The following is a 57,671-nucleotide window of genomic DNA, read 5'->3' on the forward strand; positions in this document are numbered from 1 at the left end:
TTATAAAAAACAATAAAAAAGGGGGGTAGTAGGTAAGAATATTATTCTTACCTAAGTTACTATGAAAAAAAATTTATTAAAAAATCTTTGTACGTAAAAATGGTGGTTTCTATCTTTATCTTCTCAGCTTTTTCCTTATTAAATATTACTGGAGTTTTAGCTGAAGGTTATTTGTCTGTTTCAGATTTTGAAGATTATTTTTCCTACGAAGATGGCAGTTACATTTTAATGGATAATATTGTAGTGGATTCGAATCTTGAAGTTAATCAAAACATTGTATTAAATGGTTATAATCTCACTGTAGAAAAAAACTTAATTCTAAATAACCAAAACATCGACTTAGATTCAGGAACTTTAACTGTTAATGGGGATTTTTATCAAAGTGGATATGACTCTGATAATCCTTCTCTTTTATATATCAACGAAGGAAACCTTATCGTTGAAGGCTCTTTTGAAATAATTGATTATTCTATTCTTAGTATGAATTATATTGATGACTTTGTTCAAGTTCATGATGATTTTTATTTTGTATCTTCTGTTTCTCATAAAGACTATTTGACTGATGGTACTTTAGAGCTTAAAGGTGACTTTTATTATGACTCTTTTTATTTATTTGACACAAGTACTTTTTTACCTTCTGACTCACACAAAGTTATTTTAAATGGAGAAGATGTTCAAAATATCAATTTTAATTATCCTGATGAGTCATCTTTCAACATACTTGAGCTAACAAAACCACTTGAAACAGGTTATGTCTTTTCACATACTCCTGTTTGGAATGAGCTAATAGAACCTAATGCCTCATTTACGCTTGGAGATTTAGACGGAAATGGCACCATCGATTCAACTGATTTAGCTTTATTAAAACGATATATACTAAATGTTATCGATGAAATCCCTGCTGGAAGCGAAACTGCTGACTTAAACGGAGATGGCGAAATAGATTCTACCGATTACACTCTTTTACAGAGATTTGTTTTAGATATGATAACTGAATTTCCAGCTAACCAGTAAATTTTAAACACTTTATAACAACTTAGATTATTTTTTAAAAACAGGTGGAAAGCGTATTCCACCTGTTTTGTATATTATAAAACAACTTTACCATCTATATCATTACTTATCTCATCTGGTTTTTCCTTCAATCCCTTCATGCCATAGTAAAACCATATCCCTGTCAAAATTGCAGAAAAGAAATCTGCAAAAGGAGCTGCATAAAGCAATCCATTAATGCCCCAAATCTTTGGAAAAACAATTATAGCAGGAATAAGAAGAATAACCTGCCTTGTAAGTGTTAAAAATGTAGCGGATTTGGCTCTTCCAATTGCCTGAAAAAAGTTTGCAGCAATAATTTGAAAACCAATAACAGGAGCACACAAAAACCATGCAAGCAAAGCATAGCTTCCAAACTCCAGTACTTCTGGCTCTTTATTAAACATGCCTATAATTCCTTCTGGAAATACTCTTATTACAACATATCCAACTACAATAATAATCGTAGCTGCCAAAATAGCAAGTTTAACAGCTTTTTTGGCACGATTGTATTTTTTTGCTCCAAAATTAAAGCTTATAATAGGCTGTGCCCCCTGTCTAATTCCAATAATAGGCATGACAAGTAGTGCCTGAATACTATTTATTATACCCATACCTGCCACATTTCCACCATAATGCAATAAGCTTTTATTCAATATTGCATTTAACAAACTATTAGCCAATTGTAATAAAAACCCTGGCAACCCCAATGAAACAATTCTAATTACCATTTGAAAATTTAGCTTCATATATTTAAGTTTAAGCTTTGTTCTGCTCTTCTTGCCTACAAAATAAGAAACTACCCATATACATGAAAATAGCTGTGCTAAAATTGTAGCAAGTGCTGCTCCAGACATACCCATTTTAAATACAAAAATAAAAATATAATCTAGTAAAATATTTGTTCCTGCCCCTAAAAACATAGTCGCCATAGCATAATTAGGACTACCATCTGCACGAATAAAGTTATTTAAACCCATACTTAATATCTGAAAAACAGCTCCCGAAAAAATAACCCTCATATATTGTGTTGCGTAAGGCATTATTTCCTCTTTAGCACCAAACAAAGACAATAATGGTACCAAAAAAATTTGTCCTAAAATCATAAATACAAGTCCTGATATAATCAGTAATGAAAATCCATTGCCAAGAGCTTTTTCAGCTTCCTCCTGCTTTTTTTCACCTAGTCTTATAGAAAATAAAGTAGCTCCACCAATTCCAAATAAAATTGCTATAGCCAAAAGTATAAACATAATAGGAAAAACAATGGTAATAGCCTCTAAACCATTAGATCCTAAGTCACCACTTCTTCCAATAAACATCCTGTCTACTATATTATATAAAGCATTAACCATCATACCTACAATTGCTGGTATGGAGAACTTAAACAACAAATTTAATATCTTTTCTTCTCCTAATGGATTAATATATCCCATTAAAAATCCTCCAACTTCTTTTTCATTTTTAATCTGTAAACACTTAATATGTAAAGACTGTACAAAAGTAAAAGACTTACATATTAATAGGGCTAAATAATCCAAAAATTAATATAAAAGCTCTTGGCATTGAGCCCCTTTGATATACTTCATTTTTAGACATATACATAAAATTTCGGAAGAGTCAAACTCTGCATAATTTAAGCCTTTTAACATATCACAAAACTTACAAATCAATTTTCACTTTCATATATGTATATGCTCTTGTTCTTCAATGCCCCTGTGGCTATTGCTAATATAACATTTGATAAAAGCAACATAAAAAGACTTTCTTTAAAATCTATTATCGCTAATAGTATAAGAACAGCTAATCCAAATCCTCCAAAAAAAACCACCATAAAGTTCAACTGAAAGTTAACGATTTTTTTCATCTCATCCCAGCTCTCTTTACTTATAGACTTAAACATTTTTAAATTAATTCCTATTAATGAGAAAAAGATTGCATGTCCACTCAACACAATTGCAGCTAATATTAATCGTACAGACATTTCATCATATTCTTCCGTTCCCCAAAAAACAAAAGCTATAATACATATTACAAAATATATTCTTGAATATAATATTAATTTCTTGTGGTTTTTAGCTAATTTTTCCATTGTGTGCCTCACTCCATAAAATCTTTATAAAATAATCCTATGCCTAATACTATATATTATATTTTTAAAGTTCGCAAAAATTATTGGGTTCATAAATTATTAAAATGACATTTGTATTATTATACAACATATGATAACCTATTGTTTAATACAATGTGTTCTCCTTTTGTATTTTATAAAAGGTCAACCATATTGTCAATTATGTTACAGGAAGTTTTTTCTGCTTCTAGTCAAAATTATTTAATTTTAGGGAGGATTTTTAATATGAAGAAAATTATATTAATTATATCTTTACTTGTAATGATTCAAACTGTCTTAATCCCACTTAATGCAAGCTCAACAAACGAAAAAGAATTAAAAATAATTATTGATGGGAAAAACCTTGAATTTACTGACGCAAAACCGTTTATTACCAACAAAGGCAGGACAATGATACCTGTAAGAGCAGTTTCTGAAGGATTTGGTGCAGAAGTGGACTGGAATGGAGCCATAGAAGTAGTTACTATTACTTTAGACAATGTTGAAGTATGCTTTAAGCTAAACTACATAAAAGATAAATTTTCAATTACTGATACAAATACAAATAGCCGTAAGTACATCGAAATGCTAACAAGCCCAATTATTGTTAATGGAAGGACTTTTGTTCCTTTAAGAGAATTTTCTGAAATTTTTAATCATGAAATTATTTGGGATGGGGAAAATTATAGTGTAATAATTAATACAAAAAATTCTCCTCCGGTATTCCCCCTTAATCCAGCTTTAACTAAAGGAGATTACAATTTATCAAATCTATATAGTGATGGTACAAATTCAAATTTAAGTGAACAAGATATGAAAAGCTATCAGTCAAGTGCAACTTCATATATTGAATATCATTTGGGAAATGTTGACTATACAGAGGAAACAGATTTTGAATATGATTCTGGTTTTCCAGGTGCACCCTTTAATGGGCTTAGAGAAAGGGTTTACAACCATGCAGTAGAAAATTCTATAATAAGGGAAGTTCGTTTTATTTCTGATCCCTCAATGGTTGAAGTTACACAACCTGGATTAACATTTGACCACCAACCAGATGAACTTATTGTAAAGGGAAAGGTTGAGTTTATCTATCACGAAGCTTCTGATGAATATCTAAAAAAATTCAATGGTAAACTGGAAAAAGGCAAATGGTATACTACTGATGCAATTGTTGTTTTTAGAATTAGAAGAACTGAGGCTTTGACTCTTTTTGATAATGTACTATTGTCATATACTTGGGAACTTAAATAAACTAGTTTAGCTTAAAAATCCTAGCTTTAGACAAAGATTCTCGTCCCTCCTGATACTTATCCATATAAGATAAGTACTAAAAAAGGCTTTAAGCGTATTAAATACTCACTTAAAGCCTTTTTAATTAATCTTTATATAGCGTTGTAGAAAGATATCTTTCACCTGTGTCAGGCAACAGAACCACTATATTTTTCCCTTTGTTTTCAGGTCTTTTTGCCAGTTCAGTTCCAGCTAAAATAGCCGCTCCAGAAGATATGCCTACCAACAACCCCTCTGTTTTAGAAATGCTTTTAGAGGCTTTAAAAGCATCCTTATCTCTTACTTTTACAACTTCATCAATTATATCCTTATTTAATATCTCAGGCACAAACCCTGCACCTATCCCCTGTATTTTATGCGGCCCTGGATTACCTCCTGAAAGTACAGGAGAGTTATCAGGCTCAACTGCTACAATTTTAACAGAAGATTTCTTTTCCTTTAATACTTCCCCAACACCTGTAATCGTTCCTCCAGTTCCCACTCCAGCTACAAATATATCAATTTCACCATCAGTATCTCTCCATATTTCTTCTGCTGTCGTCTCCCTGTGAATTTGAGGATTTGCTCCATTATTAAATTGCTGAGGAACAAAAGAATCTGGAATTTCTTTTGCCAAATCATAAGCTTTTTCAATAGCCCCTTTCATACCTTCTGTCCCCGGCGTTAAAACAACTTCTGCCCCTAATGCCTTTAAAAGATTTCTTCTCTCAACACTCATAGTATCAGGCATAGTAAGAATAAGTTTATATCCTTTAGACGCAGATACAAAGGCCAGTGCAATCCCAGTATTTCCACTTGTTGGCTCAATAATAACTGTTTTAGCCTTTATAAGTCCCTTCTTTTCTCCATCTCTAATCATTGCATATCCAATTCTGTCCTTTACACTCCCACCAGGATTAAAAAACTCAAGCTTTCCAATAAGCCTTCCATTAAGGTTGTTTACTCTATTGTAGTTTCTAAATTCCATCAAAGGTGTATTACCTATAAGCTCAGTAATATTATTAGTTATTTTTCCCACAGTAACCACTCCTTTCTTTTTAAATATAGTACATGAGCGACTGACTATCATTAATTTTTTTGTAGTCTTCCATCAAGTCCTCTAAGGTCAACAAATCAACTACTCTATTTATGCTTTCATTTATTTTATTCCAAACTTTAAGCTGTAAACAATATTCAAATGTATTATCTTTTGAAACTTCATTATTTTTTTCATCAACTACTAAAAGATTTCCCTCTAAAGCTCTTAAAATATCACCTATCTTTATACTTGAAGGATTTAAACCCAAAGTATAACCACCCTGTGGCCCTTTAATGCTCTTAACAAGCCCTGCTTTTCTAAGAAGAGAAAAAACCTGTTCCATATAATTTTCAGAAATATTTTGCCGTGTGGCTATGCTATTTAAGGAAACACACCCTCCTTTTGAATTCAATGCCAAATCCAGCATTGCTCTTAATCCATATCTTCCTTTTGTTGAAATTTTCATATCATCACCTATAACCCAGTATTCCTATATGTTTTATTTTTAATACTCTAATAATACTATATTTAACTATCACTTGTCAATAGATATAAAATTTCTTAGCAATTCATACATCAAATCATAGTAACATATTGTTATTTTTTTAATATTATACTATTAGGTTAAGCGCTTTTAAAATAAATTTACATTTCAAAAATTATAAGGCCTGATTTAAAAATCAGACCCTTTTTTTGTCTTATTCTATCTATCCACCTCTTGTATAGTAAAGTTCTTGTTATAATTTTCAGATAGAGTAGAATCTCCATCTAAATCCCTATGTTTAGCTTTATCTAAACGAGTTTACATTTCTATCTTAATTTGATCTACTTCTTCATCTGGTCTTGTATCTTCCGGAAGATCTTCTCCCTCAGCTGCTCCGGTGGCTAACTGATCACATCTTTCATTAAGATCAATACCCGCATGTCCTTTTACCCATTCAAATTGCACATTGTGAGACTCCATTGCAGCCACTAACCTTTTCCACAAATCTATATTCTTTGGCCTTGCATTTCGTTTTGCGTTTTTATACCATCCAAATCTTTTCCATCTGTCCATCCACCCTAAATTAATTGCATCAACTATATATTTAGAATCAGAAAAAACTTTTACACTGCAAGGCTTTTTTAATGCTTCTAATCCAACAATTACAGCCATTAACTCCATTCTATTATTAGTTGTATTATTAAATCCACCTGACAATTCTTTTTTATGTTTTTTCCCATTCCTCTCATGTAGCAAAACTGTTCCATATCCCCCAGGGCCATACGGGTTGTTTAAACATGCTCCATCTGTATAAATTATCACTTCATGCAAAATATCACCTCAAGTAATTTATGTCAACTCTATCTTGTTCTAAGACTCCACCCTCTATACGGTGGAGTCCTCACATAAGCTTTAAGTAGAATAGAATCTCCACCTAAAGCTCTAATGTTTAGTTTTATTTAAACAAGTCACCTACTTAACTGAAGCCTCGATGTTTAGCTTTAGCTAAACGAGTTCACTAATGTCTAAGCAGAATTTTCAACTCCTCTTGTTCCAACTTTCTTAATCATTTTATTCATACTTTTTATAGAATCTGTAAAAAGTATGAAGTTTGACATCTCCTCAAATCCTCTGCATTTTTGCAGTATATATGATTTAGCACCTTTTATTTCATTGCACATATTCAAAACATCACCAAACCCTAATCCAGGAGCAAAAGTAGTCCTAAACTCATAGTCTATAATGTCCTGCATTAAAATATCTATACTTTTTTTTATGCGATTTATATCTGTTTTTGCACCACAAAATTCCTGATACCTTTTAAAAGGAGCCTTTATATCCATAGCCACATAATCAATAAGTCTTTTAGATATAAGACTTTCAATTACTTCAGGATTTGTACCATTAGTATCTAGTTTAACCTTAAATTTTAGTTTCTTAACCTCTTTAATAAAATTTTCAAGATCCTTTTGCATTGTAGGTTCTCCCCCACTTATAACAACTGCATCTAAAAAGCTGCGTCTTTTTTTAAGAAATTCTAAAACATCCTCTGAACTGATATTTTCATTTCTTTTTTCATTATCAATTAAAGGCTTATTGTGGCAATAAAAACAGTTCATATTACAACCTTGAGTAAAAACAACAGCACATAAATTCCCTGGATAATCAACAAAAGAATTTTTCTGTAAACCTGCTATTTTCATGATACTTTCTCCTCAACTTTAAATTTCTTTCTGGTAAAGTACTCTTCTTTTTTTCCAATATTATAATTTTCAACAGGTCTTAAATATCCAGTTACCCTTGACCAAACTTCTGTTTTATCATTGCAAACAGGACACTTAAACTGTTCTCCCTTTAAATATCCATGTTCCTTACATATACTAAATGTAGGTGTTATTGATATATATGGCATGCTGTGATTTGTAAACACTTTCTTAATTAAGCTTTTACAAAGTTCAATATCTTCTATGCTCTCTCCTAAATAAAGATGTTGAACAGTTCCTCCTGTATACAATGACTGTAGCTTATCCTGAAGTTCCAACACTTCAAAAACATCATCAGTGTATTCTACAGGAAGCTGTGTAGAATTAGTATAATATGGAGTATTATTTCCTGCTGTAATAATATCAGGATATCTTTCTCTGTCAAGCTTTGCTAACCTGTAAGAAGTACCTTCTGCCGGGGTAGCTTCAAGATTGTAAAAGTGCCCAGTTTCATTTTGAAACTCCACCAACACATCCCTTAAGTAATTCATAATATTTACTGAAAATTCCTGTCCTTCTTTAGTCCCTATGTCCTTGCCCATATAATTCATTAAAGCCTCATTCATTCCAATTACTCCTATTGTATTGAAATGATTATACCAATATTGATTGGTTCTTTCCTTTATATTTCTCAAAAAGTGGGTTGAATAGGGGTAAAGACCTTTTTCTGACTGTCTCTCTATTATTTTTCTCTTTATTTCAAGGGATGTCTTTCCTATATTAGCCATTTTCCAAAGCCTTGCCTTAAACTCACTTTCAGACTTTGAAAGATAACCTATTCTAGCTAAGTTTATTGTAAATACTCCTACAGATCCAGTTAGAGGATTACTTCCAAAAAGTCCTCCTCCTCTTTTTCGAAGTTCTTTTGTATCAAGACGCAAACGGCAACACATTGATATTGCGTCCTCAGGAGATAAATCTGAATTTACATAATTTGCAAAGTAAGGAATCCCATACTTACAGGTTATTTTCATAAATTCATCCACAACAGAATTATTCCAATCAAAATCATTTGTTATGTTTATTGTTGGAATTGGAAAGGTAAACACTCTTCCCTTTGCATCTCCTTCAAGCATTACGCTGCAAAAAGCTTTGTTGAATATATCCAGTTCCTTTTGAAAGTCCTTGTATGTTTCATCCATATATTTCCCACCAAGTATTACAGGCTCATTCTTTAAAGTAGAGGGAACTGTTATATCAAAAGTCAAATTAGAAAATGGACATTGAAACCCAACCCTTGTAGGAACATTTATGTTAAAAATAAACTCTTGAATGCATTGTCTAACTTGTTCGTACGTCATGTTGTCATAACGTATGAATGGTGCACAATATGTATCAATACTTGACCAAGCCTGAGCTCCTGCAGTCTCGCCCTGAGTTGTAAAAGTAGAGTTCACTATTTGTCCTAAAAATGACCTTAAATGTCTTGCTGGCTTACTTTCAACCTTTCCATAAACACCACCAAAACCATCCATAAGAAGTTGTCTTAAATCCCACCCAGCACAGTAGGGACCAAAAAATCCCAAATCATGTATATGACATTCTCCACCTTCGTGAGCCTCTCTTACCTCTGAAGGATATATTTCATGAAGCCAATACTTCTTTGTAAAACTTTCCCTTATATAATTGTTTAAACCATTAACACTTTTTTGAGTATTTGCATTTTCCTGTATATGCCAATCCTTGTCTCCAAGATAGTCTGAAAACATATCAATTGTTGCTCCAACTAGAGCATTTAAATTACGAGCACTTTTTCTTTTTTCTCTGTACAATATGTATGCTTTTGCCGTTTTTGCATGCCCGTTTTCAATTAGCACTTTTTCAACAACATCTTGAATTTCTTCTACTTCCGGCTCTTTATCTTTAAAAATCCACTCTGACATTTCTACAACCTGTTTACTTAACTTTTCTGCTAGGGCAAAATCACTTCCACCACAAGCAGTCGCAGCATTATAAATAGCCCAAGTTATTTTCTCCGGCTTAAAATTTTCACATCTTCCATTTCTTTTAGTAATTTTCGTAAACATTAAGACATCTCCTATTTTCTTTTTTTGTACTACACTTTTTATCAGAAATGAACGTACACAATTTGAATTTTTCATTAAAAATAACTTAAAAATTAAAACTAATTTTTAAGCTATTCTTTTTAAATACCTTTAATATCTCAACTATATGTTGTTGTGGAAATTATATCACATACAATATGTGGTGTCAAGAGCTTGTTTAAATGAAAAAATAAATATTTTCTAAGAACTTGAGAGTTTTTCTGCCAATTTAACAGCAGAATATGCATCTTCAGAATATCCATCTGCTCCTATCTCTTTTGCATAATCAGAGTTTACAACAGCTCCCCCAATCATTATTTTTATATCAAGACCTTCACTTTTGGCTAATTTAACAACTTCCTTCATTTCAACCATAGTAGTTGTCATAAGAGCAGAAAGTCCTATGATTTGTGCGCCCTCTTCTTTTGCCTTGTTTATTATTTTTCTAGAACTCACATCTTTTCCTAAGTCAATCACTTTAAAACCATAGTTTTTAAGCATAAGACCTACAATATTTTTACCAATATCGTGTATATCTCCTTTGACGGTAGCCAGCACAATACACTTTTTATTTTCCTGACTTTCTTCTTTCATAAGAAGTGGTTCAACAATGTTAAATGCATCCTTCATAGCTTGAGCACTTTGAATAAGCTGGGGAAGAAAATACTCCTTTTTATCATATAAATCTCCCACTTTTGTTATTGCAGGAATTAAATAATTATCAACTATTTTTGAAGGTTCATTTCCATCTTTAATTGCAATATCTATAAGAGCTTTTACATTTTCCCTATCTCCTATCAATACACTTTTATATATTTTGTCCAATGTACTCAAATCTGATTTCTTTTCTTCATCTTTAACCTTTTCACTTTTTTGTCCACCAAATCTTTCAATATAAAAGGCACTGTTTTTATCCTTTGCCGTCAATACATCACAGGCCATTTTAATATTCATTAAAATCTCACTTGATGGATTTGATATAGCCATTGTAAGCCCTTTTCCTATAGCCATAGAAAGAAATGCCGTGTTAACCCAGCTTCTTTCAGGAAGTCCAAAGGATACATTTGAAAGACCCACAATTGAACCTATCCCAAATTTATTTTTGCACCAACTAATTACCTCTAGTGTTTCCATAGCCGCATTTTGATCTGAAGACACTGTCATAACAAGTCCGTCAACTATTATATCCTCTTTATCAAAGCCATGTTCTAAGGCTTTTTTATATACACCTTCAATTACTTGATACCTTTCACTAGCCGTCTGTGGTACACCCTTATCATCTAGAGGAAGAAGTATAAACATAGCCCCATATTTAGCTGCTATCGGGAGCAGTTTTTCCATTTTTTCCTTTTCAGCAGAAATAGAGTTAATCATTGCCCTTCCAGGATATACTCTAAGTGCCGCCTCTATCACATCAGGAGAAGATGAGTCAAGACAAAGAGGAGCCTTCACAGTAATTGAAAGAAACTGAACAATATCAATCATTGTTTTCTTTTCATCAATTCCCGGCATACCTACATTAACGTCAAGTATTTTTGCACCCTTTTCAATTTGTTCAGATGCAAATCTTCTAACTTCATTTGTTTTACCCTCTCTAAGTTCTTTTTGAAGTTTCTTTTTTCCTGTTGGATTTATTCTCTCCCCAACAACAACAACTGGTTCCTCAAATCCAGTAAAAACTGTTTTGCTTAATGACGTTACACAGCTCACTTTTTTAGGACTAGGGAGTTTTCCTTTAAGTCCTTTAATCTTTTCCTTAATCTTTTCAATATATAATGGCGACGTTCCACAACAACCACCTAAAAGGTTTACACCTGATTTTATAAACTCTTCTACATATGAACCAAATTCCAAAGCTCCCATATCAAATTCAGTCTTACCATCAACTAGCCTTGGAAGACCTGCATTAGGCTTTGCTAAAAGAGGCACCTTAGCATATGGTTTCATTTCCTTTATAACTTTTATCATGTCCGCAGGTCCTGTAGAACAGTTACATCCTACAACATCTGCCCCAAGACTTTGAAGAGTTATAAGTGCAGTTACAGGATCTGTGCCTGTTAGAGTTCTTCTACCTTCATCAAATGTCATACTGATGCAAACAGGCAAATTACAGCTTTCCTTTACAGCTATAAGTGCAGCCCTTGTCTCCTGAATATCAACCATTGTCTCTATTATAAAAAAGTCCACTCCACCTTCTAAAAGCCCTTTAACCTGTTCTTTATATATTTCAACCGCCTCTTCAAAAGGCATATCACCAAATGGCTCTACAAATTGACCTGTTGCTGCAATATCTCCTGCAACAAATCCATCATCTTTGGCTGCTTTCTTTGAAATCTGTGCTAATCCTTTATTTATTTCTACAACTTTATCTTCTAATCCAAATTCAGAAAGCTTTAATCTATTTCCTCCAAAAGTACAAGTGTACACAACATTAGAACCTGATTTTATGTAATTTTTCTGAATATCTATCAAAACTTCCGGGTTTTCTAAAGCCCATTGTTCAGGAGAAACTCCAAGAGGCATTCCTCTTTTTTGAAGCTCTGTACCTGTTGCACCATCTAAAATAACTACATTATTATAGATAAAATCTCTAAATGATTGTTTGTCCATTTTACTCAATCCCTTCTATTCCTGCAATAGCTATAACAGACTTCTCTGGAACAAGCATATACTTTTGTGTAATTTCAATGTCCAGTTTTTTTAAATTTAAAATATCATATATTATTTTTTGATTTGAAAGCAAAAAATCTCCATAGCCTGGGCTGTACCTATTTCCTGTAAGTTTTTTACCCTCTCTTCTAATCTCTTTATTAATAAACTCAACCATCCAGTCAAGTCCACCATCTACAATTTGAGATCCCAAAGAGTCAAGTATCAATGCAAAATCAGCATTTTCACTTTTTATTTCACTATGTATTTTTTTGGTTATATCATCACCAACAGTTGTCGCCATAAGTACGACCTCAAAACTATTTTTTAAAAGTTTTGAAAGGTTTTTGCTTTCAAAAAATATATCATCAAAAATTTTTATTCCATTATGTTCATGGGATTTTATTTTATACCTTCCATAAATGCCTTTAATATCACACAAAGCAAGACCTTCTTCAATCATTGAATTTATTTTCTGTCTGTATTCTTTGCTTATAACAGTAACAGTTTTTTTATATCCTAGCCTAGTAAGAATCAAACCAATATCAGGCTTTGAAGGTATATGTCCAAAAAATTTAAGTTTATTTTCTTTTTTCATAGACCATAAACTCCCATTAATTTTTTTTACAGTATTATTATATTATATATCAAATTTTAAAAAAATCAATCACTCTAAAAAAACAAGGTGTATATATTAAAGATGAAGAACAATATTAATTCAAAAAATAACTCGATATGATATTGACATCATACATTGTTTTCTGTAGAATTTTATATCAAAGGAATTGTTAAATGTCTTTTAGGTGCACCTAAATAAAAAATATGGCCAATATATTTTGCAAAAATCAAACAATGTATTTACTAAAAAAACTATTAAAGGAGAGAGAGTAATGCTAAAAATAAGAAAAATAGTATCAGTTTATGTAAGTATTGTTTTTATGTTAACAATGTTATTTAGTGGAGTTTCTTTTGCACAACAAACAGAAACAGAGGTAAAACTTTCAGTAACTAATTATACTCAACAGCCTCATGAATGGCTATGCTGGTCAGCTTCTGCGGCAATGATAATTTCATATTTTAATGAAGATTCAATAGACCGCACAGTAGAAATTGCACAAGATTACTATGAAAGTACATTGGAAGAAGAATTTAACCAAACCTTACCTTTAAGTTTGTCTAGAGATAAGGGAGAAATTGTAGAAAATTATACAGATGGAGTTTCATCTATAAATAGAACAGCTAGTGTTTTTGACCACCCTAATCGTGATACAATTTATAATAGGATTTCTTTTAAAGAAATAAAAACATACATTGATAATTCTTATCCTATTTTAGCATCTATACCTGGATATATAAGCTTGCCTGGTGGAGGTCATGCAGTTGTAATAACTGGTTATGGTGAAAGCGATAGCAACAAATATGTAATTTATAATGACCCGTGGGATGGAGAAGAACATACTATGGACTTTGATACTTTTACAACTATGTCTTACAACCTTTTTTACACTGGTTCAACTCCTCCAGAAATTCCAGAGGAACCTAATGATTCTTTTGAAACAGCAAAAAGAATTTATGCCAGCCCAACTCCAGAGCTAGAACTAAGCTACCTTAATGCTGGTGAAGAGCATTATTACACTTTTATGACTTCTGCAGCTGCTACATATGTTATTGAAACCACTGGTACAACAGATACTTTCGGAGAATTATACGATGACAGTGATAATCCTGTTCACCTTAGGTCAGATAGCAACAGTGGTGAAGATGATAATTTTAAAATAGTTAAGCAATCAGGTGGTAGACAAAGATACTATATAAAAGTTAGTCATAATGATATAGATGCTGAAGGTAGTTATGGAATAAAAATTACTATGAAAGCTAATGCACCAGATAACTTTAAAGCTCAGGAAAACGAGGGAAACATCAAGTTAACATGGGATTCTGTATCTTGGGCAAATGAATATAAAATCAGTGTAAATGGCGGAGAATTCTTTAGCGTTGGAGACAATACATCTTATACCCATGAAGCACAAGGTAAGCAATCATATAAGGTAAAAGCAGATAATAGCGTTGAAACACAAACATTAACTGTAAACGGTATAATGTCAGATGGCGAAATGAATCTTATTACATATGGAGATGTAAATGGTGATGGATTAGTTACCAAATCAGACATAGAACTAATAGCGGAGTATATAGTAGGACAAGTAGATTTTACCGACAATCAAAAAACAGCCGCAAACGTAAATGATGACGATACAATATCAACTTTTGATCTAATCACTTTGTCAAGATATGTAAGCGGAGAGATTTCTGAACTTCCTGTTGCACACATAGAATAAAAAATTTAAAAAAGAGCCTTTTAGTAAGGCTCTTTTTTAACTATTAAATAGCACCATAATTTAATTCTTCTTTAAACTTTTCAAACTTTTTTTGAATACTAGGATTTTTTTCAATAAACCTGTTTAATGAATCTATATTTTTTAAAGTATCTATATTTATACTGTGTTCAATCAGTTCTGTCTCAGACAAAACATCAATACATCCTATAAATCTTAAAAACTTTTCCAACGTCTTATGTCGATTCAATAAAAAATTCCCCATATCAAGTCCTCTTTCAGTAAGCTCTATAATCCCATACTTCTGGTATTTTATAAGACCTAAGCCAGCTAACTTTTGAACCATTTTTGTTGCAGAAGAAGGCTGAACATTTAACTGTTCAGCAAGTTTGTTTACCCTCATATAACCTGCTTCAATACTATTTCTATAAATCATCTCCAAATAGTCTTCCATACCTGAAGTTAAAAGTTTTTTATTTTTTCTAAGAAGCTGATATCCTCGAACTGTATAATATTTTTGATCTTCTCTCATTAATATCCCAGCCTTTATATAAATATATTTATATTATATTTATATTCACAGCTAAAATAAAAATCACTACAGAAAATCAATGTAATTTTTGCTAATAACAAGTCTGATTTTTCCTTTTTTATTAAAGTACAATGTTAAATTTATTTAATTTATCTGTATAATTTTATATGTTTTAACTTAAAATAAGTGTGATTAAAAAGAAAGGAGTGTTTTATATGTCACAATTAAATCAAATTGAACTACAAAACTTAAGGCATTTAATTGGATCACATGAAATGACTTTTAAAAAGTTATCTGATTATGCCAGCCAATGTCAAGATTCACAAGTCAAGCAGGTGTTTCAACAATCTGCACAGGATGCAAAAAGCACAAAAGACCAACTAATGACGTTTTTAGGATAAGGAGGATTGAAAATGCAAGAAAAAGAAATGGTTAATGATCTTTTAACTCAATTAAAGGGAAGCTTATCAACATACGCCAATGCAATTGCAGAATCTGCAAATCCACAGTTAAGGCAGGCTCTGCAACAAATAAGAAATGACTGTGAAACATTCCAGTATGACTTGTATAAATTGGCAGAACAAAAAGGGTACTATCGCTCGGCCCAACAAGTGGAACAAAATGAAGTTATGCAGGTTAAATCTCAATTTATAAGCTAAATATAATAATAGCCATGACTGTAATAATTAATTTTTAAAATGTTTTATAGTCATGGCTTACTTTTACCACATTCGCTAAACTCTTTTGGCTAAAACTAAACATGTGCTTATAATGCTATGTGAATTAACTGCTTGTTTCCTGTTCATCAATAATTGATCTTAAAATTTCCTGTTGAGAAGCCAAAAGTGCTTCAGCCTTACTTTTATATACATAAAACTTTTTCTTCATATCTTCATATTCGTACTTAATTCTGATAACTTCCTGATTTGCTTCATTTATTATTTTTTGTGCCTTAATTTCTGCTTCCTTAATTATATTTTCAGATTTTTGATAACCATTTTTCTTTATATCTTCACCTGTCTGCTGGGCTACAATTAACGTATCCTGCAATGAGTCTTCAATGTTTTTATAATGTTGAACAGCCTCATTTAATGCAGCCACCTTGTCCTTTAATTCTATGTTTTCATGTATGTAGCTTGTATAGTCTTCTATAACCTTATCTAATATGTCATTAACCATGTCTTCATTATAGCCACCAACCATACTTTTTTTTAGTACTATATTCTGCAAATCATTAGGAGTATAATTCATACAAAGCACCTCATTATATAAATTTCTTTAGTACAACGTGTATTCTATTTTTTTTTGTTAATTTACCTGTTCTTTGTAATACAGCTCTTCCCTTTCCTTTTATAGATATGGTGTCTTCCTCCTGTACTGTTTTCGAAAGGCTTGAAACCAACTCCCAATTTAAATAAACTCTTTGAGATTTAATCAACGAGGCTATTTTACTCCTTGAAATTCCAAAACTAGCACTGGCAATACAATCAATTCTCAAAGAAGCCACCGTTGTGCCTATTTCCTTTATTTTGGGTTCAAAGCTTTTCAATTCACCACTATCTACAACAGTAATATCTACAGTTTTATTACCAACCTTTATAAGGTTGTATTCAATAAATTCTGCTATTTCTTTTAATACAACTATCACGCAAAAATCTTCTTTAACTAAAATATCGCCAATTTTTTCTCGTTTAATACCTAATCCCATTAACGAACCTAAATAATCTCTATGGGAAAAAGCATTTCTTCCCTTCGTTGTGATTTTAAGAACTTCAAAAAATTTTGTACAAAACCCAGTATCATCAGTCCCTGTTCCTGTTTCGTCTGTTTCTTGCTGCAAAGAATTTAAAAGCACGACATTAGGACAGAAAACAACAATTGCTCTTTCTGCCCCCCTATAGCCACCTAAAAAACTATAATCTCTTATCCCCATCATATTAAAAGTTTTCTCAACCAACTTTTGCTGATAGGGATCTAAAAAATCTGAATTAGTATATTTGCTTGTCTTTTCAGATAAGTAGTACTTATCAAGAACTTTTTTAACTACTATTTTGTCGTCTGTTTTTGACATACTTTTTTAATGCTCTTTCTTCTTTAATAAAATAATTTTTCTAACCAACCTAAAAATATTTTAAGACTTTTTTACCTTTATCGTAACTATCCCAAAATACCTGTTAAAACGCTTCTCAAGATACGAAGAAGCAAAAATACGATTATCGGTGAAAAATCCACCATCATATTCTTTCCAAAAGATGTCTTTTGAATTAAGCTTCTAATTGGCGAAAGCAACGGTTCTGTAACTTGATAAATTATTCTAAAAAAAGCATTTTCTTTAGAAATTGGAAGCCATGAAGAAATAACACGCACAATTAAAGCTATTATTATTATATCAAATAGTAAATTTAATGCTCTTATCAATGTATAACTCATTTAAATCCCCCGCTATTTCGACCAGGGAAAAGCTGCTTTACCTGTTATTTCTTCTTTTTTTATATGGCTCATAATATCAACATTATGAGGTGCTACAATAAATATATCATTAGACACTTTTTGTATGTTCCCGTCTAATCCATAAATAGAGCCGCTTAAAAAGTCAACTATCCTCTGAGCAACATCTTTTTGTACATTGCCTAAATTTACAACAATAGGCTTTTTATTCTTTAAATGATCACATACATCTTTTGCATCGTCGAAATTCTCAGGTTGTAAAACTATAACCTTAAACTGAGATGTAGAGTGAATATTTACAACTTTATTCTGCGGTTTCTTATTTAGAGGCTTAATAAATTGAGGTTTTTCAATATCTTCTTCGAGTTCCTCCTGCTCTTCAATTTCTTCAACTTCTTCATCTTCCGTTTCCCACCCAACAAAATTGAGCATTTTGTTAACTAAACTTGACATTTTTAATTACCTCCTGTTATCTTTTGTGATTTTATATGTTTCATAAAGAGTTTGACATTCTCCACTTCTTAATGCAAACCCTTCACAAACGTTGCCGGTATGTCGTACCAAACTATTAATTAAAACAATTGCTTTAAAGAAGGTATCTTACGGTGAAACCTATAAATTAATCTCTTTTGCCAAACAAAGCCGTTCCAATTCTGACCATGTTCGCTCCCTCTTCAATTGCAACTTCATAATCATTACTCATTCCCATGGATAAAAACTCCATACTAATATTATCAAGTTTTTTTTGCTGAATGTCAATAGATAAATCCTTTAAGTTTGAAAATACATATCTAATATTCTCAGGATTTTCATCATATGGTGCCATTGTCATAAGCCCCCTAACCCTCATACTATCAAAAGTGCTTATTTTTTTCAAAAGTTCCAAGAGTTGTTCTTTATAAACACCAAACTTACTTTCTTCTCTTGAAACATTTACCTGTACAAGAACATCTATTATTGTGCCAGCCTTTTGAGCTCTTTTTTGAATTTCTGAAGCTAAACTCAGTCTGTCAACAGAATGTATCAATTTTACCTTATCTACTATATACTTAACCTTGTTTGACTGAAGATGTCCTATATGATGCCAATTACATTCCTTATTTATTATATCGTACTTTTTTGTAAGTTCCTGAACTCTATTTTCACCTAAATCTGTTATGCCTTCATCTAACATGGCAGATATTTTTTCAGGCTCTACAGTTTTAGTAACTGCAATAACTTTAACGCTATCCGCCTTCCTTCCACTTTTTAGTGCTGCCTTTTCAATTTTAGACATCACTAATTCAAGATTTCCCCTTAAATAATCAAATTCTTTTTTCATCACTCAATCATCTGCCCTTCCTCAATGTTTTTTGGATTTAAAATATAGGATGAATACAGCTGTACACCACCACTATGAGAGTTTTCAGTATTTTTTATAATAGCCAGCTTTTCATCTCTTCCTTTAATCTTTACAGTAACAAATCTGGCACGATTTGCTCTAACCAATACTATTTCAGCTGTCATATCCCTCTCATTAATATTGACAAGGCTTTCTATTGGAACGATAAATCCTGAATGTCTAGTCTTTATTAAGTCTATATTTATCTTTCTTAAAGCCGCCGTCTCCCTTAATGCCTTATCTACATTAACAGCCATTATATATTTTCCATCCATTTTTTCTGATTTATAATTTATTATTCCATCAATTATCCTATCTATGTCATTTATTCTAACCTCCACTTTCTCACCTTCTTCAAAATTTGAAGCCTCATCTTTATCCATAACAAAAAGGATATCATAGTGGATATCTTTAATTATTTTCAAAAGAGGACTATTCTCATTTACAATTAAGTCATCGTGACTTCTGTGATTTTCAGTAATTTTGATGTTTTCTAAATCCTCCAAAGTCAATTTCTCAATTATATCCGGCGTCAACATATGCTCATGCCCATCAATTACATAAGATACTGTTCCTGTATATTCTGAAATAATATCTTCTGTATTTTCCATTATCATATTTTGCAGTGTATCTCTTTCATCTTTTAATGACTGAATATGCGCAGATGGCTCTCCATAACTTCCAATAATAGTAGCTTGTTTTAGTATTAGTTCATCAACTTCATCTCTTAAATTACCAATTTTTGAAAAATTATTTTGATTTACGCAATCCGCCAAAAGAATAAGCTTATCATCAATCATTTTCTCTATTTTGGTTAGATCTCGAGAAAATAAATTGTTATTTTCATTTTCATTTCGTTTTGCTTCTATTATTCTTAAATCCAAGTTTCTCAAATCATCTAAAAGTACCTGCGATATATTATCCACTATTGTAACAATTCTAGAGTTGACCCGAACTCTTTCACCCTCATTTATTTCTCTTATACACTTTCCTTCAACAGGTGAATTAATAACTGTTTCATTTCTAACAATATACGCATTTGTATTAACAGAGCTTTCAATCTCACCTTTCCTTATGAATTCAGTGTTAATATTATTCCCATATATCCATAATATAAGAGAAGGAATGTATAAAATTAAAAAGAAAATAATAAAAATACTTCCTAATCGTATTTTATTTCGAACTTTTTGTTTTATCTTTTGTTTTTCACCCATTTTAATCCTCCTTAGCAAACCACCAAGCCTTTTTCCATCATTTTCTGAATGGATATCATAACTGCAAGTTTTACATGTTCATAAACCAACCCTCCCTGCATATATGCTGCATATGGTGGTTTAATTGGTGCATCTGCACTTAGCTCAATAGAAGCCCCTTGAATAAATGCTCCAGCAGCCATTATTACAGGACTGTCATAACCAGGCATTTCCCACGGCTCAGGTAAAACATACGAATCCACTGGAGAGCCCTTTTGAATTCCCTGACAAAATGCAATTAAACTCTCAGCATTTCCAAACTCCACAGCCTGAATAATATCTCCTCTTTTTTTACCAATGTCAGGACTTGTATTAAACCCTAAAATATTCATTAATGATGCACAAAACACGGCACCTTTTAAGCTTTCTGCAACAACATGAGGTGCAAAAAACAACCCCTGAAACATAAGCCTGTTATTTCCTAAAGATGCCCCTACTTCTCTTCCTAATCCTGGAGTTGTCATTCTATACGCCGCCTTTTCAACAGCTTCTTTCTTACCAGTTATATAACCACCTGTAGGTGCAAGCCCTCCTCCTGGATTTTTTATAAGTGAACCTGCTATAATATCAGCTCCAACTTCAACAGGCTCACTCTCTTCAACAAACTCTCCATAACAGTTATCAACCATTACAATTACATCATTTTTTATACTTTTTACAAATTCTACAGCACTTTTAATGTCCTCAGTTGTCAAAGACCTTCTCCATGCATATCCACGTGATTTCTGTATAAAAATTAGTTTAGTCTTTTTAGATATTGCTTCTTTTACAGATTTATAATCAATACACCCATCTTCTAAAAATTCCACCTGTTTATAAAAAACTCCAAACTCTTTTAAAGATCCTGCATCATTTCCTCTTATCCCAATAACTTCTTCAAGTGTGTCATAGGGTTTTCCTGTAATTGATAACATTTCGTCACCCGGCCTTAAGTTCCCATATAAACATATTGCCAGTGCATGAGTCCCGGATACTATCTGATGTCTTACCAGTGCATCTTCTGCACAAAAAACCTCTTTATAAACTGATTCTAAAGTATCCCTTCCCTTATCATCGTATCCATAACCTGTAGTACCATTAAAATGCGAATCATCTAAATTGTTTTTTTGCATTGCCCTTATAACTTTTAACTGATTATATTCTTTTATTTCATTTATTCTACAAAACTCATTAGATGCTTCCTTTTCTGCCGAAGCAGCCAAGTCTAAAACTTTTTTATCAACTTTAAATTGATCTTTTATGTATTTTTGAAATCCAGATAACATACTTCTACCTCTCATATTACTTATATTTTTACTAAATTTATATAACAGAAAAACTCCATCTATTAATTATATATTAACTTTTTTTCCATATCAACAACAAACTAAATGTACCACGTTTCTGGAATATTGTTCTTCACCTTTAATACATATAACATTAATGTTAGGCAGTTTACAGCTATATATTTTTTGTTATAATGATATTATAGCAAAAAATATATAGCTGTAGTATGTTAGAAATTAGAAAACAACTAAACTGGTGATTAAAATGAATTTCAAATATAGTGTTGATACTGAATCTTCAGGCAAAACAGTAAAGTATATTTTAAAAAATAAACTGGAATTTTCTCAAAAATTGATACGTCAGTTAAAATATCAAAACAAAATATTTTTAAATGGCAAATCAGTGTTTGTTAACAAAATTATAAATAAAAATGACATTATTGAAGTTGATATGAATCTTGAAGAAAAGTCAGAAGGGGTAATACCTGAAGACATTCCAATAAATATCATCTATGAGGATGAAGCATTAATAGCCTTAAACAAGCAGCCTGGAGTTATTGTACATCCTACCTGTAACCACTCTAAAGGAACTTTGGCAAATGCAATTTCTTATCATTTTGCAAAAAATAAAGTTTTGCGTAAAATAAGACCTGTTATGCGATTAGACAGAGATACTTCTGGGGTTATTATATTTGCAAAAAATTCTTTTTCCCAGGATTTTTTGATAAAGCAGATGAATAACAATTCATTTTACAAAGAATATACGGGAATAGTAAATGGTTTAGTTAAAACTCCTCATGGAACTATAAACTTTCCAATATCAAGAAAGCCTGGGAGTATAATCGAAAGATGTACTTCTTCAAATGGAGAGCCGTCGGTAACCCATTATAAAGTTATTGAGCATCTTAAAAATGCTACACTTTTAAGTTTTGTCTTAGAAACTGGAAGAACTCATCAAATAAGAGTTCACTGTGAGTCTTTTGGACACCCTCTTTTAGGTGATACTCTTTACAACAATTTGCAAAATGAAAATTTGTCACTCTCTGAGAAAAAAATATTTCCTTTAGAAAATTGTATTATTACCTCAAAAGACTTTCCTTCAAAAGAGAGTGTATTCATAGACAGACAGGCACTTCATTCATCAAAAGCAGCTTTTATTCATCCAGTTACTAAAAAACTCCTTCAATTAACTGCCCCTCTTCCTTATGACATTAAAAAGCTTAAGGAAATATTGAGAAAATAACGCTCTATTCATTTACACTATTTTTAATTGGTGCTATTATAGTACTTGTTTTGAAATAAAAGTTCTAAAACTTATTATTATAAACAAGTATCTAATGGAGGGATTTTGATGGAAGTATTAAAAGATCGATATACTATCACCGAATTAAGCCAAAATCTTAGTGTAACAGATCATGCCCTGAGATATTATGAAAAAGAATTTAATATGTATGTTCCCAAGGACAAAAGAGGAAGACGATATTATACCCCAGACGTTGCAAACATTATGTATCAAATAAAAAACATGCGAGATGAGGGTCTAGAAATTAAAGCAATCAAAAAAATACTTAAACCTGAAATAGAATTAATAGCTCCAAAACCTTCAGAAGAAAACAACTCTAATTCTCTTACTCGAATAGATGGGAAAAATAATTCATTAGAAATTCAAAAATTTTTCCAAGACTTTAGTGAAAAGCTTACAGATAGTTTTTCACTAACAGTAACAACTGCTAAAGATGACATTACAGCTGAACTTAACAAAACCAAACTTGAACTTGGAGCTTGTGTGGAAAATAACATGCGAAAGTTTGAAAGCAAAATGGACAAGCACTTTCAAAATGTTGATAAATCTATAGGAATATGGCGTGAAAAAAACAGTGGTGGATTTTTTAAAAAGCTTAGCAAAAAATTTTTCAAAAAGGTTTAAGTGCGAAAAGGGCATTAATCGCCCCTATCGCTTTTCATTTTTTAAACCAAGTCTTTCCATGACTTGAATAAACTTATCTGTGTCAATTGGTTTTGCTGCATAGGCTTCACAACCATCCTCGAATGAGTCAAATACATTTGTTTTATCATTTAGTGCAGTGGTCATAATTATCTTTACTTTTTCAGCCTCTTTAATCTCTTTTTGCTTTTCAATGTCCCTTATTGTTTTAAGAACCTTTTTCCCGTCTACCTTAGGCATCATAATATCTAAACAAATCAAGTCATAAGGTTCTTTTTCATCTAACGCCATCATATAAGCTTCAATGGCCTCTGCACCATCAATTGTAATGTCGCACTCTCCATATGAAGAGAGAAATTTGTACAAAAATTTCCGACAAGCAAAATCATCTTCTGCAATAAGGATTTTCATGGTATTTACCCCTTTCTTTTATATAGTAATAACCAAATAAATGGCCTATTTTAAAGCTTTGTTTATAGTTCTAACTTTTCTTTTAGTTTCTTTAAATATTCTTTAAGTTCTTTGTAGTTTTCTCTTCTTGATAAAAGCAACATTTTAAAAGAAATTTTTTTCTCTTCTGTCTTTTTTACCATACTTTTAATTTTAATTATAGTTGATTCAATTAGTTTTTTGTCCATTTTATAAAGAGCTTTTTCTAAGTCTTCTATATAATTTTCCATACTCCTCTCACTTAAATGATTAACTTTCACATGTTCCACTTGCCTAGGCACTTGGTCTTTTGAGATTGTATTTTCCTTTAAATTATTTTCTTTCTCTTCTCCAAAGATATCATTAATTGTATTAAATAATTCTTCAAATTCAACAGGCTTGGGTATATATCTATCCATTCCACAAGAGAGAAATTTTTCTTTATCGCCTTTTAATGCGTGTGCAGTAATGGCTATTATAGGAACATGATTTCCTATACCTTTTTCTAGCTCTCTTATCCTTCTAGTGGTTTCTATTCCATCCATTTTAGGCATCTGCACATCCATTAAAATTAAATCAAAGTGCTTTTCCTTAAATAATTTTAATGCCTCAATTCCATTGCTTGCAATGCTAATTAAATGTCCTTCATCCCTTATAGATTTTGATAAAACTATTTGATTTACTTCGTCATCCTCAACAATAAGAATGTCAAGCATTTTATTTACTTCTTTGTTGTTTTTATCATTACAATGATATGTTTTAAAATGACCTCTGTTTTCGTTAACCAATTCACATGTAAAATAAAAAATACTTCCCTTTCCCTTCTCACTTTCCAACCAAATACTTCCACCCATCATTTCAATAATTCTTTTAGATATTACAAGTCCAAGTCCAGTTCCTCCATATTTTCTAGTAATTGAACCATCTACCTGACTAAAGCTGACAAAAAGTTTTTTTACATCTTCTTTTGAAATTCCAATACCGGTATCCGAAACTGCAAATCTTAGCTTTATTTTGTTATTAGAATTCTCTAACACATCAACTGTAACTACAATTTCACCATAATCAGTAAATTTTATAGCATTAGATAATAAATTGTTTAGTACCTGTAAAATTTTATTAGAATCCCCTACTAAAATTTTAGGTAAATCTCTATCCACTCTGTAACTTAATTCAAGTCCTTTTTTATGTGCCTTTACCATATGAGTTTTGCATACATCGTCTAAAAGTTTAACAATATTAAATTGAACACTTTCTAAAGTCATCTTCCCTGCCTCTATTTTAGAATAATCCAAAATGTCATTTATTACATTTAAAAGCATATGGGCACATGAATTAATTATATTAACATTTTCTTTTTGATCATTATCAAGATTAGTATCTAAAGTTAACTCTGTCATACCTATAATGCCATTTAAAGGAGTGCGAATTTCATGACTCATATTTGCTAAAAATTCACTTTTAGCTTTGTTTGCAGCTTCTGCATCTTCTTTTGCTCTTTTTATAACTCTTTCCATTTCTTTTTTTTCAGTAATATTATCAAGTGTCACCAATACAAATTCCTCTTCATCCATAATTAAAGGAACAGCATTTAGTCTAATCCAAAATCTTTTTTTCTCCCAATCAACCAATGCTATGTGCTTAACTTCAACTCCATAAATAGCTTGACCTGTGCTAAATACACTGTCAATTGTTTTGATGATTTTGCAATTTTTACATTCACCTTTATTTTTATATTCTACGCTCAATTCAGAACTGTTAATGCAAGCTATTCCTTCTCCAATTTTTTTATAATTTGCATTGTCTCTATCACCTTTTAAAACTTCCAGCACTGATTCATTTAATTTTACTATTTCATACTTTTTATTAACAATAACCATTCCAATTGGAGCAGAATCAAATATTTCCTTTAGGTTTTTCTTTTCGTTTGCCAGTTGCTTTTCAGCTTTTTTAATTCTGGTTATATTTCTAAATACAACTATAATTCCCTTTATTTTGTTTTGGGAGTCCACAATAGGAGCACTGCTTGCAGAAATATAACTTTCTTTTCCTTTTCTCGAAATAAGTACAGTGTCTTTTTTTAATCCAACTGGCTTTTTAGCTTTTAATACAGATACAAATGGACTTTCTAAGGGAGTTTTAGTATCTTTATTAAATATCACAAAAACTTCACTGATAGGTATGCCTTCTGCCTCTTTAGCTGACCAACCTGTTAGTTTTTCTGCTACGTTATTCATCATAGTAATACTGCCATCAGAACTTGTAGTAATTACCCCATCTCCTATGCTCTGTAAAGTGATTTCTAATTTTTCCAGTTCTTTTTTAAGTGCTTTTATATGTAAATCCCTATTCATCAAAAAGACTCCTCATTTTTCCAGAAATCGTTGTATGGCCTGTGGTATTTTTTCTAAAGTCTCCTGTTTTTCTACTGCACCAATATTATAGGCCACTTTTGGCATACCATAAACAACGCAGGATTTCTCATCCTGACCAATTGTCCTTGCTCCATTTTTTCTCATCTCTAAAAGCCCTTTTGAACCATCACTTCCCATACCTGTTAAAATTACTCCCACAGCACTTCTTGCTGCTATTTGTGCAACAGATGAAAACAATACATCTACTGAGGGACAGTGTCCATTTACTTTTGAACCTTTAAAGCACTCTACCAAATAAATGCCCCCGCTTTTTTTTAGTTTCATCTGATGTTCTCCAGGCGCAATTAAAACTCTTCCTGGGTAGATATGATCTCCATCTTCTGCTTCTTTTACATCTACAAAATATGAGTTATTAAGTCTGTCTGCATACATTTTTGTAAATACAGCAGGCATGTGCTGTACAATGACAGTACCTGGCATGCTTTTTGTAAATGTAGAGATAATGCTTGCTATCGCTTCAGTACCTCCTGTGGATGCACCTATTGCTATAATTTTATTTTCACTGTTTCTTTTTGTACCCCTTATAGTTGTATCCAATGAAATATTTTTTTTCCAATGTCCAACCTTTGCCGCTGAAGCAATTTTTATTTTTATAATCAATTCATTTATAACAGAATCAATTCCCAATTGTCTTTGCAAATCTGGTTTTGTAACAAAATCAACTGCACCAGCATTTAGAGCATCAAAAACATTTTCACTAACAGAACTTACTACCACAACAGGTATAGGATATTGAGGCATAAGACGCTTTAAAAACTCAATTCCATTCATTCTGGGCATTTGAACATCTAGTGTCATTACATCTGGATGAAATTCAATTATTTTATCCCTTGCTGCATAAGGATTTGGAGCTGTTCCCACAACTTCAATGGAAGCGTCCTGAGCCAAGCCTCTTGCAAGTCGTTCTCTAAACACTAAAGAATCATCAACTATCAAAACTTTAATTTTTCTTCTCAAACTAGGCTTTATAGTTTTCACGTTATCTATTCCTTTCTATACACTGCTGGCATAATATATTTGTAGTTTGTTTCTCCTCTGTTTATTGATTCTGAATGACCTATGAATAAATATCCACCTGACTCAGTATACTCATAAAATTTATTTATTAAATTTCTTTTGGTCTCATTATCAAAATATATCATTACATTTCTGCAAAATATTACATGGAATTTTTTCTTAAAGGGAAATGATTTGTTCATCAAATTAAATATTCTTAATACAATCTCATTCTTTATAACATCTCTAATCATCCAGTTAGCATCATCAATTCTTTTAAAATATTTCTGCCTCCACATTTTTGAAACAGTCTGTACCTGTTCATCAGAATAAATTGCTTCTTTTGCTACTTTTATCACCTTCATTGATATATCTGTTGCAAGAATTCGTGTATCCCAAAAAGGCTTATTTTCTCCAAAGTAATCATGCATAATCATTGCTAAGGTGTAAGGCTCTTCTCCACTAGAACACCCTGCACTCCATATTCTTAAGTCCTTCTTATTATTTAATGATTTTTCCCAAAAGGGAAGCACTCTTTCTCTGAAAAACTCAAAATGATCAGCTTCTCTCATAAAATAGGTATGATTTGTAGTTATTTTGTTTATTAGGTTTGTAATTGCTTCCCCTGTCTTGTCAGAAATTACATACTCATAGTATTGGGAAAAACTACTAAAATTGTTTTGTAATAAAATATTTTGTAGCCTCCCAACTACTAGAGTTTTTTTCTTTTCACTTAAATTTATTCCATAGTTGCTTTTAATATATGTAGATAAATAACTAAATTCTTTATCTGAAATATTTATCATAAACAATCACCATAATATTTATTTTTTAACACCTAACTACTCACCAAAAAATAACATCCATGGATATCAAACTTTAGAAAGCAACCTAGAATAATCTAAGTTGCTTTTTTATGAAGCATTAACCAATTTCTCACAATCTTCGTCATTAACAAGTTTTTCACAGTCAATAAGCAACTTAACTTCATCTTCAATTTTGCCAATACCTTTAATATACTTGTTTTTAAAACCTGTACTTGAATCAGGAGGAGGTACAATATCACTTTCTGGTATTGCCACCACCTCAGACACGCTGTCAACAATAAGTCCTAATGAAATGTTTTTTATTTCCACCACAACTATGCAAGTTCTATCATTGTATTCTAGTGGGTCTTTTTTAAACCTGAGCCTTACATCTATTACAGGAATTATTTTCCCGCGCAAGTTTATAATTCCCTTTACATAGTCCGGCATCTCAGGTACTTCTGTTATTTTCTGTATTCCTATTATCTCGGTTACATATTTTATTTCTATTCCGTATATCTCGCTGGATATAGCAAATGTTAAATGCTTTCCTTTTTGAGTATCTTCTTCATAATCCAAAATGTTTTCTAACACTTCTGACATATTATTACCTCCTTGTTTACTTCATTAATTTTGAAATATCTAATATAAGACTTATACTGCCATCACCTAGAAGTGTGCAACCTGCGATACCTTTTGCATCTTCAATGTATTTAGGCAATGCCTTAACAACCACCTGCTGTTCTCCTAATAAAGCATCAGCAAAAATACAATATGTCCTGTTATCATTTTCAACCATAATAACTATTCCATCATTAATATCGGTTATTTGAGTATTTATTTTATAGCATTTGTGTAATCTTAAAACAGGGTAGGCCTCTCCTTTTACCATTATCATTTCATTGCCTGTACTGTCTTTAATAACAGCTTCATTTTTAACTTTAAAAGACTCTTTAATAGATATTGTAGGTATTGTATATCTAGAATCTCCAACTTTAATTGTCATTCCATCGATTATAGCTAAAGTTAATGGAAATTTAATAGATATTGTAGTGCCTTCTCCTAGTGTACTGTCAATATAAACAGTCCCACCTACCTTTTCAATATTTTTCATTACAATGTCCATTCCAACGCCTCTACCTGAAAATTCTGATATGTCTTTCTTGGTAGAAAAGCCAGGCTTAAGTATAAAGGAATAAACTTCTTTATCGGTAAGTTCTTCCTCTGGTTTTTTTATAAGTCCATTTTCCCTTGCCTTAGTGAGTATTTTCTCCCTGCTAAGACCTCTACCATCATCTTTTATAATTATCCACACATCTCCACCAGCATTTTTCGCCTCTAAAACAAGGTTTCCTGCAGAGGATTTTCCCTTCTTCTCCCTTTCCTCTATTTCCTCTATTCCATGGTCAATAGAGTTTCTAATGAGGTGTATAAGTGGATCTGATATACTTTCAATAATATTTTTATCAACTTCAGTCTCTTCTCCTACTATTTTTAAATCAACGGATTTATTTAACTTTTTACTCATATCACGTACTATTCTATTCATTTTCTGAAAAGTCGTTGCTAGAGGAACCATTCTTATTGACATTACTACATCCTGCAACTCATTAGTTATCTTATTAAGCTGTCTAGCAGCTTTGTGAAAACTATCCAAAACAAGTCCCTTTAACTCAGGATTTTGTGTTACCATAGCTTCTGAAATAACTAACTCTCCAACTAAATCCATAAGTGCATCGAGCTTTCCTATATTTACACTAATTACACTTTGCTTTCCCGATGACATATTTTTATTAACTGGTTTATTTTTATTAATCTCTTTAGGTAGTTTCTTTTTTTCTGGTTTATTTTCAGATAACACCTTTTCATCTTTTATCTCTAAATCACCTAAATCTATTTCCTTTTTATCCTTTAAAGAATTCTCACTTTCATCAGTCTGAATAGAATCTATAAAATCATCATTTTTAACACACACTTCTAGTTTGTCTAGAAAAAGTGTATGATTAAGCCTGTCCTTAACTTCCTCTAAGTTTAAATTTGCTTGAAATTCAATTTTAAAACCTTCTTTTTGAATTATTTCACATGCATTCTCATCTTCTATAACGTCCTTTGGATAAGAGCAGATAACTTCTCCAATTTCTTGCAAATCATGAATTACAGAAAATGCCCTTATGTTTTCCATATCACATCCTTCTACAAACGTTAAATATGCTTCATATTTAAAGTTATATGTGACATCATTAGCATCTTTTGAACTTATATAATACTGTTGTTTCTCTTCTATTTCACTCTCTGTATCAGGCTTTACTGAATCAGACTTTGATTCACTATTTGAGTTTTTCTCTTTTAAAGAAGAAAGGAACTCTTTTATTTTTTCTATAAGTTCATTTGCATTATCATCCGGGTCAAAGCCATTTTGAATCTTGGAAACTTCATTTTTTATAAAATCTACTCCATCTAGCACCATGTCTGTAATAGCTGTTGTATCAATACTTTCAACCTTTTCTTCTCTAAGATAAAAAAATAAATCTTCAATTGAATGTGCTAAAGACGAAATGTTATCATACATCATCATAGCTGCCGAGCCTTTAACAGTATGCATAATTCTAAATATTTCATCTATAGTTGAGTCAAATCCGCTTTCTTTTTCACTATCTATTAACGATTGTTCTAATTCATCCATTAATTGAGAAGTTTCAAATACAAACATTTCCACCATAGGCTCATGATTCATATTATCTGCCAATGTACACCACTCCTTAAATGCAAACTATTAATACTACAAAGATGAGATTTTTCCAAGTCCACAATCTAAGATTCTGCCTAAAACTACCTTATGTAACTTTAAGCTAGATAAGTTCACTCATGTCAGTAAATCCTATACCTGAACTACTATTAAAGCTTTTTAATAGCTTCCAAAACCTTGTCTTCTTTAAATGGTTTTACTATAAATCCTTTTGCTCCTGCTAAAACAGCATCTTTCACAAAACATTCCTGTCCCATTGAGGAAATCATCACTATTTTAGCATTTTTGTCATATTCTTTTATCATCTTGACAGCTCTTATTCCATCACATATTGGCATAGTTATGTCCATAGTAACTATATCAGGACTAATTTCCTTATACTTGTTAAAGGCAACCATTCCATTTTCTGCCTCTCCAACAACTTCATATCCATTCTTCTCAAGCACTAACTTTAAAGATGTCCTCATAAAAGCTGCATCGTCAGCAACAAGTACCTTTTTCATCGACGTCACACTCCATTAATATTATTTATTAAATTATACCAACGAAACACATTACTTTTGAAATTACATTATGATTTGAATCCCAGAATTTCTTCAACATTGCGAAAATCATTTTAAATAAATACTTAATTGGATTTATTTAAAAACTCATAATAATATTATCACATTTTTTTTAAATTAAATCAAGTGCTTAAAAAAAAATTATTTGTAATCTTTAATTAATTTTATTATACTATAATAAACCAAGTATTTATATAAAAACGTCCTAAAGGGTATAATTGTCAAACTCCTTTAGCTTTATCTAAATATGCAACTTTAATGGAATTTTAAAAAAAATTTAAATAACGACGAGGTTTAAAAATGTTAAACTTTATAGGTATAGGAAGTGCTTTTAATACTGATTTAGGCAATACATGTGCATATTTTAAAATTAGAAATGATTTGTTCTTAATTGATTGTGGCAGTACAGCTTTTAAACAATTAGTTGATTTAAAAATTCTAAATAATGTAACTAATATTTTTATTGCAATTACACATACCCATCCTGATCATGTAGGTAGTTTAGGTGAGTTTGCTTTATACTCTTATTACATTTTAGGAAAAAAACTTAAAATTATTTTCCCTGATATTCCTCTCATAACATCATTTTTTGATTGTCAGGGTATAAGAAAACATTATTATGAAATTTCAGATAACCTAAAAGTTACAAAAGATGTTGAGCTTTTTTTCTTTCCTGCTTCTCATGTTGACACCATACCTTGCTATAGTATTTATATAAAGGGTAACAACAAGTCAATTTTTTATAGTGGCGACTCAAACAGTGTAAGTTCTTTTGCAATAAAAGGTCTTCAAAATGGTGATATTGATTTAATGTATCAGGATACTTGCAGCCTAGACTACCCTGGCAATCCCCACTTATATATTGGAAACCTAGCCTTAGCTATCTATCCTAAACTAAGACATAAAATATATTGCATGCATATAGACAAAGACTTTGATACGCTCTATGCCAAAAAACTTGGATTCAATGTCGTTTCACTTGTAAAGTAAACAAAACTTACACTTTTGAGCTTTGAGAAAAATTTTTACTCCACCCTATAAATTCTGCCTTTCCCAAGCAAATTCTCAAGAAAGGCAGACAAATAAGTTTATCTAAAAATAAACTCTAATTTGCTACTTTCATTTCAAGTCTCAACTTATCTGCTACCATTGCTATAAATTCCGAATTAGTGGGCTTTCCTTTTCCAATATTTATTGTATATCCAAAAAGTGAATCAATTGTATCTACCTGCCCCCTGCTCCAAGCAACTTCAATTGCATGCCTTATAGCCCTTTCCACCCTGCTCGGAGTAGTATTATATTCTTTTGCAATTGATGGATATAGTTGTTTTGTGATAGAATTAATGACTTCAAGGTCTTCTACTACCATCATTATTGCATCTCGTAAGTACTGATATCCTTTGATATGTGCCGGCACTCCAATTTCATGCATAATATTTGTAACTTCAGCTTCAATATTCATTGGTTTTGGAGCATTATGAGCTAAGTCTTCACCTTGATAACCGGACTTTATAACATTGGACTGAGCAACATTTTTAAGTTGTCTTATCCTAGAAACTAAAACATCCATATCAAAAGGTTTTACTACATAATATTCAGCACCTAAGGCTAAAGCCCTTTGGGTGATTTTATCCTGTCCTACAGCTGACAGAACTATAAATAAAGGCCTTTTGCTTATATCCATAGAATTAATTCTTTCTAATACACCCAATCCATCTAAATGAGGCATAATGATATCTAATATAGCAATATCCGGAAGATTAGTTGTTATAAGATCACAAGCTTCAACTCCATCTCTTGCAACACCTGCCACCTCAATATCAACTTGATTACTGAGATACTCATGTAAAATATCTCCAAACTCCCTGTTATCATCAGCGATTACCACCTGTATTTTTTTTTGTGACAATTTGACTCCCCCTTGTCTTTAGTTATGAATAAACAAATAATAAACTCCCATTTTTGAATTGGCTATTTATCAATATTACTTCTTTTTAGCAAGTCAAAATACCGTTAGTATTCCTCCTTCCTTAGCCTTGTATTATTAAAAAAATCTCTCCCTCTAAAATGGGTTTTATTACTAATCTATTCCTTAAAAATTGTTACAAGTATTTACAGGTTTATTATATTGTCTATTCGACAAAATTTCAAGGCTTTATTTACCATCATTTTTTTGTTTGTGCAAATATGCCAATATATTACTTTGTTTTTTTTCTTCCCTAGCATTACAATAGCCTATTTAAACATGTTTTAAGGATATAAAATAAATAATAAAATAAAAATATTTATTTATTTATTTTTAGGAAATAGGCCTTAAAAATAGGAAATATACAAGTGAACTCGTTTAGCTAATAAACCACTTATTTTTAACTTGCTTTTTTAAGGTTTGTATTTAAAGAGTCCATGTTCTTTATCATACTTTCAATAAATATGCCATATCCTTTCGTCGGATCATTTATTAATACATGAGTTACAGCACCAACAAGTTTTCCATTTTGCAAAATAGGACTTCCTGACATTCCTTGAACAATTCCTCCTGTAGTTTCTAATAATCTATTATCTGTAACTTTTATTATCATTCCTTTTGAACCACTTGTATTTCTTCCAGATATCTTTTGAATTTCTATATCATACTTTTCTACTGATTTTCCATCTATATTTGACATTATAGATGCTGATCCTGTTTTAATTTCATTTTTTAAACCAATAGAATATAGTTTATTGGAAAAATCATTATATATATTCTTGTTCAATGTACCATATATCCCCTGCTCACAGTTTTTATTTATACGGCCTAATTCATCCCTGTCTTCAATAAGTATCCCTTTTAGTTCTCCTGGTTCTCCTTGCCTTCCTTTTTTAACTGCTAAAATACTTGATTCTACTATTTCTCCCTCATCTAAAGGCATAAGTATTCCTGTATCAATATCAGTAATTCCATGACCTAATGCACCAAATCCCCCTGTCTCAGGATCATAAAATGTTAAAGTTCCTATTCCTGCTGTACTATCTCTAAGCCACATTCCCAATTGGTATTTTCTATTCTCCAACGACATGGCAGGACTTATTTTTGTATTGTGATAACTGTTTCCCCTTTTGTATTTTACATGAATGTTTTTTCCATTAGATTTATCTAAATACTCAATTAGTCCACTTATACTATCTACAGGTTTTCTATTTACTTCAACAATTAAATCTCCTGGTTTAATCCCTGCCTCTTTGGCAGGAAGCACACTTTTTCCATCTAATGTATCAAAATCTGATAATGCCAAAACTAAAAGACCCTCAACATTTATTTTTACTCCAATAGTGTTTCCGCATGCAATAACTTCTCTGTTTGGTACTACATCCACCTGCATTGTTTTTAACGGTATAAAACCAAACAATCTCATGTTAAGATGAACCCTTCCCATTTTTTGAGGTTTAAACATTATAGGATCAGACAGTCTATAGTATCCATTATTCACCTTAGTATCCTTACTTTCAAAAATCAATATATCTTCAGTATCTGGTTTAATATTTACAAAAAAAGGACTTTTAAAATCGTAAGTATATTCCTTGTTTTCAAAAAGAGTTATCTGATTTGGAAGAGAAAAAACAGTTCCTATATATGTGAAAGCTAAAACTATAAAACAAGTTGACAAAAAGATAATCAATTTATTCTTTGCTAATCTGGAATAACTCATGTAATCACTCTCCTACTATATTATATGACGTACATAATATATAAAAAATTTAATACAAATATCACATTTCATTGTCCTTTAAGTTAACCTTTTATAATCTTATTTATTCAGCCAATAACTTCTTTACATCTAAAGTTTTTTCTGTATTTTATAGTAAGGCATGTAAGAAAAAATTTAATTAAAAAAAGTCGGCAGCATACTTTTAAAAATAGTATAACCACCGACTTTTATTATTAAAACACAATTTATAAGCTAATATCTTTCAAGTTATGTTAATTAGATTATTTTATCTAATTTTTAGATATTCTTTATTTTTTTAACTTCAGAAATGCCATAAAAGTAACGCCCTATTTTCAAGGAGAAAATCCCGATGATTTAATGGGTTTTAGACGATGAGAATCGGATATTATATCTTAGACATTAATAAGTTTGTTTGAATTTTCTTGAAAACTCAAGCATTTCTTCTGCGTGCTTTATTGTTATTTGAGAAATATTTTCTCCTCCTATAATTCTTGCTATTTCATTTTTAATTTCATCCCCCTCAAGTCTTGTCACAATTGTTTTAGTATTTTTTTCTTTTGTGATTTTTTGAATATAATAGTTACAATCTGCCATACAGGCTATCTGAGCTAAATGAGTAACAGAAATTACCTGATGGTTTCTTGATATGAAAGAAAGTTTTTCTCCAACCTTTTGTGCTGCTTTACCACTTATGCCTATGTCAATTTCATCAAATATCAATGTTGGCATTTTATCCACATTAGCAAGTATTGTTTTTATTGCAAGCATTATTCTTGACATTTCCCCACCTGAGGCTATTTTGGCTAAAGGCTTTAATGGCTCTCCTGCATTTGTAGAAATTAAAAACTCAACTTTATCAAGACCATTTTGATTATAGTTTATTTCACTTTTATCTTCCCTTTTGTCAAATTCAATCCTTACCTCAAACCTTGTGTTTTTCATTTCAAGTACATTTAATTCATAGCTTATTTTATCCTCTATTAGCTTTGCAGCTTTCTTCCTCTCTTGGTGTATGCTCTTTGCAAGAGTGTACAAACTATCATTTTCCTTTTTTAAATCATTGTTCAATTTATCCAATACTTCTTCATTGTTGATAATTTCATCCAATTGATTTTGAGCATTTTCCATATATATAAGTATATCTTCTATAGAGTCTCCATATTTCTTTTTAAGTTTATATATGGCACCTAATCGCTCTTCAACCTGTTCTAAAGCAGCAGGATTATACTCAATATTATCTCTTTTTGCCCTTACTTCAGAAACAATATCTTCAAGTTCGTAAGTAAGTGACTCAAGTCTTTCTGTTATTTCAATATATGTTTCATCATAGTCTTTAATATCATTAAGTCCAAAAACAACTTCATTAATCATATCTAAAGCTGATTTGCCTGTTTTTCTTCCTGAACCCAAAACTTCATATGCATCTGAAAAAACTTTAATTATTTTTTCAAAATTCAAAAGAATATCCTTTTCTTTTTCAAGCTGCTGCTCTTCACCCTTCTCAAGATTAGCACTTTTTACTTCATCTATCTGATATTTCAAAAGATCTATTTTTCTTTCTCTTTCACCACTATCTCCTAACAAGTCATTAATTTTCTTTTTAATTTTCTTATAGTTTTCTAAATGACTCAAATAGTTTTTCTTTAAATCTAGTATTTTCTCATTTGCAAGAGAGTCAAGCAAATCAATATGACTGTCAATTCTCAAAAGAGATTGATTGTCATGCTGTCCATGAACATCAATTAATCTTTCTCCAAATTTTCTAAGCATTGAAACTGTTGATATTTTTCCATTTATTCTGCAAGTATTTTTTCCTGATCTAGTAAATTCTCTTGATATTACCAAAACACCGTCCTCTTCAGGCTCAATGCCATAATACTCAAATAAATCCGATAATTGGTTTTCTTTTATTTCAAAAATTGCTTCAACTAATGCCTTGTTTTCTCCAGTTCTTATTAAGTCTCTTGAAAGCCTTTGTCCAATAATTGCATTAATTGAATCAATAATAATAGACTTACCTGCCCCTGTTTCACCAGTCAATACATTAAGTCCATCTCCTAATTCAATGCTCAATTTATCAATTATGGCAATATTTTGTATTTCTAATTGTCGAAGCACAGTAATACCTCACTTTATCTATTTTAATTGATATTCTCCTCTCCCCAAAGGAAGAAAGATTCTTGCTTCACAGAGCTACTTTATATAAACTCTCCAAAGCATTGTCGGTATGCCCTACCGAATTTTTATTTAAACCTTGCCTTATATTCTAAATAATTTATTCTATACATCATCTGAGCTTACTTTTGCCAGTTTTTTAAATTTGTCCACAAGCTCCTCTGCTATTTTTTCAGCCCTGCATATAATCATTATTGTATCATCACCAGCTATAGTGCCTATAATTTCTGCCCATTCCAAAGAGTCAATAGCTGATGCAGAAGCCTGTGCCATGCCTGGAAGCGTCTTTACAACCACAATATTATTTGCATAATCACTAGAAGCATACGACTTAGAAAATATAGTCATTAACCTATTTAGATATACATTACCCTCTTTAGAAAACGGAGCGTATTTATACCTACCATTAGGTGCTAAAACTTTAATCAACCTAAGTTCTTTTATATCTCTTGATATAGTAGCCTGAGTCACATCCATTCCAGCTTTTTTTAATCTGTCTGCTATTTCCTCTTGAGTCTCAATAACTTCATTTTCAATGATTTCAAGAATTTTAGCCTGTCTGTTATACTTCATTTCGTCTCATCTTCTTTCCTCTATCGTAAATTTTCCCTCTTAGCACTTCTAAAAAGTTTCTAGTATTTATCTTTATCATTTTAATAACCTTTGATGATTGTTTAGTTATTATCAAATCTCCCCCTCTAATTTCATAGCCAATTTGTCCATCAACAGTGACCATTGCTTCATGGTCATAATCCTCATCCACTATAACTTTAACTACTTTATCTTTTGTTGCTATAAATGACCTTGAATAGAGAAGGTGAGGACAAATGGGAGTAATTATAATAATCCCTGCATCAGGCTGTACAATTGGACCTCCTGCCGAAAGAGAATATGCTGTCGAACCTGTAGGCGTAGACACTATAAGTCCATCTCCTGGAAACATATCCATGAAATTCTCGTCGACATACGTCCGAAGATGCAAAATTCTAGATAATGCACCTCTTGACACAACCACATCATTTAATACAACATCTTTTGCAATAACAGTATTGTTTCTAATTATTTCAGTTTCTAAAAGCATTCTTTTTTCAATGTTATAATCACCTGTAACTATCTTTCTTACAGCAATATCAATTTCATTTTTGTCAACATCAGCTAAAAAACCTAAATTACCAAGATTAATTCCAATAATAGGTATATCTCTTTTTAATATCATCCTTGAAGTCTTTAAAAATGATCCATCTCCTCCTAAGCAGACAATAATATCTGACATCTCAATTAAAGATTCTTCACTGATATTATTATCTCCAAGACCCAAGTTTTTAGCTATTTTTTCGGAAACAATATATTTTGCACCATTTTTCTTTATACTGTCTAAAAGAATTTTAGTATGTTTTAAATCTTCATCTTTTCTAACATTTACAACAACACCTATGTTCATCATGTAATACCTCTTGTATATAAAATCATTCTAATTAATTATATATAATTAATTACTAAAGTACAACGTTTACATTTTACTAAGATATATTTTATCTGTATATAAATCAATTAATCCTTTTCCCTTAGAAGGAAAATAAAACTCTATTCCAATACTTTTTACATCATCTAAATCTGGCACTTTGGACAAATCTAATTTTAAAACAGTCTCATCAGATGCACTAATATCTACAAAATCAGAAGTAGCCCACTCCCATTTGCTTCCTGTTCTTATAAAAAGTCTTGCCATTACCTTTCCCTCATAGAATCTTGATTTTTCTTCTTTTACCACTGCACACAGTGCCTTTTGATCAGTAAAGTCTAAATTACAATGCTTAAATAAAACCATTTTGGATTTGTGCCAAATTCTTACTCTGCTTCTCAGTGAATGTTCTCCAGAAGCAGCCCAATCAGTTGTTACGCTAAGATTTGGCCCATACCATCTGTTAACATCACCATTTTCCCAATCTTCCAAAACTGTTATTGTATTTTCTATGGGAGTTGGCTCTGGCGTTGGTTTTTGTGTCGGTTCTGGCGTTGGTTCTGGCGTTGGTTCTGGTGTCGGTTTTGGCGTTGGCTTTAGCGTTGGTTCTGGCGTTGGTTTTTGTGTCGGCTCTGGCGTTGGTTCTGGCCTTGGCATATCAATTTCAATTATACTTTTTACGTCATTATTATTTTCAATATCTACAATTTCTAATAATTCATATATATTTTTTTCACGAACTATATCAAGTGATATATCCAGTTCACTTTTTGCCTGTTGATAAATAACATATCTCCCCATTGATACCTTAGATTCTAAGGATTCATTTCTTGTTTTTTCATCAACAACAACAGCTTTGATTTTTGTATTTTCAATTTCAGCTGTATAAAAAATATCACTTATATTTAACAATTCATTAAAAAATTCTTGTTTTACCTCATAATTATTTTTATTATTAAATGACACAGAGATGAAAACCATTAACTCTTCTCCATATGAGTTTTCTCTACTTTTATAGTCTTTTAAAATAGTTTTTAACGCATCTTCAAAAAAAACATTGTTTAACTCCAAAGCTTTAATCTTTTTTATAGCATCATCACTTAACGATGTAACATTATTTACCACCCCAGTTTTATCTATGGTAAAGGCAAAACTAGGATTTATATCAACATCTACATAAATATAATCTTTTTCATTTGTCCCCATAAAAAATTGAAACAAAACAAAAACCAGTATAAAAGAAGTACAAGCTGCAGCTATTCCAAGAAACTTTTTTGTTTTCTTATTTTCATAATTATTCTCTTTTTCATCAATATTAAATTCTTTATTAATTTCTCTTTGAGAGTCATATGCAATTTCATTTTTGGTAATAGATGAAGTAAAAACATCCACTATAATATCTTCTGCTAAAAAATAAACTTTTTCTCCAACATTCATTCTTTTTTGCAATCTAATTCGTACAACTTCATAATCCTTTGTCATTATTATTGCTTCATCATCTATTACTTTAATTATCTTTCCGCTGTATGCCATGCAGTCACCTTCTTATATAAAACTTTATATTAAAATAGACTAAGTAAATTAATAGTTTTCTTAAGCCTATCTAAAAATCATCAATAATGTAAAGAATATACTTTTTAATCTGGGCACAGTCTTTAGAATTAACTTCCCCATCTCTGTTCACATCTGCAGCAAGTTTCCCCACTTCACTTGGAAACTCGTCAATAATACCTAAAACATATCTTTGCATTAGTATATAGTCAGTCGAATCTACAACACCATCTCCATTTACATCTCCGTACTTAAAAATACTGTCAACTTCAACAACTTCTATTGCATCAGAAATGGTATCAGGTAAAATAAAAGAGGTTACATTTTTTCTTCCTCCTAAAACTATTATACTATTTTTTGAAACAGCTAGCCTTATACCATTTCTCTTTGTGAGATTTAGTTCGCTTTTATACCACATGTCAGTACCCGAATGATAAAACATAATACCAACGCCATTCTGATGTCGTGTAACTGCATATATTTTATCATTTAATGTTACAGTATCCATAGCAGTATAGTTTTCATGTAAAGGTGTTTTTTCTTTCCACTCCTTAGTTATTGTATTATACGCCATACAAACATTATCAACATTAAATCCTCCCATACCTTCACCAATTCCGCTTAATATATCTCTTCCTCTTTTTCCTCCTATAAAATAAATCTCATCCTCTAAAGCAACTGTTCTAAAATAACGCCAGTTAAAATCTTTTTCAAGCACAGTTGTTATAGTGTTGCTGGAAGGATTATATTTTTGAATTCTAATTTCTTTAGCATCTTCCACATTATTACTTTCATCACCATTCTCATCATCCTCAAATTCCAATTCATTGTGTTCAATAATGTAAATTTTGTTATTTACTGTTATTATGTCTCTTACATTTTCATAATTAATATCTTTCAAATAAGTCCATTGGTCTTTCATTGGATTATATTTTTCAATAATTCCTGTAATTTTTTTATTTTCTTCAGATTCTTCCCCTTCAATTTCCCCATTAGGTTCTTTATCTTTAATAATTTTTCTCACTGTATATATTTCTTCATCAAACTCTGTAGCATAAATAAGACTTACAGTTTCTCCAGACAATTCAGATTTTGACTCCCATATATCTTTATCGGAATCATATTCATATAAAGTATTAACATAGCCTTCTGAAGGTTGATAACCTCCAATTACATATATTTTGTCATTTAATGATGCTGTTCGAAAGGAACGTTTATCAATAGGCATAGCTTTATTAAGAAAGCACTCTTTTAGATTGGAAGTATCTTTTTCAATTTTTACCGGGCCAAAATCTACAGACTCATTGGAAAAATTGTATGGAATAACTTCTTCATAAAAATACTCTTTCTCATTATATAAGTCTATAAATTTAAGTTCTTTTAAGACTCCTTCATTTCCTGCACCTTCATCAACAATACTAAAATACCAATTCAGATACTGATTATCATACATCTCATATAAATGTGTAAGGTCAAAAACAAAGGTCGCGTCACAGGCATTTGAAGTACCATCAAATCCTAATTCTCCAATAGATCTAAGTGGATATTTATTTATTGAATTTGGATCGAAAATAGATACTGGATGATATGTATTAAAATTTGAAACTCCAAATAATTTTTTAATATTATATCTATCAGGCGTATTCATTGTATACTCGACTAATAATTTGGGCGTATAATCAGTTCTTGCAGTTATCCAATAGGCATAATTATTATACCGCCATACATTTCTTCTTTCGGGCACAGAAGGACTGTCTTCAACAGCTGAAACTTTATTTAATGCATCATATGCCAGCCATACAAACCCTTCATTTGAGTACCATGTAAAATCAGTATTAGTAAATTCTAAAACTTCGTCTGTTCCCCATGAATTAGCAACTTTAAATGCACCTTTTTCCCCTGGATCAACCTTTCCATTGCCATTAATGTCAACCCATATGTCATCATCATAACCTACTATAGTCATAACATGTCCGTCTACAGTCATACTGGATTTTCCACTGGCATATGCTATATGTTCACCTTCAAAGGGACTATCATAATTATTTAATGGATTATTTCCAACAGTATCAAAATTCCACCCGGTAATATTTGTTTCAAACACTAAAACATGTCCATTATTTAAAAGCTGCTTTATTTGGGTCAAGCTTTCACTTTCTGGAGTTTGCACTGGTGTATCTGAATTCTTTTCATCCCAAACTTCCAGTTTTCCATAGTCTTCAATTCTGTAATTTAAGGCATTTCTCCAAATTTGTGCATCAGTAGGCCATTCAAGATAATTTTGAGGATCACTGTCATCATTTATATATGGAAAATCACTCCACAAAGCCGCTCCTGAATCCATAAAAAGCCTATATGAATCAAAAACAGACATACTAGAGTTTTGGCCTGCATTTGTAAGATTAAATGTCCATTTTGGAGAAAACTTTTTTATGTTATCAGAATCATTTTTAACATCCCATCCTTTTTCCATGGCAATGGTATGTGTTAATTGATAATATGTAGTATTAAATGCTGCACAGGAACCTAACGAACCTTGATCACCTATAGGTGGAAAGGATTTTAAAACGCTGTTGTCCACCGCAGAAGGAAGTAATTGCTTTGAATGCTCTGCTGGATTTGACTCATCTACTGTAAAAATAGATATTTCGTCTGTATTCTCTTTTTCTTCTTTTAATCTTTTTATGGCTAAATCATTAGGAACTACTTCCTGTAAATTAAATACATTATCTTTTATCCACTCATAATTTTCCATACAAATTTCTGAATATCCTGATACAAATTCTCGCATATTTGATTTTTCTATACTACTGTTTGTAGCATCTACATCATTAGATTTATTTTGCACAAAAATAAAAGCTAAAAAAATAAAAAAGATTAAAAATTTTTTTAAAACTCTGTGCCTCATCTTACCAACAATCTCCCATCAAAATATAATTCCCCTAATGAATGGCTAAAAATAACATCCGTTTCTTACCTCCTAAAATCCTTTAAATCATAAGGATTTTATCCTTGAGAAGAATAGGGCGTTATTTCTAAGACCTTCCTAACTTAATAATAACATATTTAAGCATTTGTAACTACAAATTTTATAATCTAAAAAACTGTCAACCCATTACGGAAAATCAACTCTTTCGATATTTAAGCATTATTTGAAACAATATCCTTTCCCAATGAATATAAAAGTTTCACATCCATTTTTAAGGCATCAGAAACCAGCCATTCCCCAGCTCCAACAGGATTATTCCTGTCTAAAATAGGAAATTTTGTATTAAAAATCTCAAAAACTTCATACTCTAATTCTTCAAAATCCCTATTGCTCAACTCTAGTTTCTTATCTAATTTAAAAAAATCAATAAAGCCTTTTTTTCTTTTTTCATATATGTCCATCAGTAAATCCTTCAAAATAACATGTATGTAGTTCTCTGCTATGCTAGAAAGAAATGAGGAACTGTTGTCTGTATCTTTTAAATCCTCTATATCATTACCTAATGCTATTTCAAACTCACATAAAAAATCTCCAAGTTCATGATACTGGTTTATATCATAATCTCCAGCTTCTTCAATTTGGTCAGTTTTATCATTATATTCATATTTTTTTTCAAATAGTATTATACGCACAAAATTCTCTGCCACATCTTTTATAAATATATCCATTTTTTCTTTTATTCTTTTTTTAAATTTAAAATATATCCATTCATAAGTTATCACTGACTTTAACTTATTTTTTATAAACTCTATATCTTTTTCTTCTAAAATATTTCTTAAATCCTCAGTTTTTAAATAGGCTCTTATTATAAACATAGGATTTTTATCAATAAGTTTTAATATAACATCCCTTAGTTCATAACTTTCAATTGTGTTATCAGCTATTTTCTCCTTTATCTCCTCAGGAAATTGCCTTAAAAGGCCGCTTCTCATTTTGTAAAAACTCTCCCTTCTAATTAACATCTAAAAGTTTAAATCCTGATTTTGTGTCTAAAAGTCTTTTTGCATCAGTTTCAAGTATTTCATATATTATTACTTCTCCTACCAGCCATGTTTCAACACCTTCTCTAAGACATCCAGTTATGGTTACATTATCCCTTCCTAAGGCTCCGTGAATGTGTAATATACTTTTACCACTTTTATCTGGAGCAACTAAACCTGATGCAAGAACTTCATGTGCCTGATTAATTGGATAGCTCATTTTTGATGGCGGCATTTCAGTTGATACTTTAGGACCCACAACAACACTTCCTTTTCCCACACCGCCAAACATTGTAACATGTGCCACTTTTATACCATTTTCATCTGCAAATTGCTCTATACATTTAGGCACTACATCTTTATCTTCTAATCGTAATATAAACACTCTTCCAATTTTACCCTCAGAAACTTTCATTAATATCATTCTCCTGTTTTTGTAATTATTCTACTGCTTCTATAGTTTCACAATCAGGTGTTTCTATATCCTCACATTCAAATTTAAAAATTTTTTTTCTTTTTGCCCATAGATACATTGCAATATTAAATAAAACATAAATAATTGCAGGAACTATCAAGCCAAAAGGATTATTTTTAAATTCTATTGCCTTTGCCGAAAAATATACTGAAATTATTGTTCCAGGCAACAGGCCCCACAAGCTTCCTATGAAAAAATCCTTTAATTTCACATTGCTTACTCCACACATAATACTAATTATAGAAAAAGGTAGAACTGGCAACATTTGCATGTTTGCCACAATTAAAACTCCATTTTTCTCAATACGATCAGGTATATTAAATCTAGCGTTCCACTTATTGCTATATAATTTTTTTAACACACCTGCCATCAAGTCTCTTCCAAGGCTTCTATATATTAAAAAACTAACATTAGCAGCAACATTACATGCTATCCAGACAACAAGCACCCCTGGCCAAATCCCAAAGAGTAATCCTCCACCCATCTTTACCCAGGAAATAGGTATAAAAACTAATGTGGTAAGGATGGTACCTAATGTATAAATAACATATGCATAAGGATTGTTCTTAATTGATTCAATCCAATTAGCAAATGTCGCTATATTTTCACTAGAAACCATTGTGTAAATAAATATAATAAAACCCAACAAAAGCACACTTGAAACAACTTTGACAATATTTATTTTATTGTTCATTAAATAAGCCTCTTATAAATTATTTTTATGCTCCTTAATATACTATCATATCTTTTTAAAAAAATCATTGTTTCCAGATAATCTTGACAAAAAAAAACTTTGTTGTATAATGAATGTGATTATACTTAGTAGTAGCTTAGTTAAATTCAGTAGATAATTCATCAAGAAAGTTCTCTTGATATAAGCAAGTAAAACTATATTAATAAAACAGGAGATTCATTATGAAAGCTTCTAAAATAATTATATTTATCAATACATTAATTCTCATTTTATGCGTGCCTGGTTTTATATTTTTAAACCGCTACCTATCTGAGCATGATTCACAAACTGAGCAACCCCAAATTACATCTATACCAAGTAAAGATATCACTGACAACAAAGAACATTCTCAGGATAATACTACAGATGATGGTAAAACCACTGATGATGAAATTGAGGAAGAAATTCAAAAAGAAATTGAAATTGTATCAGAGGCTCTTCCTTCTAATCATGATTTTACTTGGGATGTCTTAAAAAACAGCACAATTCTTGAAAACTACAAAAATGAACAATATATTGATTTTGACTCTTATGAAAAATACAATAATGTAAAAGGTATAACAACTTTTAGAGGAAATAACTACAGAAACACTGCAAGTTATGGATATGTAGATGCAACTAAAGAAAAACTTGAAAAAGTATGGAATATAAATATAGGACACATAGATTCTTGGACAGGAGTTGGATGGAACGGTCAACCTGTCATAGTTAAATGGGAAGATACCTTGAGGGAAAAAATGAATTTGTATAATGATAAAAAAAACCTAGATAATTTAAAAGAAGTTATCTACGGCACACTAGACGGTAATATTTATTTTTTGGATTTAGATGACGGATCATATACCAGAGATCCAATAAATGTAGGTGCCCCTCTAAAGGGCAGTGTGACAGTTGACCCTAGAGGATATCCTCTTTTATATTCAGGTCAGGGTGTAGATGTAGTTGGTGACACAAGAGTCAAAATAGGTTTTAGAATATTTAGCCTCATAGATCAAGAATTGTTATATTTCCTCGATGGTATAGATCAAAATTCCTATAGATTGTGGGGAGCCTTTGATTCTACTCCTCTTCTTCACGAAAAAACTGATACTTTATTTGAATGTGGTGAAAATGGTCTTGTTTACTCTATTAAACTAAATACAAACTATGATATTGATAAAGGCAAAATATCTATTGATCCTGATGTAAAAAAATATAGATACACTTCTCCTGTGGACAAAAGACTTGGAATAGAAAGTTCTATTGCAGCATATAAAAATTATGGATACTTTGCAGATAACAGTGGTACTTTTACATGTATTGATTTAAACACCCTTACACCGGTATGGGTAAGAAATGTAACTGACGATACTGATAGTACACCTGCAATAGAAGACAAAGGTGGTTCAGATGTATTTGTTTATACTGCAAATGAAGTGGATTTACAAGGAGAAGGTGGATATAGCTATGTTCGAAAACTAAATGCCCTGTCAGGTGAACTAATATGGGAAAAAGGATATGAATGTACATACAATTCCCGTCTTGCTGGTGGTGCTTTAGCTTCCCCTGTTATTGGCAAAGAGGACATTGATAATCTTGTTATCTATAAGCTCTCAAGAGCATATAAACAAAATGGTGGAAAATTAATTGCTCTTGACAAAGAAACTGGTGATGAAGTTTGGGTTTTAGATATGGACTTCTATTCTTGGAGTTCACCAGTAGATGTTTACACTAAAGATGGAAAATCATATATTATTCAATGTGACTCTGGTGGAAATATGTTCTTAATAGAAGGTACTACAGGCAAAATACTTGATAAAATACCTCTTGGTGCAAATGTAGAAGGCTCACCTGCTGTTTATGATGATATGATTGTAGTAGGTACTAGAGGTCAACAAATATGGGGTGTAAAAATAAAGTAAATTTTACTTTATCTAAGAGTAGAAAATATAAAAAAAAACCCATGCATTCTATGAAAGGTGGGAGAATACATGGGAATGTTTAGGGGAGTAAACTATATATATAAAACTATTATCACTTGATTCACATTATATATCGTATCAGATTTAAAATAACATTAGTCTTTTTTTTAATTTTTTTAAATTAATTTTTTAAAAATAATCTTAAATAACTTCAGTAATAAAAATCATTTCATCAGTTATATCTATATTGACATTCTTTTTAAAGCTTTTGTCCTCATCTACATTCCATACTGTGTCACAAATATAAACACCTTTTTTAATCTCTTTTAAAGACAAAATTTCAAGAACATTTTCAAAACCTTTATTTTGTATAGCCTCCATTATTTCAGTGGAATTTTGAAAAAAAGAATACTCAATATAATCAGTTATTTTTCTTAGATACTCCATTAATTCAGGTGCTTTCATGCTAAAATTCTCCTTTCAATTATTTTTTATATTTTAATAATGTAACTCTTTTATGTATTAACCTCTCATAAAGATATCGGAAATATTACTTGTACATATTAGACTATGTTTAAACAAAAAAAGAGCCCTTACAAAACCTGAATCATTCATTTGGCTTTGTTTTGGCTCTTTATCTTATTCTAAGGCTGCACCTTCTATAAGGTGAAATTGAGTCTCCACCTGAAACCTCGATGTTTAGCTTTAGCTAAACCAGTTCACACTATTCACATTCAAACTCTGGTATACCTTCTACAATAACATCTTGATTAATTCCAAGTTTATCAATTATATCTTCAAATAATGACAACTCAACAACTGATACAGAAAGAGTTATTTCTTCTGGCTCCTCTCCGCTTATATCTGTTACCGTAACATTTGATACTTCTAATATATCGATATCGTAATTTAAATTTTTCAACAAAATACATGATTGCAGTGTATTATCTTCAAGCTCACATGGCCTTAGTTGATTGTCAAATTCAGAAAACGGAACAGTAACAGTATAAGTAAATGATTGATAATCATTTACATCAGCATAATTAATCATCAATGTCTCATAAGGAGTTTCTACATTTTGACGCTGAATAACTGGTATACCAGTTTCATCAATTACAGTATCCTCAACAAATGCTTTTGTAACTTCTGGATTGTATTGATTAAAGCTAGACAAATCATTTGGAAGAGTCAAAACTTCAAATGTATTGTCTTCATATTCAACTAATAATACAAGCTGGAATCTCAATATAACTTTTGATTTTGATGTACAAATTAAAGTGTTTTGTGGATACTTCTCAGCTATAACACGCTTACACAATCTCAAACATTTTACTGGTACTTCTTCTTCATTCTGTCTGTTAATTATATAAAGTTTAAGAGGAGCTTTTTCTCCGGTACCTTCTCCATTTTCAGCATTTGTGTATTTTTCTTGAAATAATTGCTGTAGATTTGTAAGAACTTTCTTTGCTAAAACTCGCTTGACAAAAAGATCAAGTGGTTGAGTGTCAGGTAATTCTCTTTTTGCTTCATCCATAATATTACCACCTTTCAATCGATAATCAGTCGTTCAATGACTTATTTAGTTAACATTTTTTAAATTGTTACGCATGTATTAAGACTTAAGCTATTAACTAAATAATAGATTTACTAATATAGCATATGTAACTGATAATAGTTTGGTACCATAATATATACAAAAACTTCAACCCTTATTTTATACCAATGTTTTTAAATATCTTTTTTATACCCGCATCTTTATTATTGTTTTTATCTTCTTCTGATTCTTTTGACAGCACCATCATCAAATGTTTTAATTCCTCTAACCTTTTGGTTACTTCCCACTTAAATTTTTCTGTTTCATATAATACTTTTGAGGACTCTGTATTTATTACTTTTTCTATATTTTCATTGAGTTCTTTTATATTTTTCTTAAGCCCTAAAACATTAGCTTTTAATTCAGTATAGTCATTAATTAATTTTTTATATTTTTCATCTAATAAATCAAACCCTTTATCTTCTTTTTCCACTGTTTTTTTTTCACAATTATTTGTTTTTGTACTATTATAAATTGTTTGAATTTTTGAACTTTTATTTGATTTTGACAATAACTTACCTGATGATATATTATTATCCGATGTCTCCCGAACAATAGGTATCCAGCCGCTTTTAAACTCATTACTTTTTTTCATAAATAATCACCTTTTTTTGAAGTTATAATACAATATATGAAATATAGAAAAAATGGTTATACATTATTTTGATAAATTAGCTTGTATAAAAATGTATACAAGCCTTTATGGGGAAAGCCAAAATGAAATGAACCTCTTATATAATGCTTCGAATTTTAGATTTAACTCTATTAAAAATTCCTTTTTTGTGACTTTGAAATAATAATTTTTCAACCTTTTCTTTTTGACTTAAAGCCTCTTTATATCTTTGTTTCTCTAAATCAACTTCTTCCTCGAGTCCATTTATTATTCTATTTTTTTCTATTATTTCTTTTTTTAATTTTTCTGTTTTTTCAGCTGATTTGTCTAAAAACAACTTGTTTTTTTCATTTTCTTTTTTAAGTTCATAAACATTATTTTTAAGGACATTCACCTGATTTTCCCTAGTTTTTAGTTTTGTTTGAAGATTACTATTGCTATTATGAAGATTTGTAGCCTTTTCTACAACATCAAAAAGACTCATTTCAGCTTGTATCAAACTTCCTGTCACATTATCTATTAAGCTGTTATCAGCTTTCAAATTAAATCTACTTTGAAATTTGTCATTGATTTTAATGCTATTTTTAGTAACCAAATTTCCCTCTTCTACATATATCTCATTTTCTTGAAGTAAAAAACTTTCAATTGTACAATAAATTGATATGGAAAATTCATTAATATGTAAATCTATATCTGTCAAATAATTTACATTTTTTAAACGATTTAAAATCTTAACATCTAAATCAGTCTCTATAACCGCATCATACATTTCTTGTTCAAATTGATAATTTTTCTTTATCTTTTCTGATATAATATCATACTCTCTTTTAAACCCTTTTCCTTCAATGTATTCGTATACTATTACAAGGTCAAAGGTAATCTTTATATTTATTTTTTTGCTTATATAATAAGAGTTATCTTTTATATTTCTTGCTTCACAAAGAACTATATTATTTATAATTCTATCTTTATACATGTCTCTTTTTAGTTCTTTGTGAAGCATTAACTCTTTTTCTATAACATACCTTCCAGCTACTACATTGGCCATTATTTTCATATAGATACACATACCTTTTTAAAATACTATTTTATATCAAAATGACTTCCACCCTTTAACCCTATTAGCTTTGGTATACCATGAATGTCTATTATATAATTATGATATTAATAATATATAAAATTATGATATTTATTCTTTATCTGAAATTAATACGTCACCCCTCTCAATAAAATAACCTTTGAATTTAATAGTAGCAAAATTATATAAATTGCATTGGTCAGAGCAAAACTTTTTATCAGTAATTTTATAATTTTTTTCAAAAATATAATCGACAAAATTCCCCTCTAAAGGTATGCACCCATATATCTCCTTTAAAAAACTTATCATGTTTTTATTGCCATTATGTTTGTATACTATGTTTTTCTCTATTAAAATTTTAAGTCTAAGTTTTTTCCCACAAACGCTAAAACTTAATTTGTCTATGACATCGCTTACATCCTCAACATCAAAGTTTTTATTAATACCTGAAACATTTGCAAAAACTATTTCTGCATGTATTCTCTCCTTTATAATAGCTGCAAACAAATCAATATTCTTTCTGAAAATTTTCTGAAAATCTTTAAAACCCACATTTCTTTCTACAGAATTTAAAAACACATCATGTCTTATTGGTATATCTGTAAAAAGCACTGGTAATATAAATTTTTTATGATATCCCTCTTTTATGAATTCTACAGTATAAATTCCCGGCAGCAAATTTAAAAAATATTCGCCATTTAATATTTTTTGTTCTATAATTTTACATGTACTGTCATAAATATTTACTTTAACATCATTAAGTAGCATCCCTGTAGAGGCATCAACCACTTTTCCGTATAAACCTGTCTTTTCATGGTGATATATTGGTTTAACTTCCACTCCCTCATCAGATACTAATTCTGTAGGGTTTACATTTCCCCCTGATGCCATAGCTGTATTAATTACCTGTAATCCCTCATTTACAAAATAACCCAAAAGATTTATTTCCATTTGTTCTGTCTCACCAGCTTCTAAATGCCCTACATCCCACATAATACTTCCTTGTTCAAAATCTATTGAAACGTCTCCCTTTGTCACATTTATACTTGGAAAACCCTCTTCTAACAATAGTTCACCATTTAATTGATCCATAACAACTACATTAAATGCCTTAATCTGTGATAAATTACTTATTTCAATAAGTAATTTCCACCTTTCATTTTGGCATACTTTACTTATAAGCGGTCCTTCTATAATGCCCTTTGTAATTTGTACAAAAGATAGCGGTACACTTACCATTACCCCTTTATCAAGTACTGGTCCTGCCGCCAATGCGTTGTCAGCAGATGCATTGGCGAAATTTGTAAATTTAAATCCAGGTGAAGTAAATTCCCCTGTAATCTCCACTGTAATTGTCTCAGAATCTCCCTGATCGATACTTCCTACCTCCCATGTTAATGTAGAAGTGCCGGCATCATAAATATAAGAACCTTTTGATAAAACCACTGATTCTGGAGCAATAATTCCAAGTTCACTATTTAGTACATCCGTTACCACAACATTTTCTGCCGTTATATTGGTTTGGGTAATATTTGTAACTGTAATTTCAAAAACCCATGTATATTCAGTATCTACATCAATGGTTTGAGGACTCACAGGCCCTGACACTATATTTTTTATAATTGAAAGCTCTGCCATCACCATATTGACAACAACAAATTTATCATGTACTGAATCTACCTCTGGAGCATTATCCGATGTACCTTTGGCTATATTAAAAGTCTTCTGTCCTGGTAAATAAAAAATCCCTTCCACCTCAATGGTCAAAGTTTCTTGCTGCCCTGGATTTAAATTTCCAACTTCCCACGTTATATCATAATCCACAATACTTGCCGATCCAGTAGAAGCACTTAAATTCACACTTAAATTCTTAAGCTGGTTGTTTAATTGGTCATACACCACTAAATTTTCTACAGTAACATTTGATACATTTTCAACTGTCAATTCAACAGTCCAGCTTCCCATCACTGCCTGATCAATTTCTAACGGACCTGTAAGAGATTTTGTCAATGTGAATACAGGAGCATCTGGTTCTGTTACAACAATTCCAGAGTCTGCAACAGGCCCTGCTGGTGTTGTATTAATTCCTTCTGCAATAGCACTATCTAGTATCTTATGTCCTTGACTGTCAAATTTAGCAGTAATGGTAATTTCAATGCTCTCGCTGCTTAAGCCCTCTATATTTCCTACATTCCATATAACTTTAGGAGCAGAATAGGAGGCAGTTCCCAATGTAGCATTTAAAGAAATTGATAGAGTATTTGCAATGTCACTATTTATTGTATCTTCTAAAACAACATTTATGGCATCAACTGATGTGGTATTGGTTATAGTCAACTTTAAAACCCATGTTGCTAAAACGCCTTTATCTATTGTCAAAGGTCCACTTACTATTTCTTTTTCAACTGTTAAAAGGGTCATTTGAGGCATATTTACCAAATCTCCGCACAGATACTCTTTTCTCTGACTTTGATCCTGTGTTGCTGTAAAGTAACAAAATCTATAAACTGAAGTATCAAGATTTAATTGCTGAAAGGATGAAATTGGCACTTTAAAGTCTAAGAAAAAGTCTGGATCTGGATTTACCGCACAGGGAAATTCTGAATCTGCTCTTATGACCCTTACATTATCTCCTAATACTATTGGAACATTATACACAAGACTTCCAAAGGGATTAATAACCTGCAGCATATCAGCAGCACCCCTTGAGTTTATAAAAACTGTATAATTTAATCCTCCTGCAAAAACCAGTTCCACGCCCCATGCAAACGGAAAAAATCTATCTTGTGCTCTTAATGGTGACTGATTTAGTCTCATTCTAAAACAAATGTCTCTTCCTTCTTCTCCTATAGGATTTAGAAAATAATACAGGGAAGGAAAAGTAACATTTCCAACTATATCTGTAGCACATGGATTGACATCATTAGCAGGTGCAATTATAGGCATACCTTCACTGGTATAAATTATCCACTGATTATCACTAATAGGAAACATGAATTCACCTTCTTTTTAATGTTTTATATATACTATTCTTTAAAGATTAAGTTTGCTAACAAAGTTAAGTGAATTGTCAATATATTATGTTAACACAAAAGAACTTACTTCCATATAATATTATCAAGAAAACAATTATGAAGGTGATAAAAAATGAATTCAAAAAAATATATAAAAACAACTATAATAATAAAATCAGAAAAAAACATCCCCGCTAGAACAGCAATAGTTCCCAATGAATTTATTGATAAACTAAAAAATTATACTAATACAACAATAACCTTTGGACAAAAAAAGTTTCCTGTTAAATTTATTCCCGGAGAAAAAAAAGATTTAATTGAATTATCCAGTGATGTTATCGAAAATTTAAATATATATGAAGGTACTAAAATTTTATCAAAGCTAGAAGAAGGAGATTTAAAATTAGGTCCTTTAGTAGGTGTATTTATAAATGCTAAAGCACTTAGATACCTTAAAAGAGGTAGACCTACCATAAAAACAGCTGAAATGATTCATTCTGCAATGAAATCTAAAGTAGCTTTATATTTCTTTTCTATAGATAGTACAAACTTTTTAAACGACACTGTTAATGCTATGTGTTTTAATCCTAAAACACATGAGTGGGAAAAAAAGATTATGCCTTCTCCTGATATTTTATATGACAGAGGAGGAGGTTTTAGCCGCAAAGGTCGAATCAAAGCAAACTTTTTAAGAAAAAAAATATCCCATATAAAGAAAGTTAACGCTCAACACTACTTTGATAAACTGGATTTGCATGAAAGTCTATCAAAATATCAAGAAATGCTTCCTCATATTCCTGAAACTATTTCCTGTAATAAAAATACAAATAATATATCTTATATGCTGGAAAAACACTCGGTAATATACTTAAAAAAACTTAGAGGAAGTACAGGAAAAGGTATTATAAGAGTAAGAAAAAAAGGTGAGTCTCTTTGTGAATGCTCATACTTTTCAACTGGATATGTAAAAGAATATGCAAAGTCAATAAATGAACTGGAGTTATTAATAAATAAAGAACTTAAAGATAATAATTTCATAATTCAACAGGGAATAGATGTGTTGACTTATAAAGATAATAAGATAGATTTGCGTGTTTTGGCTCAAAAGGACATTAGTGGAAAGTGGCAGATAACCAGTATACCAGTCCGTTTTGCAATAAATGACTGTCCAATAACAAGTACAAGAAGTGGTGCTAGAGTTTACACTTTTGAAAACGCTTTTTATGATATTTTAAAATATCATAAAGATCAAGTAGAAAGTATAAGGTCAGACATATTAAAGTTAACCTTTACTTCTATAAAAATACTTGAAAAAGAATATGGAAACTTTGGTGAGATAGGAATTGATATTGCAATAGATAAAAATCACCATCCATGGTTTATAGAATCAAATGCCAAGCCAGCCAAAGACACTATCTTAATTAGCGGCTCTAGGCTTGACATTGAAAAAGCTTTTGATATGCCCTTTGAATACTGCAAATATCTCATGGGCTATTGTAACCCAAAAAATAACTACTGGGATGGCTGGTGGACTGAAGAAGAAATATATGAAGAAGATGATGAAGAATAACTAAGTCATTACTAACTCTACTTCTCTGATATCATTGCCACAACTTCTGCCCTGGTAACAGGCTTATCTGGTCTAAATGTTCCATCTGGGTATCCTTTTACCCAACCTTCCTGATGAGCCTTTATTATCAGATCTTCTGCCCAGTGACCATGTAAGTCCAAAAAGCGTTCTGTGTTGCTTTGTAAGTAGTTTATAATTTCATCAAAGGGAAAAAGTTCTCCCGGACAGTTTACTCTGTCTATCTTATTTACCTCATTATGACCTATAATTCTTTCTCTTGTAGGTTCTATTCTAAAATTGAATTTATCATAAACATATTCTATTATGTAGTGGTGAAGTATTTTACTAGACTCTAATTGGGCAGCAGTCAATTCTCCCTTAGTTTCACTATAAAATCCTTCATGCTCTACGCTTACAGAATACCAATTAGGACTAATTGATTCTCCTTTTTTAAGCACTAGACTAGAAGTTGCATTTTCTATACCACCAGTTAAACCATTTGCCCATGCACTATCTTCAATATCTACAAATTGATATACCTTTCCCTCTCTGTCAACTGCAAAATGAGATGAACTTACGTCATTGCCCTCATTAGTAAACCAGTTTATCACACTTGATATTGTTCCTTCTGAGATATGATTAACAATCATTTCAGGAACCTGCCCTCTTCTACTTGACCTGTTAGTATTAGAATTTCCAACAAAAGTAATGTTTTTATCTGCCCATGCCTGCAATTCTTTATTCATTGTCCCCTCCTAAATTTTTTTAATTATTAGCTTATTTCTAATAATATTCAAAATATATTTAGAAAGTGCATGACAACAAACATCATTCATTTTTTCTTTTTTCTCTTTGACAGCCACTCTTTAACTTTTGTTTCGTATCCATTTTCTGTAGGATTATAATAAACTGTACCTATCATTTCTTTAGGCAAATATTCTTGTTCCACTATATTATCAGCATAATTGTGGGCATATTTATACCCTTTTCCGTATCCTAAATCTTTCATTCCTTTTGCCGGTGCATTTCTTAGATGCATAGGAACTTCCCCAGTTCTTTTATTTTCCACATCACTTAGAGCCTTGTCTATTGCTAAATATGATGAATTTGACTTAGGACTTGTAGCAACAGCTACAGCCGCCTGCGAAAGTATTATTCTAGCTTCTGGCATTCCAATCATATGCACAGCCTGAGCTGCTGAGACAGCAATTTGTAGTGCCATAGGATTTGCCATGCCAACATCTTCAGATGCACATATTATTATCCTTCTTGCTAAAAACATAACATCTTCACCTGCATAAAGAGCTCTTGCAAGATAAAATACAGTAGCATCCGGGTCACTTCCCCTCATAGATTTAATAAATGCACTGATATTGTCATAATGCCCTTCTCCAGATTTATCAAATCTTACAGCTTTTTTACCTACACATTCCTGTATCAAATCCATATCAATATAAAACTTTCCATCAGCATTCATAGAAGACGTTAAAACAGAAAGCTCAATGGCATTTAGAGCAATCCTAGCATCACCACTTGATACTTCTGAAAGAAAATTCAAAACATCATCATCTATAATAATATCAAGTTTTCCCAATCCTCGTTCCTTATCTTTTATTGCATGTTTTATTATTTTTAAAATTGCCTCTTTTTCCAATGGCTTTAACATAAAAACAGAGGATCTAGAAATTAATGCTTTATTTACTTCAAAATATGGATTTTCAGTTGTGGCACCTACAAGAATTATTGTACCATCTTCTACAAACGGAAGAAGAGCATCCTGTTGGGCTTTATTAAACCTATGTATCTCGTCAATAAACAATACTGTTTTACCACTTTGATTAAAGATAGGGTTTTTTGTATCTGCAACAATTCTCTTTATATCAGAAACTCCAGAGGTAACAGCATTTAACTTTTCAAAGTTAGATTTTGTAACATTTGCAATGACCCTTGCAAGAGAGGTTTTTCCCGTACCAGGCGGGCCAAAAAATATAACTGATTTTATTCTATCTGCTTTTATCATTCTGTATAAAAGCTTCCCCTTTCCCACTATTTCCTCTTGTCCAAAAAATTCTTCCAATGTCTTAGGTTTCATTCTATGAGCTAGAGGCTCTTTTTTTTCTATCATAAAAACATCCTTTCCAAAATTTAAAATACGTTTTACTTTCCTTTAAATCCATAATAAAATAATTTTCCTAAATCAACTCTTAAATTTGTATCCATAGGTTTTGATAAAATGCCTTTAAAAGCTTCAATATAAATTAAAATAGCTTCATTTGAAAGGTTTTTATCTATGTCACCTTCTT

52 protein-coding genes (1 of these 52 running past the window's edge) are annotated in these 57,671 nt (G+C 31.1%); 10 read left to right on the top strand and 42 right to left on the bottom strand.

Annotated elements, in window-relative coordinates; all coding sequences use genetic code 11:
* Positions 1–87: 87 nt before the first annotated feature.
* Complete coding sequence (locus RBH29_RS09225; protein WP_306696521.1) at positions 88–1,014, top strand: dockerin type I repeat-containing protein; 927 nt, start codon at positions 88–90, stop codon at positions 1,012–1,014.
* A gap of 74 nt (positions 1,015–1,088) precedes the next feature.
* Here the strand turns inward: RBH29_RS09225 and RBH29_RS09230 are convergent, their stop codons facing one another.
* Together RBH29_RS09230 and RBH29_RS09235 are read right to left on the bottom strand one after the other, a co-directional pair.
* Positions 1,089–2,468 carry an MATE family efflux transporter gene (locus tag RBH29_RS09230; protein ID WP_306696522.1) on the bottom strand — a complete coding sequence of 460 codons (1,380 nt, stop codon included), beginning with the start codon at positions 2,466–2,468 and terminating at the stop codon, positions 1,089–1,091.
* A gap of 233 nt (positions 2,469–2,701) precedes the next feature.
* Positions 2,702–3,124 (bottom strand): hypothetical protein, encoded by a 423-nt coding sequence (locus RBH29_RS09235; RefSeq protein ID WP_306696523.1) that lies wholly within the window; start codon positions 3,122–3,124, stop codon positions 2,702–2,704.
* Between the two features lie 264 nt (positions 3,125–3,388).
* Between RBH29_RS09235 and RBH29_RS09240 the strand changes: the two genes are divergently transcribed.
* Complete coding sequence (locus RBH29_RS09240) at positions 3,389–4,393, top strand: copper amine oxidase N-terminal domain-containing protein (RefSeq protein WP_306696524.1); 1,005 nt, start codon at positions 3,389–3,391, stop codon at positions 4,391–4,393.
* 124 nt (positions 4,394–4,517) lie between these two features.
* On the opposite strand, the gene cysK is transcribed toward RBH29_RS09240, so the two are convergent.
* From cysK to RBH29_RS09275, 7 genes are all read right to left on the bottom strand, one after another.
* Entirely contained in the window at positions 4,518–5,450 is a 933-nt protein-coding gene (gene cysK, locus RBH29_RS09245; RefSeq protein WP_306696525.1) for a cysteine synthase A, read from the bottom strand.
* Positions 5,451–5,469: 19 nt separating this feature from the next.
* Positions 5,470–5,916, bottom strand: a complete 447-nt coding sequence (locus RBH29_RS09250) for an RrF2 family transcriptional regulator (protein WP_306696526.1) — start codon at positions 5,914–5,916, stop codon at positions 5,470–5,472.
* 336 nt (positions 5,917–6,252) lie between these two features.
* Entirely contained in the window at positions 6,253–6,765 is a 513-nt protein-coding gene (gene rnhA, locus RBH29_RS09255; protein ID WP_306696527.1) for a ribonuclease HI, read from the bottom strand.
* 194 nt (positions 6,766–6,959) lie between these two features.
* The gene (locus RBH29_RS09260; protein WP_306696528.1) at positions 6,960–7,637 is read right to left on the bottom strand and encodes an anaerobic ribonucleoside-triphosphate reductase activating protein; all 678 of its coding nucleotides are present in this window, start codon (positions 7,635–7,637) and stop codon (positions 6,960–6,962) included.
* Positions 7,634–9,724: a ribonucleoside triphosphate reductase gene (locus RBH29_RS09265; protein WP_306696529.1), complete on the bottom strand. Its 2,091-nt coding sequence runs from the start codon at positions 9,722–9,724 to the stop codon at positions 7,634–7,636. Before RBH29_RS09265 ends, RBH29_RS09260 begins: the two co-directional genes overlap by 4 nt.
* 219 nt (positions 9,725–9,943) lie before the next feature.
* A complete protein-coding gene (locus RBH29_RS09270) occupies positions 9,944–12,352 on the bottom strand; it encodes a homocysteine S-methyltransferase family protein (protein ID WP_306696530.1) in 2,409 nt (802 codons plus the stop codon).
* A gap of 1 nt (position 12,353) precedes the next feature.
* Positions 12,354–12,989, bottom strand: a complete 636-nt coding sequence (locus RBH29_RS09275; protein ID WP_306696531.1) for a methionine synthase — start codon at positions 12,987–12,989, stop codon at positions 12,354–12,356.
* Positions 12,990–13,281: 292 nt separating this feature from the next.
* Between RBH29_RS09275 and RBH29_RS09280 the strand changes: the two genes are divergently transcribed.
* Entirely contained in the window at positions 13,282–14,730 is a 1,449-nt protein-coding gene (locus RBH29_RS09280) for a C39 family peptidase (RefSeq protein WP_306696532.1), read from the top strand.
* Positions 14,731–14,773: 43 nt separating this feature from the next.
* Here the strand turns inward: RBH29_RS09280 and RBH29_RS09285 are convergent, their stop codons facing one another.
* Positions 14,774–15,259, bottom strand: coding sequence for a metal-dependent transcriptional regulator (locus tag RBH29_RS09285; RefSeq protein WP_306696533.1), 486 nt, complete (start codon positions 15,257–15,259; stop codon positions 14,774–14,776).
* Between the two features lie 215 nt (positions 15,260–15,474).
* Between RBH29_RS09285 and RBH29_RS09290 the strand changes: the two genes are divergently transcribed.
* The gene (locus RBH29_RS09290) at positions 15,475–15,660 is read left to right on the top strand and encodes a hypothetical protein (protein ID WP_306696534.1); all 186 of its coding nucleotides are present in this window, start codon (positions 15,475–15,477) and stop codon (positions 15,658–15,660) included.
* 12 nt (positions 15,661–15,672) lie between these two features.
* Entirely contained in the window at positions 15,673–15,918 is a 246-nt protein-coding gene (locus tag RBH29_RS09295; protein ID WP_306696577.1) for a spore coat protein, read from the top strand.
* 124 nt (positions 15,919–16,042) lie between these two features.
* On the opposite strand, the gene RBH29_RS09300 is transcribed toward RBH29_RS09295, so the two are convergent.
* The 7 genes from RBH29_RS09300 to RBH29_RS09330 all read right to left on the bottom strand — a co-directional run bounded on the left by RBH29_RS09300 (position 16,043) and on the right by RBH29_RS09330 (position 21,606).
* On the bottom strand, positions 16,043–16,510 hold the full coding sequence (locus tag RBH29_RS09300) for a DivIVA domain-containing protein (protein WP_306696535.1): 468 nt from the start codon (positions 16,508–16,510) through the stop codon (positions 16,043–16,045).
* Positions 16,511–16,523: 13 nt separating this feature from the next.
* Entirely contained in the window at positions 16,524–17,330 is an 807-nt protein-coding gene (locus RBH29_RS09305; RefSeq protein ID WP_306696536.1) for a YlmH family RNA-binding protein, read from the bottom strand.
* Between the two features lie 86 nt (positions 17,331–17,416).
* On the bottom strand, positions 17,417–17,689 hold the full coding sequence (locus RBH29_RS09310) for a YggT family protein (protein ID WP_306696537.1): 273 nt from the start codon (positions 17,687–17,689) through the stop codon (positions 17,417–17,419).
* Positions 17,690–17,701: 12 nt separating this feature from the next.
* Positions 17,702–18,160 carry a cell division protein SepF gene (locus RBH29_RS09315; RefSeq protein WP_306696538.1) on the bottom strand — a complete coding sequence of 153 codons (459 nt, stop codon included), beginning with the start codon at positions 18,158–18,160 and terminating at the stop codon, positions 17,702–17,704.
* A 166-nt stretch (positions 18,161–18,326) separates the two neighbouring features.
* Positions 18,327–19,028 carry a YggS family pyridoxal phosphate-dependent enzyme gene (locus RBH29_RS09320; protein WP_306696539.1) on the bottom strand — a complete coding sequence of 234 codons (702 nt, stop codon included), beginning with the start codon at positions 19,026–19,028 and terminating at the stop codon, positions 18,327–18,329.
* Complete coding sequence (locus tag RBH29_RS09325; RefSeq protein WP_306696540.1) at positions 19,028–20,302, bottom strand: HlyD family efflux transporter periplasmic adaptor subunit; 1,275 nt, start codon at positions 20,300–20,302, stop codon at positions 19,028–19,030. Before RBH29_RS09325 ends, RBH29_RS09320 begins: the two co-directional genes overlap by 1 nt.
* 11 nt (positions 20,303–20,313) lie before the next feature.
* Positions 20,314–21,606: a methionine gamma-lyase family protein gene (locus RBH29_RS09330; protein WP_306696541.1), complete on the bottom strand. Its 1,293-nt coding sequence runs from the start codon at positions 21,604–21,606 to the stop codon at positions 20,314–20,316.
* A gap of 265 nt (positions 21,607–21,871) precedes the next feature.
* Between RBH29_RS09330 and RBH29_RS09335 the strand changes: the two genes are divergently transcribed.
* Positions 21,872–22,849, top strand: coding sequence for an RluA family pseudouridine synthase (locus RBH29_RS09335; protein WP_306696542.1), 978 nt, complete (start codon positions 21,872–21,874; stop codon positions 22,847–22,849).
* A 108-nt stretch (positions 22,850–22,957) separates the two neighbouring features.
* Positions 22,958–23,533, top strand: coding sequence for a MerR family transcriptional regulator (locus RBH29_RS09340; RefSeq protein ID WP_306696543.1), 576 nt, complete (start codon positions 22,958–22,960; stop codon positions 23,531–23,533).
* A gap of 24 nt (positions 23,534–23,557) precedes the next feature.
* On the opposite strand, the gene RBH29_RS09345 is transcribed toward RBH29_RS09340, so the two are convergent.
* From RBH29_RS09345 to RBH29_RS09375, 7 genes are all read right to left on the bottom strand, one after another.
* Entirely contained in the window at positions 23,558–23,962 is a 405-nt protein-coding gene (locus RBH29_RS09345; protein ID WP_306696544.1) for a response regulator, read from the bottom strand.
* A gap of 62 nt (positions 23,963–24,024) precedes the next feature.
* The gene (locus tag RBH29_RS09350; RefSeq protein WP_306696545.1) at positions 24,025–26,334 is read right to left on the bottom strand and encodes a response regulator; all 2,310 of its coding nucleotides are present in this window, start codon (positions 26,332–26,334) and stop codon (positions 24,025–24,027) included.
* 12 nt (positions 26,335–26,346) lie between these two features.
* Complete coding sequence (locus tag RBH29_RS09355) at positions 26,347–27,393, bottom strand: protein-glutamate methylesterase/protein-glutamine glutaminase (protein ID WP_306696546.1); 1,047 nt, start codon at positions 27,391–27,393, stop codon at positions 26,347–26,349.
* Positions 27,394–27,398: 5 nt separating this feature from the next.
* Positions 27,399–28,217 carry a CheR family methyltransferase gene (locus RBH29_RS09360; RefSeq protein ID WP_306696547.1) on the bottom strand — a complete coding sequence of 273 codons (819 nt, stop codon included), beginning with the start codon at positions 28,215–28,217 and terminating at the stop codon, positions 27,399–27,401.
* A 108-nt stretch (positions 28,218–28,325) separates the two neighbouring features.
* Complete coding sequence (locus RBH29_RS09365; RefSeq protein ID WP_306696548.1) at positions 28,326–28,820, bottom strand: chemotaxis protein CheW; 495 nt, start codon at positions 28,818–28,820, stop codon at positions 28,326–28,328.
* Between the two features lie 16 nt (positions 28,821–28,836).
* A complete protein-coding gene (locus tag RBH29_RS09370) occupies positions 28,837–30,963 on the bottom strand; it encodes a chemotaxis protein CheA (RefSeq protein ID WP_306696549.1) in 2,127 nt (708 codons plus the stop codon).
* A gap of 149 nt (positions 30,964–31,112) precedes the next feature.
* Entirely contained in the window at positions 31,113–31,466 is a 354-nt protein-coding gene (locus RBH29_RS09375; RefSeq protein ID WP_306696550.1) for a response regulator, read from the bottom strand.
* A gap of 360 nt (positions 31,467–31,826) precedes the next feature.
* On the opposite strand from RBH29_RS09375, the gene RBH29_RS09380 reads away from it, so the two are divergent.
* Positions 31,827–32,516 carry an MBL fold metallo-hydrolase gene (locus tag RBH29_RS09380; RefSeq protein ID WP_306696551.1) on the top strand — a complete coding sequence of 230 codons (690 nt, stop codon included), beginning with the start codon at positions 31,827–31,829 and terminating at the stop codon, positions 32,514–32,516.
* Positions 32,517–32,631: 115 nt separating this feature from the next.
* Here the strand turns inward: RBH29_RS09380 and spo0A are convergent, their stop codons facing one another.
* The 10 genes from spo0A to RBH29_RS09430 form a co-directional block, all read right to left on the bottom strand.
* The gene (gene spo0A / locus RBH29_RS09385; protein WP_306696552.1) at positions 32,632–33,435 is read right to left on the bottom strand and encodes a sporulation transcription factor Spo0A; all 804 of its coding nucleotides are present in this window, start codon (positions 33,433–33,435) and stop codon (positions 32,632–32,634) included.
* A gap of 457 nt (positions 33,436–33,892) precedes the next feature.
* Entirely contained in the window at positions 33,893–35,212 is a 1,320-nt protein-coding gene (gene spoIVB, locus RBH29_RS09390; RefSeq protein WP_306696553.1) for a SpoIVB peptidase, read from the bottom strand.
* Positions 35,213–35,632: 420 nt separating this feature from the next.
* Positions 35,633–37,351 (bottom strand): DNA repair protein RecN, encoded by a 1,719-nt coding sequence (gene recN, locus RBH29_RS09395; protein WP_306696554.1) that lies wholly within the window; start codon positions 37,349–37,351, stop codon positions 35,633–35,635.
* Between the two features lie 162 nt (positions 37,352–37,513).
* Complete coding sequence (locus RBH29_RS09400; protein ID WP_306696555.1) at positions 37,514–37,981, bottom strand: arginine repressor; 468 nt, start codon at positions 37,979–37,981, stop codon at positions 37,514–37,516.
* Positions 37,971–38,852: an NAD(+)/NADH kinase gene (locus RBH29_RS09405; RefSeq protein ID WP_306696556.1), complete on the bottom strand. Its 882-nt coding sequence runs from the start codon at positions 38,850–38,852 to the stop codon at positions 37,971–37,973. The genes RBH29_RS09400 and RBH29_RS09405 overlap by 11 nt, the downstream gene beginning before the upstream one ends.
* A gap of 66 nt (positions 38,853–38,918) precedes the next feature.
* Positions 38,919–40,403, bottom strand: coding sequence for an anti-sigma factor domain-containing protein (locus tag RBH29_RS09410; protein WP_306696557.1), 1,485 nt, complete (start codon positions 40,401–40,403; stop codon positions 38,919–38,921).
* Positions 40,404–40,473: 70 nt separating this feature from the next.
* Positions 40,474–43,329, bottom strand: a complete 2,856-nt coding sequence (locus tag RBH29_RS09415) for a dockerin type I domain-containing protein (protein WP_306696558.1) — start codon at positions 43,327–43,329, stop codon at positions 40,474–40,476.
* 233 nt (positions 43,330–43,562) lie between these two features.
* A complete protein-coding gene (locus RBH29_RS09420) occupies positions 43,563–44,342 on the bottom strand; it encodes a hypothetical protein (RefSeq protein ID WP_306696559.1) in 780 nt (259 codons plus the stop codon).
* 19 nt (positions 44,343–44,361) lie between these two features.
* Positions 44,362–44,805 (bottom strand): PPC domain-containing DNA-binding protein, encoded by a 444-nt coding sequence (locus RBH29_RS09425; RefSeq protein ID WP_306696560.1) that lies wholly within the window; start codon positions 44,803–44,805, stop codon positions 44,362–44,364.
* 25 nt (positions 44,806–44,830) lie between these two features.
* The gene (locus RBH29_RS09430) at positions 44,831–45,559 is read right to left on the bottom strand and encodes a TVP38/TMEM64 family protein (protein ID WP_306696561.1); all 729 of its coding nucleotides are present in this window, start codon (positions 45,557–45,559) and stop codon (positions 44,831–44,833) included.
* A gap of 221 nt (positions 45,560–45,780) precedes the next feature.
* On the opposite strand from RBH29_RS09430, the gene RBH29_RS09435 reads away from it, so the two are divergent.
* Positions 45,781–47,499, top strand: a complete 1,719-nt coding sequence (locus RBH29_RS09435) for an outer membrane protein assembly factor BamB family protein (RefSeq protein ID WP_306696562.1) — start codon at positions 45,781–45,783, stop codon at positions 47,497–47,499.
* Between the two features lie 201 nt (positions 47,500–47,700).
* Here RBH29_RS09435 and RBH29_RS09440 read toward each other — a convergent pair whose 3' ends face one another.
* From RBH29_RS09440 to RBH29_RS09460, 5 genes are all read right to left on the bottom strand, one after another.
* The gene (locus tag RBH29_RS09440) at positions 47,701–47,964 is read right to left on the bottom strand and encodes a hypothetical protein (RefSeq protein WP_306696563.1); all 264 of its coding nucleotides are present in this window, start codon (positions 47,962–47,964) and stop codon (positions 47,701–47,703) included.
* A 259-nt stretch (positions 47,965–48,223) separates the two neighbouring features.
* Positions 48,224–49,033, bottom strand: a complete 810-nt coding sequence (locus RBH29_RS09445) for a hypothetical protein (RefSeq protein ID WP_306696564.1) — start codon at positions 49,031–49,033, stop codon at positions 48,224–48,226.
* Between the two features lie 175 nt (positions 49,034–49,208).
* Complete coding sequence (locus tag RBH29_RS09450) at positions 49,209–49,688, bottom strand: hypothetical protein (RefSeq protein ID WP_306696565.1); 480 nt, start codon at positions 49,686–49,688, stop codon at positions 49,209–49,211.
* A 136-nt stretch (positions 49,689–49,824) separates the two neighbouring features.
* Positions 49,825–50,763 (bottom strand): hypothetical protein, encoded by a 939-nt coding sequence (locus RBH29_RS09455; RefSeq protein ID WP_306696566.1) that lies wholly within the window; start codon positions 50,761–50,763, stop codon positions 49,825–49,827.
* Positions 50,764–50,895: 132 nt separating this feature from the next.
* Positions 50,896–53,778 carry a DUF11 domain-containing protein gene (locus tag RBH29_RS09460; protein WP_306696567.1) on the bottom strand — a complete coding sequence of 961 codons (2,883 nt, stop codon included), beginning with the start codon at positions 53,776–53,778 and terminating at the stop codon, positions 50,896–50,898.
* 153 nt (positions 53,779–53,931) lie between these two features.
* Here RBH29_RS09460 and RBH29_RS09465 point away from each other — a divergent pair, with 153 nt between their 5' ends.
* Positions 53,932–55,368 (top strand): YheC/YheD family endospore coat-associated protein, encoded by a 1,437-nt coding sequence (locus RBH29_RS09465; protein ID WP_306696568.1) that lies wholly within the window; start codon positions 53,932–53,934, stop codon positions 55,366–55,368.
* 17 nt (positions 55,369–55,385) lie between these two features.
* On the opposite strand, the gene RBH29_RS09470 is transcribed toward RBH29_RS09465, so the two are convergent.
* The 3 genes from RBH29_RS09470 to RBH29_RS09480 all read right to left on the bottom strand — a co-directional run.
* A complete protein-coding gene (locus tag RBH29_RS09470; protein ID WP_306696569.1) occupies positions 55,386–56,114 on the bottom strand; it encodes an N-acetylmuramoyl-L-alanine amidase in 729 nt (242 codons plus the stop codon).
* An 86-nt stretch (positions 56,115–56,200) separates the two neighbouring features.
* Positions 56,201–57,493 carry a replication-associated recombination protein A gene (locus RBH29_RS09475; protein WP_306696570.1) on the bottom strand — a complete coding sequence of 431 codons (1,293 nt, stop codon included), beginning with the start codon at positions 57,491–57,493 and terminating at the stop codon, positions 56,201–56,203.
* A 32-nt stretch (positions 57,494–57,525) separates the two neighbouring features.
* Positions 57,526–57,671, bottom strand: partial view of a TetR/AcrR family transcriptional regulator gene (locus RBH29_RS09480; RefSeq protein ID WP_306696571.1) — the end only. Its footprint extends 421 nt past the window's final position; only the last 146 of its 567 coding nucleotides appear in the window; its start codon lies beyond the right edge, outside the window; the stop codon is at positions 57,526–57,528.

The organism is Herbivorax alkaliphila (assembly GCF_030848475.1).
GTDB lineage: Bacteria > Bacillota > Clostridia > Acetivibrionales > Acetivibrionaceae > Herbivorax.

Bases quoted from the DNA above. Each gene is read 5' to 3' on its own strand.
- RBH29_RS09230 (WP_306696522.1), bottom strand. From the start codon at position 2,468: ATGGGATATATTAATCCATTAGGAGAAGAAAAGATATTAAATTTGTTG.
- RBH29_RS09235 (WP_306696523.1), bottom strand. From the start codon at position 3,124: ATGGAAAAATTAGCTAAAAACCACAAGAAATTAATATTATATTCAAGA.
- RBH29_RS09240 (WP_306696524.1), top strand. From the start codon at position 3,389: ATGAAGAAAATTATATTAATTATATCTTTACTTGTAATGATTCAAACT.
- RBH29_RS09250 (WP_306696526.1), bottom strand. From the start codon at position 5,916: ATGAAAATTTCAACAAAAGGAAGATATGGATTAAGAGCAATGCTGGAT.
- RBH29_RS09260 (WP_306696528.1), bottom strand. From the start codon at position 7,637: ATGAAAATAGCAGGTTTACAGAAAAATTCTTTTGTTGATTATCCAGGG.
- RBH29_RS09265 (WP_306696529.1), bottom strand. From the start codon at position 9,724: ATGTTTACGAAAATTACTAAAAGAAATGGAAGATGTGAAAATTTTAAG.
- RBH29_RS09270 (WP_306696530.1), bottom strand. From the start codon at position 12,352: ATGGACAAACAATCATTTAGAGATTTTATCTATAATAATGTAGTTATT.
- RBH29_RS09275 (WP_306696531.1), bottom strand. From the start codon at position 12,989: ATGAAAAAAGAAAATAAACTTAAATTTTTTGGACATATACCTTCAAAG.
- RBH29_RS09280 (WP_306696532.1), top strand. From the start codon at position 13,282: ATGCTAAAAATAAGAAAAATAGTATCAGTTTATGTAAGTATTGTTTTT.
- RBH29_RS09285 (WP_306696533.1), bottom strand. From the start codon at position 15,259: ATGAGAGAAGATCAAAAATATTATACAGTTCGAGGATATCAGCTTCTT.
- RBH29_RS09290 (WP_306696534.1), top strand. From the start codon at position 15,475: ATGTCACAATTAAATCAAATTGAACTACAAAACTTAAGGCATTTAATT.
- RBH29_RS09295 (WP_306696577.1), top strand. From the start codon at position 15,673: ATGCAAGAAAAAGAAATGGTTAATGATCTTTTAACTCAATTAAAGGGA.
- RBH29_RS09300 (WP_306696535.1), bottom strand. From the start codon at position 16,510: ATGAATTATACTCCTAATGATTTGCAGAATATAGTACTAAAAAAAAGT.
- RBH29_RS09305 (WP_306696536.1), bottom strand. From the start codon at position 17,330: ATGTCAAAAACAGACGACAAAATAGTAGTTAAAAAAGTTCTTGATAAG.
- RBH29_RS09310 (WP_306696537.1), bottom strand. From the start codon at position 17,689: ATGAGTTATACATTGATAAGAGCATTAAATTTACTATTTGATATAATA.
- RBH29_RS09315 (WP_306696538.1), bottom strand. From the start codon at position 18,160: ATGTCAAGTTTAGTTAACAAAATGCTCAATTTTGTTGGGTGGGAAACG.
- RBH29_RS09320 (WP_306696539.1), bottom strand. From the start codon at position 19,028: ATGAAAAAAGAATTTGATTATTTAAGGGGAAATCTTGAATTAGTGATG.
- RBH29_RS09325 (WP_306696540.1), bottom strand. From the start codon at position 20,302: ATGGGTGAAAAACAAAAGATAAAACAAAAAGTTCGAAATAAAATACGA.
- RBH29_RS09330 (WP_306696541.1), bottom strand. From the start codon at position 21,606: ATGTTATCTGGATTTCAAAAATACATAAAAGATCAATTTAAAGTTGAT.
- RBH29_RS09335 (WP_306696542.1), top strand. From the start codon at position 21,872: ATGAATTTCAAATATAGTGTTGATACTGAATCTTCAGGCAAAACAGTA.
- RBH29_RS09340 (WP_306696543.1), top strand. From the start codon at position 22,958: ATGGAAGTATTAAAAGATCGATATACTATCACCGAATTAAGCCAAAAT.
- RBH29_RS09345 (WP_306696544.1), bottom strand. From the start codon at position 23,962: ATGAAAATCCTTATTGCAGAAGATGATTTTGCTTGTCGGAAATTTTTG.
- RBH29_RS09350 (WP_306696545.1), bottom strand. From the start codon at position 26,334: ATGAATAGGGATTTACATATAAAAGCACTTAAAAAAGAACTGGAAAAA.
- RBH29_RS09360 (WP_306696547.1), bottom strand. From the start codon at position 28,217: ATGATAAATATTTCAGATAAAGAATTTAGTTATTTATCTACATATATT.
- RBH29_RS09365 (WP_306696548.1), bottom strand. From the start codon at position 28,820: ATGTCAGAAGTGTTAGAAAACATTTTGGATTATGAAGAAGATACTCAA.
- RBH29_RS09375 (WP_306696550.1), bottom strand. From the start codon at position 31,466: ATGAAAAAGGTACTTGTTGCTGACGATGCAGCTTTTATGAGGACATCT.
- RBH29_RS09380 (WP_306696551.1), top strand. From the start codon at position 31,827: ATGTTAAACTTTATAGGTATAGGAAGTGCTTTTAATACTGATTTAGGC.
- spoIVB (WP_306696553.1), bottom strand. From the start codon at position 35,212: ATGAGTTATTCCAGATTAGCAAAGAATAAATTGATTATCTTTTTGTCA.
- RBH29_RS09400 (WP_306696555.1), bottom strand. From the start codon at position 37,981: ATGAAGTATAACAGACAGGCTAAAATTCTTGAAATCATTGAAAATGAA.
- RBH29_RS09405 (WP_306696556.1), bottom strand. From the start codon at position 38,852: ATGATGAACATAGGTGTTGTTGTAAATGTTAGAAAAGATGAAGATTTA.
- RBH29_RS09410 (WP_306696557.1), bottom strand. From the start codon at position 40,403: ATGGCATACAGCGGAAAGATAATTAAAGTAATAGATGATGAAGCAATA.
- RBH29_RS09415 (WP_306696558.1), bottom strand. From the start codon at position 43,329: ATGAGGCACAGAGTTTTAAAAAAATTTTTAATCTTTTTTATTTTTTTA.
- RBH29_RS09420 (WP_306696559.1), bottom strand. From the start codon at position 44,342: ATGAGAAGCGGCCTTTTAAGGCAATTTCCTGAGGAGATAAAGGAGAAA.
- RBH29_RS09425 (WP_306696560.1), bottom strand. From the start codon at position 44,805: ATGAAAGTTTCTGAGGGTAAAATTGGAAGAGTGTTTATATTACGATTA.
- RBH29_RS09430 (WP_306696561.1), bottom strand. From the start codon at position 45,559: ATGAACAATAAAATAAATATTGTCAAAGTTGTTTCAAGTGTGCTTTTG.
- RBH29_RS09435 (WP_306696562.1), top strand. From the start codon at position 45,781: ATGAAAGCTTCTAAAATAATTATATTTATCAATACATTAATTCTCATT.
- RBH29_RS09440 (WP_306696563.1), bottom strand. From the start codon at position 47,964: ATGAAAGCACCTGAATTAATGGAGTATCTAAGAAAAATAACTGATTAT.
- RBH29_RS09445 (WP_306696564.1), bottom strand. From the start codon at position 49,033: ATGGATGAAGCAAAAAGAGAATTACCTGACACTCAACCACTTGATCTT.
- RBH29_RS09450 (WP_306696565.1), bottom strand. From the start codon at position 49,688: ATGAAAAAAAGTAATGAGTTTAAAAGCGGCTGGATACCTATTGTTCGG.
- RBH29_RS09455 (WP_306696566.1), bottom strand. From the start codon at position 50,763: ATGAAAATAATGGCCAATGTAGTAGCTGGAAGGTATGTTATAGAAAAA.
- RBH29_RS09460 (WP_306696567.1), bottom strand. From the start codon at position 53,778: ATGTTTCCTATTAGTGATAATCAGTGGATAATTTATACCAGTGAAGGT.
- RBH29_RS09465 (WP_306696568.1), top strand. From the start codon at position 53,932: ATGAATTCAAAAAAATATATAAAAACAACTATAATAATAAAATCAGAA.
- RBH29_RS09470 (WP_306696569.1), bottom strand. From the start codon at position 56,114: ATGAATAAAGAATTGCAGGCATGGGCAGATAAAAACATTACTTTTGTT.
- RBH29_RS09475 (WP_306696570.1), bottom strand. From the start codon at position 57,493: ATGATAGAAAAAAAAGAGCCTCTAGCTCATAGAATGAAACCTAAGACA.